Below are 54,625 nucleotides of genomic sequence, written 5' to 3'. Positions count from 1 at the left end.
TGGGGATGCCGCCGCCGGCTGCTGTGGCCAGCTGCATGGACAGGGCCGCGTCGGCAAAGTTCTGCTGGTCAAACTCGTCATACGAGAAATGCAGCAGCTCCGGCTGCCCCGTATCCGGCGGCGTGGACTCGCAGGCAAAACCGGCCATGATGGCGGCCGAAGTTTCGGCATCAATGGCAGCCAGCTTGCGTGCCCTGACGTTTTCAAGGCTGTTGTACTCGGTGGCCGCAGCCGCAGCTTCGGCGGCCAGCCGGTCTTTTTCCGCCTGCCACAGAGCCACATAAGGAGCCACCTGGTCGTCGTAGTCCGCAGCTGTCAAGGGCTGATTGGGGCCGTCCGCCCACTCCGTATGCCCAGACCCGCCATGCCATTGCAGGGCATGCAGGCCGTCCGGTGTGCTGAAGGCAAGGTGCAGCGCCTCGCCATCCACAATGATACTCTGGTCATCAGGAATGACCGTAATATGTTCCTGCATGATTACACCACCTTCATGATAACGTGCATGGCAATATACGGGTCTAGATTCGTGCCTTCGGCCGTACCGGAAAGCGGATGTGTATGCGCCTGACCGCTTCCTGTCGCCGCTGTGTATCCGCCCCAACTCGATACCCTACCGTGCCTGGCTTCAACAGCGTTCAGGTCCGAGGTATCGCCATAATTCTGTCCCGCAAGCTGATGGTTATGACTCGGCATCTGTGCCGTGCTCAGGGTCGTTGCGCCGGTAGTGCCGGACAGTGTGGCGGAGAAGGTTTCCGAACCGCCCTTGGTCCCTTCCGCCTCCGTGTCGCTGGCACCGCGCACATAGCGGCCAGCCAGGTCCGGCACCGTGCCGCCTTTGCCGTCGCTGCCGCCGTCGCATTTGACCCATTCCTCGCGGGCGGCGCTCTCGCCGGGCAGGATGGCGCGCCGGCCGTCGCTGCCGCCAAAGGTCACGCCCCACACCGGAACCGGCACAAAGGGCGGAAAGCTGTCCCAGGCGTCCGGTTTGGGCACCCAGCTTTCATCCAGCGCGCCGTCTGCATCGGCCATGGGCACAGCCCCGGCCTGCGCCGTGGTGCTGGCCAGCACGCTGCCGCGCTGCGTGGCTCCGGCCTGCCGCACCCGCAGGGTGCCGTCTGCGTCCAGCTCCAGGCCGTCGTCATCGCCGGTCTGGGGTTTGACGCTGCCCAGGCTCGTAGGCGTGGCAATGGCTGCGGCCCCGGAATCTCCCTTGGGAAGACCCAGATGCAGGATGCCCGTTGCCGGGTCATAGTCCGCGCTGGCAGGCAGACCGGGAGAAAGCGTGGTCACCTGGACCTTCAATGCCAGGATGGACGCGGCGCTCCCGGCGGCCCTGCCCTCGCTTTCTGCCGCGGCCTCCGCGCTCTGGCCGGCGGCTGTGGCGCTCCGGGCAGCGGCGTCGGCACTGGCGGCGGCGTCTTCCTGACTCCGGGCCGCCGCGTCTGCCGAGGCGGCGGCAGCCTGCTCGCTGCTCTCTGCCCTGGCGGCACTGTCTGCCGCGCTAGTCGCGCTGCCAGCAGCTGAACCGGCATTGCTCACAGCGTCATCCCGTGCCTGCAAAAGCTCCTGCGCCATGTCTGCCGGGCGCTGTTCGCTGGTAGGCGGCAGGATGACCGCCCGGGACAGCTGTTCCAGCAGCTGCTGGCGTTCGGCGGCGGCCTGGTCCAGGCCGTCCTCCATGACGCCGGGATCAAAGCGCGTGGCGCTTACCAGGTCGATATCCTGCGTAAAGGGCATATTGCGCACGATGGCCAGCTGCCAGCCCTCGGGCAGGGGAGCGCCGTTGTGCAGATAGGTGACGGAACCGCCTTCGGCGCTGAGCTGGGCCGTCCAGCCCCGGGCCTGCTGGCTGCTGCCGTCCGGCGCGGTGAGGGTGACCTCCAGCTGCGAGGTTTTCCAGACTTTGAAGGAAAAGGGAAAGACCGTGGCCGTGCCATTGCCGAGATAGCGGGCACGGCTGACGCTGTAGGGCAGGGTCATGGCATCTCCTTGGATGATTAGCGGACAGCCAGCCAGCTGTCGGGCCGCGGGCGTTCCAGCGCTTCGCTGACAGCCGCCTGCCGGGCCTGCGGCAAACTGGCCGCATAGAGCTGTTCCAGCTCGCTGACCTTGGTGTGATTGTTCTTGAGCAGGGGAACGGCAATGAGCGCCGCCAGCTTTCGGGCCAGCATGTGGGCAAAGAGGTCGTCGTACAGGCGGCAGTTGACCACATCCTCGGTATAGAGCAGCAGGGCGCGGGCGGCATCGGTAAGCAGCATCATGTCTTCGCTGTCCGCGTGACGGGCCAGGGCAAAGGGCCGCCGGTGCAGACCCTCGTGGCGGACCTCGTGCGCCTTGAGGCAGTTTTCGGGCAGGGCGTAGGCAAAGCGCCATTCCTGTTCGTAGCCGTCTGGCAGGGCAAGGCGTGCCAGCCAGGCCCGGCGCTGGGCAAAGGGCCAGGGAAAGTCCCGCAGCACCTGTCGCCTGGCGTTGTCCCAGTACAGGGCGCATTGCGCGGCTTCCGGCGTTTTTTCCTGCTCCGAGGCCACGCTGCGGGTTCCCAGAAAGCCCAGGGCGCGGTTCCAGATGCTGATCTGATGTATGGTTTGCACAGGGTCTCCTTGATACGGGCGGGGATGGCCGGGGCCATCCCCGCAGGGCAGGGAATCAGCGTACCTGCAGGGCAGGTTCGTAGGGCAGGTCTTCCTCACGGGTCAGGGCGGCAAAGAGCCGGCCCGTGGTCACACTCTGGGAGGCCTGGGCGGTGGGCACAAGGTGCAGGCGCAGCCAGCATTTGCGCACCCCCTGGGGAACGTGGCGCCAGCCGATGCGCGCCGTGGCGGCCAGGGCCGTGCCGTCAATGTGCAGGGCCGTGTCCGGCACATCGGTCCACGGGCCGTCGGGACTATCGGCTTCCTGAAGGGTAAGGGCCAGGCTGCTCAGCTCGTCAGCCTTGAAGGCTTCGGTGACGCTGATGCGCAGGGGGATGGGTTCCATGCGGCCGGGCAGACGCAGGGCGGTAAGAGGCACGGCGCGGCTGTGGCTTTCGGCCGTGAGCGGCCCCTCGAAAAAGACGGACGTGCTGTCGATGATGGCCATGAATACCTCCTGTGGGGGCTAGACGGGGTTTTCCGTGGAAACAATGGCATCGCACTGGCGCACCGGACGGCCATGCAGCACGGGTACGGCCTGGGCGGCAAAGAATTCGCCGTAGTGCAGCTGCACCTGGCCGGCATCGGAATTCTGGAGTTCCAGGGCCGTGAGCACGTCGGCATTGCCGTACCAGATGGCCTTCTGGCGCAGATGCTGGGGCATGCGGTTCTTGGCTTCGATGGTCAGCTTTTGCAGGTCCACAAAGCCGTCCTCGCCCTTGCGCCTGTCCAGCGCGGCCACGGGCAGATTGGCGATGCGCACCACGGCCCGCCAGTCACGCACGGCCAGGCCGCAGCGCCAGTTGTACTTGTCGCCCGTGACCTGATATTTCCGGCCGTTTTCATCCTGCGCCATATAGGTATGCAGGTCCTCGTGGGAAAGGCCGCCGGTGCTGTCCTTGGGATAGATGCCGTGCACGGACTGCGCCCCCCAGGCCACCAGCCAGAGCGAGGTGCAGCCGTTTTCGTCCGTGCCGCCCGCATCCAGCACGTTTTGGGCATCTTTGGCCGGATAGCGCATGGCCAGGCCGTTGAAGGCATCGGGATTCACATTGCTGTCGCCATAGAAGAGAGTGGAGGCCACCTTCTGACGCATGGCCTCGGCAAAGGCGATGCCCTCGCTCATGCGAAAGGCCCTGTCGCGGCTGCCATAGAGGCGCAGTTCCTCCACATCCAGTTCCATGATGGCTTCCAGGATGCCGCAGCCCTCCTTGACCTGCGACCACTGGGATTTGGCCGGCGGCGTACCCTGATAGAGACGCCGCCAGTAGACGGCGGGCAGGCCGGTGCGGATGCGGGTAAGGTGGCCGTCGGACTGATTGGCCTCCATCCATGGCACGTCGTCCATGATGTCATTGGTGCGGTTCATGAGTTCGATGATCTGTCCGGCCTTGTCTCCGCGATAGAACTGTTCCATTTCGGCCAGAGTGACCACAAAACCGAGCGAAGAGGACATGAAACCTCCGGGGGATGAGGGTGAAGGGGGTAGCGGAAAAAGGGGCAGCAGCGGAAAAACGGCTGTCTGCCGCGCCCGTAAGCGTCAGAAACCGGCCTAGGCGCGCGAACTCCAGCCGGCATACATGCGTTCCTCCAGCGGCGGCAGGGCCGCATCAGGACGCGAGGCAGGCAGGCTGTCTTCTGCCAGGGCATCGGCCACGCGGGTAAAGAAGCGGATGACGGCCGGATGGTTGCCGTAGCCGCTTTCCTCCAGCAGGCGGCCGATGGTCCTGTCCGTATCAAAGCGGTCCAGGGCCAGCTGGGCACGGGCCACCATGCCGGGCAGATGATCGCCGCCCAGTTCGGGGTCATCGGCCACCTCCTGCCGCCAGCGAGCCACCTGCTCCTGCCACTGCTGCCGCAGAAGGTCCTGCCCTGTCTGCGTCTGCTCCGTGCCGGCGGGCGGGGTGCCTTCCGGGCTGCCGGACAGGGGCGGCGTATCAGGATTGCCGGCAGACGGGGGCGTTTCCGTGCCGGGCAGAAAAGGGGGCAGGGGCAGGCTGTCCCCGGCGGGGGAAGCGTGTTCCGGGGTAAGGGAGTCCTGTTCAGACATGGGGCAGTTCCTCCGGGCTGAGAAGTTGCGCCACGCGCCGGGGCCGGGCCGTCTGCACCAGACGCAGCAGGTGCAGGCCGAGCACGCGGCGCCCTTCGCGGGCATGAAGCTGGGCCGTGCAGGTTGCCGGCCCGGGGTCACAGGCATCAAAGCAGTGGCAGGCGCTGAGCAGCCAGCGCAGAAAGGTCCGGCCTGTCGGGCTGTCCATGAGGTCTCCGGCGCAGTGCTTCAGAACGGCCCGCAGTGCCTCTGCCTCTGCCGTCCGGGAGGTCCCGGCGGGCGTCTCGTCCAGCGGCGGACAGGACAGGGGAGTGGTATGGACGTCAGGCATGGGGGGGCTCCTCTCCGGCGGGCACGGCAGCCGCCCCGGTCCGGGGCATGGCCAGGCGCTCCAGGGCCATGCCCAGTCCGTCCAGCAGGGAGCGCTTCTGCCCGTTCAGGGTCACTTCGCTCTGGGAGAGCGTCTTGCCCATGTCCACCACGCGTTCCACCTGTTGCAGCAGGCTGTCCTGCTGCTGCTCCCTGCTTCGGCTCAGGCGCAGGGCCTGCCGCTCCTCCAGGGAGCGGGTAAGGTGAACGGGCAGCCCCAGGTCGCGGGCATACTGGTCCAGCAGGTGGTCCACGTTGACGCTGTCCAGGGCTTCGGGCCAGGCGGAAGCGGCGCGCAGGGTCAGGTCCAGATAGTGCTGGGTGGCGCCGCTGCCCACCAGCTTCTGGGCCTGGGCCAGCAGGGAGACAAATTCCACCTTCAGCCGGCGGCCCCGCAGTTCCGGCGGACAGGGGGGCAGCATGTCCAGCCGCTGCATGAGGGCAAAGGTCCTGTCCATGAGCGGTATGAGCAGCTCGTCATGCAGGCGTTCCAGCACCGGACCGATGAGCACCATCTTTTCCTCCTCCCGGGCCGCGATTTCACTGGCCGTGACCTTGGAGCGGCCTTCCAGAATGAGCCGGAAGAGGTCATTGTACAGGCCGGCCCGGATCTGTTCCTGAACGGCCTGCATGGCCTGACGGGACTGGGCCAGATCGGGTTTGAGCTGGAGCAGCGGCGTAGCAGCCAGCGGACTCTGGCCGGGCAGGCTGTCCACGTAATTGATGCCGCCCGGCGTCAGGTCCAGGCCCACGGCCCGGAGGCCGGCAGAAACGCTCATGGGCGGGTCCACGGCCTTGTGGATGGCCTTGAGCGTGGTAATGCCCATCTGTTGCAGCATGCGGCAGTCCGGCAGGGCATCCATGGCCGGCGAGCGGCCGTAAACGTCATTGCCTGCCACGTCCCAGCGCGGCCCGAAGCCGGGAAAGTCCTGAAAGCCGGAAATGCGCAGGGGCACGGCCTGGCCTTCCTGGCCTTCCAGCCAGTGAACGGAGGCCACGGGCAGACAATGCGGCGCCAGCAGTCCGGGCCTGCCATGACGGCGCGGAAAGACGGCATGCACCACGGTGCGGCGCAGGTCTGGTGTACGGCGGACCGCCCGGCGCAGGTTTTCCGGCAGGGCCGCCAGGCCGAAGACCTCTTCCAGCTGACGCAGGCTCATGGCGCTGCGCCGAAAAACCGTGTCCACGCGGCGGCCGGCATCCGTATCCAGCGCGTATTCCCCTGCGCAGAGCGGCAGAAAGCGGAAGCCGTGCCGGGGATCGGCCAGTTCAAAGAGAAAGGCTGTCCCAAAGGTGCCCAGCTGGGCATAGAGGGTGTGCATGGCGTTATAGAAATTGGACCGCTGAAACAGCACCCGCATGCGGCGTTCCACCTCGTCCAGATACAGCTGTCCGGCACGGCTGTCGGCCAGGTCGGCATCGTCCAGGGACAGGCGGAACCACTGGCGCGCCGGGCTGGTCATGCCGCCCTGCAGGCCGGCAGCCAGCGTGCGCATGGCCAGAATCCCCGTGGCGTCCACCAGACGGTGATTGAGCAGGGGGCGGCTTTCCTCCTGCGGGTTCAGGCGGCAGCGTGTGGGCAGAAAATGCTCTGCCAGACTCTGCCAGGCCGTGTCCCACGGGGCGCGGCGTTCCAGCAGGGCGTGCCAGCGCCGGGCCAGGGCGGCCATATTGGCCTGCGGTGGGGCGTTGTCCTCCGGCCGGCGGGGAAAAGGGGGCGGACCGCCCCGCAGCAGCACGTCCATGCTACTGCCCCAGCAGGGTCTTGCCGTTCGTTTCCGACTGCCGGCGCAGCGGGTCCGTATAGATGGACCCGCGAATGCCCGCAGCCTTGGCGGCCTTGTCCTTCTGGCTTTGGCGGGCGGCAGTGGCCGCTTCGGTAACGGGTTTCTGTACTTCCTGCTTGGGCGCAGGCGTCACGGCCGGTACGCTGGGGGTGGAACTTCCTCCGAATCCCATGATGTCCTCCCGGGGGGTGATGGTTGCAGATGACAGGGGCGTCCGCGTTGCCGGCTGGCCGCCCTTCCGGCCGGCGCTGTGTGCGGCGTTCTTCAGGCTGTCGGGCGTGCAGCAGACCAGCATGCCGTCCACATGGCACTGCCGGCGGGCCAGATGGCAGGCCTGGGGCAGGCGGGCCAGCAGGCGGAAGCCGCAGGCCGTGGCCAGCCGCCAGGCATGGCGGTTGCTTGCCGGGCACAGGCCCATGATGGCCGAGACGCGGGTATGGCTGAACATCCAGTGGAAGGCGCCCAGGGCCATGGGCACGGCTTCGGAAAAATGGGGGCGGAATACCGTGAAATCGAATTCCGCCACCCTGCCGCGCCAGCCGCTGAACAGGCCCATGGCCCGGATGGCGCGGGTATCGGTCAGGGGCGGGGCGGCGCTGTCGCCCAGGGCCGTGCCGCGGGCAGGGGGCGTTGCGGCGGTGCTCGCCTCGCAGACCAGCAGAAGGCCCTGACGCGGCTGGGTCAGCCGGCGCCAGTGGCGCAGGCCGGGACGGGCAAGGGCATACATGGCCCAGGGCAGCAGCCCTTCATCGCGCATGCGGAAGAAGAGGGCATCGCGCTCGCCCGGCAGGGTTACGGGGCGGTAGGCATAGTCGATGGGCATATCAGTCTCCAAAGATGTCGTAGCGGGTACGGGCGCGCCGGGGGGCGGTACGCATGTCCACAGGGGGGCGCCAGCCCGTGGCCGCGTAGCGGAAGGCATCGGCCGCGTGACTGCTGGCATCGTGCAGGGGGCCGCTGCCGAACTGCTCCTGCCGGGGCTGCCAGCGGCGGCGGTAGGTGCGCAGGGCCTGAAGACCGGGGCCGCAGTGGGTGGCATCAAACCAGCAGCGGGGCAGCAGGCGGCGCACGGCGTCGATACCGTCGGCTACGGGCAGGGAGGGCGCCAGATGAAAGCGGATGCCCAGGGCGGCGGCACTTTCCTGACGGCTCTGGCCTGTGCCCAGCTCGCGCACGCGGATGTCGTGCGGAGCCAGATGCTGCCCATAGCGGAAGCCGCGCCCCGGCAGGATGCCGGCACTGCCCGCCGGGCGGGCCTTGGCCTCCAGCACACGGGCATAATGGCCCAGACCCTCGCCATCTGCCGCGTAGTAGTCCAGCACGCGCCAGCCGCCTCCCGGCTCCACCTGAAAGAACCAGATGGCCGTGGCGTCATCCATGCCCAGGTCCCAGGCCGTATGCACGGGCAGGTCCGGCGAAGGGGGCACCGTGCCCACACGCCCTTCCCGCTCGGCCTGCTCCAGCAGGGGGGCATAATAGCTGCCGCGCAGCGCGGCGCTGAAGGAGCATTCGAATTCCTGCCGGTATTCGTCCTCGTCCATGCTGCGGCGGGCAGCTTCCAGCTCGGCGGCGGGCAGATAGCCGGTTTGCGAGGCCGGAAAGCGGAAACGGCTCCAGCCGCCGGCTGCGCCTTCCCTGCCGGCCTGCTGCCAGACATCGAACAGCAGATTGTCCGTACCGTGGGGAGTGCCGCAGAACAGGGCGCGCCCCTGCCGGTCGGCCAGCATGGGCCGGATGACCTGGGACCAGACGCTGCGGGGCATGTCGGCCGGTTCATCCAGAACAATGTCGTCCAGGTAGAGACCGCGCAGGGCGTGGGCATTGTCCATGCCGAGCAGGCGGATACGGGCGCCCGTGGGCAGGTCGCAGCGCAGCTCGCTTTCCAGAAAGCGGGTTCCCGGCACGGCGCCGGCAAAGCGGCGCAGGTAGTCCCAGGCCACGGCCTTGGCCTGCCCCAGATAGGGGGCGGCATAGACGGCGCGCCAGTCATTCCGGCCGGAGCGCAGGGCCTCGCGCAAAAGGTCGTTAATGGCCGCCACGGTCTTGCCGAAGCGCCGGTGGCAGAGCAGGACGCAGAAGCGGCTGCGCTGGGCATGAAACTGCCACTGCAACGGTCGGGGGCTGTAGGGAATGACTGGACACATGGTGACCTCGTGTGACTGTCAGGATGCGGGAGACGGCGGGGGCGGCGGCACTTCCGGGCCGGTGGCGGGGGGCGCGGGATCGCGCCAGCTCACCACCAGCGGCGGGGGCGGTTGCGGCGGAGCGTCTCCGCGCAGGGCACAGAGCAGGGCATGCAGCTCGCGGATTTCCTTGATCATGTCGATGCCCTTGTCGGAAACGTCGGCCGCATCCAGCCTTTGGGTCAGGGCCAGCAGGCGGCGGCGCAGGCTTTGGGCCATGTCGTCGGCTTCCGGCGTGAGCGCAGGGCTGCGGCGGGGAGCGCGGGGCATCAGGCATTCCCCCGCAGCGGGCCTGTTCTGGGCAGGTCCGGGGGCGACAGGCGGTCTTCCTGCCGTTCCAGATGCCGCTCCAGACGTTCCAGCAGCTGTTCCAGCCCGCCCATGCGGGCATGAAGGGTCATGATGTCCCCGCGCAGGGCGGCAATGTCGGCCTGAAGATGGTGGAGCCGTTCCTGGGTGGGCAGATGCCGGACCTCCTGCTCCAGCAGAAGCAGACGCCGTTGCAGCAGCCGCTCACGCCGCTTTTGCTGCTCCTGACAGGTATTCAGGTCTTCCTGGCGCACAAAGGCCCGGCGCAGGCTCCAGAGGCCCCAGAGCGCGGCGGCCTGAACCGCCAGCACCAGCAGCGGCGCCACAAGAACGGGAAAGAGGGGGGAGGGCATGGGCAGTCTCCTGTTTACAGTCCCAGCATGCCCAGCAGCAGGCGCATGATCTGGTCAAGGGTGGACGGCGGCAGGGCGGGCAGCCACTGCGGCGCCAGCAGGGGGATGAGCACCATTCGTCCCAGCACCTCCCAGCCGAAGAGCAGGGTCAGCATCCAGCCCAGAAAGGCGCGCCAGAGGCGCAGCAGGCTTGGGGGAGCGCCCTCGATCTCCTGCTCATTGAGACGGGCCTGAATCTGGGCCTGACGGGCATCATGGCCGAGCAGCCTGCCCAGACCGCGGCCCAGGGTATTCAGCGAACGGGTAAGCAGGGTCCACATGGCTAGTTCTCCCGTTCCAGACGGGCCAGATACTGCCCGAGGGCCGCCACCCGATTGCGCCAGCCGCGCAGAAAGACCTGCATGGACGGTCGGCGTGCCGCCAGTTCCCGGTAAAAGGCATCGCGCTGGCGCAGGACCTGACGGGCGGTATAGTCATGCAGATCGCTTTCCGCCATGGTGCGGGCCATTTCCAGGGTCAGCGGTCCCATGAGGCCGTCCTCCTCCAGGGGGGTGAAGTGGTCCAGGCGGGCCTCGCCCACCAGATTGAGGGCCTGCTGCAACTGACGCACGGCCCTGGCCGGCCCCATGTTCACCGCGCCGTCATACAGCACCACGGCCAGCGGCAGCGGCAGGTCCTGGCAGGACAGGGCGTCCCAGAAATGGGTCTTGAACAGGGCAGCCGCCTGTTCCCGGGTACAGGCGCGGATATCGTCGGCATCGATGTCGCCGTCCATATCCATGTCCAGGGCAAAGGCCTGGCAGCGGGATGTCCCGCGCAGGCTGCACGAGGGGCAGCGCCGGGCCTGCCGCAGACAGCGCTGCCGGGCTTCGTCGGCCAGGTCCTGCACCCAGCGGAAGGAAACGCCGTAGCGGGTGATGCCGCCGGGATCAGCGGGATGATCCACGAGGCCGCCCTCCCAGTGGGCGGTAAAGGCATGGGCAAGAGCAAAGGCGGAAGACATGGGGATTCTCCTTGTGTGGTCTGCGGGCGCGGCCTGCTGCCGTGCGCCGTGACGACACCATGCCCCAACGGGCCTCTGCCGTAAGACTGAAATCTTTCAGACAGGAAAAGACGGCGCCGGCCGGGGGTTTCCGGGAGGGCGGCCGGCGGGAGCGGCGCGGGAAGGAAGCAAGAAGGGCGCGCCACCCTGACGGGCACGACAAAACGCCCGGCCTTTCACGGGAAAGATACCGGGCGTTGTCAGACGGTTTTCAGGAAGGGTGCGGAAGGGATCAGGCGGGAGAAAGGGCCGCATGCCCGCACGCGACAGCGTGTCAGCGCTTCAGCATGTCGGGAAGAAAGCGGGCTTCCGGGGGCAGGCTGTCGCAGGTCTTGAGTATCTGCCAGATGCGCCGCTCGCTGCAGGCGGCTTCCCCGGCCAGACAGCGCACGGCGGCGCCGCTGGAAAGGCCGCTGGCGGTATACCGTTCAAAGCGGGCAATGAGGTTCTGGCGATGCAGGGCCGCCAGCAGATGGCGGCAGCGCGGAACATAGACCGTGGTGCCGCCAAAGACCGTCATGAGGCGTTGCAGGATGTCCGTCCCCAGGGCGCGGCGCAGGGCGTGCTGCTCCGGGGGCAGGCGGCGGGGAATGCGCAGGGCCTGGCCGCCACAGGTGCGCAGCAGGCGGGTAAAGGCCGCCCCATCGTCCTGCAGGACGTGCAGAATGAGCCGGGCATTGGGGCTGAGCCTGCGGCGCAGGGCCTGCCATACCTGCTGCTGGTCAGGGGCCTGCGACGGGGCAAGGGCAGATGACGGCAGGGGCAGCTCCGGCGGCTGCCCGCTGGCCGAGGGGCGGCTGCCGGCTCCGCCCCCGCGTGCCGGACGCGCCGTGCCGGACGCGGCATGCGTCCGGGGACGTGCCGGGCTTTTTCCCGGAAGAAGCAGGCGGTCATTGCAGCACATGGCACCCTCCATCGGCAATGAGGTTGCGGGCAGGCGCTGCGGCCTGCCGCAGAGGGCTGTCCACCCGGCCGGTGGCTGGCGGAAGCGCCGCACCCGGGCTGCCGCCCATGGCGCGGCTACGGCTGAGCAGGGCCAGCAGGCGCAGGTGGCAGGCGGCCAGCGCAATCACCGGTGCACGATGTTCCCCCTGGTGGTCCAGGCCCTCAAGAACCCGGCAGACCACGTCCAGATGATAGGGCAAAGGCAGCATCTTTCCTCCCTTGCAATCGGAAAACCGTTTGCAGCATGAAAGTTTTGTGTCAGGCAAGAACAGCAGCCAGGGCACGAAGCTACGGGGAATCACCTGGTATCGCCTTGTTTTTTCCTTGCGCGTACTGCCGTTCTTGGCTAGGCTTTTCGTAAAACATGTATTTGTTTACATGTTTTCTAGAAAAACTCAAAAGAAAAATGTGCAACTTTTCTTTTATTTTCTGCAAGCGGCGAATTTTATTGGAGGAAAAATGACGGAAGGCAGGATCGGCAGGGGCATGGGGGAGGGCTTTGCGGGACGCCTGCGCATGCGGCGCACGGCGCTGGGGCTGCACAAGCAGGAGCTGGCCAGCCGGGTAGGGGTGAGTCTGACGACCATGCAGCAGTACGAGCGCGGCCAGATGCCCAAGGGCGAGCTGGCTGTGCGTCTGTCCACGGCGTTGCGTTGTTCGCTGGACTGGCTGCTGGCGGGCCGGGGGCAGCCGGAGGGGAGCTTTTGCGCCGAAGAAGCGGAGCTGGTCATGGTGCCGCTGGTGGAGGCCCGTCTTTCCGCCGGAACGGGCAGCCTGGAGACCAGCGGCGAGGTGCTGCGGCACTATGCCTTCCGGTATGATTTTCTGCGGCGCAAGGGCAATCCGTCCCGCATGGCCCTGCTGCGAGTCTCCGGCGACAGCATGCAGCCGCGCATTCTGCACAATGATGTGGTGCTCATCGATCAGAGCCAGTGTGAGCCGGTGCCCGGACGCATCTTTGCCGTCAGCGTGGAGGACATGATCTATCTGAAGATCGTCAATGCCATGCCTGGCCGCCTTATCCTCAGCAGCGTGAATCCGGCCTATCCGCCCATCGAGGCCGATACGCGGGATCAGCTGGGGGACCTGGTACGTCTGGTGGGGCGGGCGGTATGGGTGGGACGGGAACTGGAATAGCCGGCGGACTCTTGCTTGACAGCATACCTACTGGTCCTTATTCTCAATAAGCAGACAGGACGCGAAGTACACTGCTGTACATCCCGTCGGAGAACGATACTGCACCGCCATAGTGGCCGGACGCAGGCTAGCGATGGTGTCCCTCGCTGCCAAGGTTGCGGTTCCACGCCCGGATGGCGGCCCCCCGCGAGACAGACCACTGCTGTGAGGTTTGTCCGCAGGCGCAGACAACGCGCCAGACATCCTCACGCCGGCCCGGTGGGCGCATGGATTCCAGATGGACATCAGTGCCGCCGCAGGCCAGACAGGGACGGATGGTGTGGGGATCGAGTTCCTTCATGCGGGCAGCATAGCAGCAGGCGCTTCCGGGGGCAAGTCTTGCCCTCATCTGTCAGGAATGCTTGCAAATAAAGGAGAATTATCCATGAAAAAGACGCTTCTCGCCTCTCTTCTTGTGCTGACGCTCGCCTCGCCGGTGCTGGCGGCTCCCGCGGTGACCGGCGGTTTCCAGGGACCCACGGCCGGTGCGGGCAGCACCACCGTGGCCGAAGCCCTCAAGGCTGCGGATGATGCGCCTGTGGTGCTTACCGGCAACATCATGGCCCGCATGGTGGGCACGGACGACAAGTACACCTTCCGTGACAAGACGGGCGAGATTCTGGTGGATATTGATGATGAACTGTTCCATGGCCGCGTGGTGACGCCGCAGAATACGGTGCGCCTGTCCGGCAAGGTGGACAAGGAAATGTTCGAGCAGATGAAGATCGACGTCAAGATGATGGAAATCCTCAACTAGGCATCCTGCCTCGGCATGCACAGACAAGGAGCCGCCGTCCCGTCCCGGGGCAGCGGCTCCTTTCATATCATGCAGTCATATGCAGGGGCGCACAGGGCGGCGCGCGAAAAGAGCGGTCCGGCATGCCGCTGCGGGCAGGGCCTGCTGGCGTCCAGGATGGGGGACGGCGCTCCCGCGCTGTCCCCTGCGCGCCTTTTATGCTGCGCTGCCGCATATGATTCCGGGCTGGCCCGCCGGGCGGCACCGTGGCTGTGCCGTTTCCTGAAAAAATGCGCAGGAAAGGAACAGGGGAAGGGCGCGCCCGTCCGCGCTGGCGGCGGGCGTTTTCCCTTCCCCTGAAAGAGGGCTGTGATGCCGGCAGTGCCCTAGGCCTGTGACAGGCCCAGGTCGCGCAGCAGATTGTCCACAGCCATATGTCCCATGGTTTCCGTGGCTCCCCGGGTGGAGGAGGAGCAGTGGGACCCCATGACCAGATTGTCCAGCGTGTACCAGGCATCATCCACAGGCGGTTCCTGTTCGAAAACATCCAGACCGGCACCATAGATGCGCCCTTCACGCAGGGCATCCAGCAGGGCGGCATTGTCCACCAGCTCGCCCCGGGCTGTATTGATGAGGATGGCCGTGGGTTTCATGCTGGCCAGCCGGGCGGCATTGATGCAGTGCCGGGTGCTGTCGTCCAGCAGGGTATGCAGGCTGATGACATCCGCCTCGGCGCAGATGCGGTCCATGTCCGCCCGTTCGATGCCGTTCTGGGCGGCATAGGCATCGTCCCAGTATATGTCATGGGCCAGGATGCGCATGGAAAAGCCCTGCGCCCGCTTGGCCACGGCCTTGCCGATGGCGCCCAGACCGATGATGCCCAGGGTCTTGCCGTACAAGTCCACGCTGGTGATCTTGCTCCAGTCCCGGCTGCGGCAGCGGCGGTCAATGAGCGTGACCTTGCGGGCCACGGCCAGCATGAGGGCCAGGGCATAGTCTGCCACGGCCTGGGTGGGGGCGCCCAGCGTGCGGGACACGGCAATGCCCCGCGCCGCACAGGCTTCCAGATCGATATTGTCCACGCCCACGCCGTATTTGGCCACGGCGCGCAGCCTGGGGGCGGCGTCCAGCACATCGGCGGTCACCGGGTCCACGCCCACAATGAGGCCCTCGCAGTCGGCCAGCAGGCGGCGCATGGTGGCGGCGTCCAGCACGCTGCCGGTGTCATTGCGCGTGACGGTAAGACCCGCCGCGCGCAGGCGCTCGAAAAGGGAAGGATCGGTCTTGCCGAAGGATCGCGGGGTCACGAGTACGTTCATAATGCAGACTCCTTGCAGGAATTGGCAGCAGCCTACTGGACCGGCGGGATTTGTCAATCGGTCCCGCCCGGGGGAAAGTTGCGTGCGGAGATTGCGGGCCGGGCTTCCCGCGTGTACACTGCGCGAAACATTGCAAGGAATGCGCCCATGAATGACAAGCATCTTTCGGCACCCGCGCCGGCAGTACAGCGCATGGACAAGGTGGTGGAGCAGCTCTGCCACAAGGAATCTCTGTCCCGGGTCTGGCATACGCGCCCGGAACAGGGGGCGCCCATGCCGTCGCTGGACGTGCTGCGCGAGGTGATGGAGCGTCTCAGCGCCGCCATTTTTCCGGGGTATTTTGGGGTGGAACCGGTGTGGGAGTCTCTGCACTACCATCTTTCGGCCAATCTTGACAGCCTGTACCGCCTGCTGGCCGGGCAGATACGCTGTGGCATCTGTTTTTCCTGTCAGGGCGAGAAGGGTGCCTGCGAAGACTGCCGCGCCCAGAGCCGGGAACTGGCCCTGGCCTTTCTGGAAAAGCTGCCGCACATCCGCTTTCTGCTGGCCGGTGACGCGCAGGCCGCCTACGAAGGGGACCCCGCAGCCACCAGTCCCGGCGAGACCATCTTCTGCTATCCCTCCATGCTGGCCATGCTGCATCACCGCATCGCCCATGAACTCTACGCGCTCAAGGTGCCGCTGATTCCACGCATCATTTCGGAAATGGCCCACTCCCGCACGGGGATCGATATTCACCCCGGCGCCACCATTGGCGAGGACTTCTTCATTGACCACGGCACCGGCGTGGTCATTGGCGAAACCTGCATCATCGGGCGCAGCTGCCGCATCTATCAGGGGGTGACCCTGGGCGCCCTGTCCTTTCCCAAGAACGAGGACGGCACCCTGACCAAGGGCATTGCCCGTCATCCCATCCTGGAAGACAATGTGACGGTCTATGCAGGGGCCACCATTCTGGGCCGTATCACCGTGGGGCGGGGGGCCGTCATCGGCGGCAATGTCTGGATTACCGAAAATGTGCCCGCCGGGGCCAGAATCACGCAGGAAAGGCCGAGCTAGCCATGCGTATGCTGCTGGCCGTGGTCATGTGCCTGTCGCTTTTGCTGGCTGCCTGCGGAACGCAGGTCACGGCCCGCGGTCAGGTGCAAACGGGCGTGGGCGCGGGGCAGGGCTGGTAGCCTGCCCCCGGTCTGCCCGCGGCAAGGAGGTTGCTGATGCGAACGGTACTTCAGGGGGGCACTGTGGTGCGCCCGGATGGTGTTTTTGCCGCGGACCTGGCCTTTGAAGACGGCCGGATCACGGAAATGGCGGAACATCTGCCCGTGGACAATGCCACGGTGGTGGATGCCGCCGGCTGCTATGTGCTGCCCGGGGCAGTGGATGCCCAGGTATGCTGTGCGCCGGAAGGACTGGAGGAAACGGGCAGGGCTGCCGCCTTTGGCGGAACCACCTGCCTTGGCTGGGTGAGCCGCCAAGAGGCGCAGGCCCCTGCCGGAAGCGCTCCCGCCGTGGACATGGTCCGCCTGCCGGCAGCGTGCGGCACGGAGGACAGGCCCCTGCCTGCCGGTGGCCATGCCGTGATCAGTCTGGACCCCGGCTGCGGCATGTTTCCGGGCAGGGCAGCGGCCCTGCTGCGGGATGCGGCCCGGGAGGAAGCCACGGTGCTGCTGCGTCCGGAAATGCCTTCCGTGACGCAGATGCTGGAATGCGCCCTGCGGGAAAGCGGACAGACCCGCGTTCCGTCCTGGCCGCTGGCCCATCCGGCCTATGCGGAAGAGGAGGCCGTGCGTCTGGGGCTGACCCTGGCCCGCGCCGCCGGCTGCCGCATGGTGGTGGCCCCGCTGGCGTCCCGGGGCGGTCTTGAGGCGCTGGAAGCGGCCCGTGCCCGGGGACAGGACGCGGAGGGAGCCACCTGCCCGCAGTATCTGCTGCTGGACGAATCGGCCTACGAAGAAGGCGCGGCCGAAGGACTCAAATATGTCATGCGTCCGCCGTTGCGGCCGGCCGGCGAGGCGCGTCACCTCTGGGAGGCGCTGGCCCGGGGCAGCCTTGCCTGGGTGGCTTCTGATCATCATGACTGCACGTTTGAACGCAAGTGGGCAGAAGGGAGCACCTGCGCCTTTGACTGTCCTTCCGGAGCGCCCGGCGTGGAAACGCGCCTGCCCCTGCTGTTTTCCGAAGGCGTGCTCAAGGGGCGGCTGCCCCTGCCGCGCTTTGTGGAGTGCCTGAGCACGGCTCCGGCCCGTTTTCTCGGTCTTGACCGGTGTAAGGGCAATGTGGCGCCGGGCTTTGATGCGGATATCTGCCTGCTGGACCCGCGGGAAGAGCGCCTGCTCACGGCGCGGCGTTTGCATCAGGGGGATTATACGCCCTTTGAGGGAACAAGCGTGCGCGGCTGGCCGCGCGCGGTCTGGCTGCGCGGTCGTCCGCTGGTGGAAAACGGCCGCTGGCTGCCCCGGGAAGGTGAGGCCACGGGCCACTGGCTTTCCGGCAGGGAAACGGCATAATTTTGACTTGGCAGACGGGGCAGGGCCGCGTATAACGCGGCCTTGTCATTTTGGGCGCGCCGTTGGGAGCTGCCCGATCCAGCCCGCGGTCATGCCTCCGCTCGTGGGAATCGTCCCCCGGTTCTCGGGGGCGCGCTTTCGCCATTTCCTGCCGGAAGGATAGTTTCATGGACCAGAACATCATCAGCGAAGTCATCAGCACCACAATCAAGATCTATGCCATGATGACCCCTCCCGCCGTGCTCAGCGCCTTCATCAGCGGCACACGGGACTATGACCGGCGGCGCAAGACCGCCACGGCCATCAAGACGTCCGTCGCGGCCTTCATCATCGGCCTGGTGCTCTATCTTTTCGGCTCGCATATCTTTGCCCTGTTCGGCTTTACGCTGGATGCCTTCCGCATCGGCTCCGGGGTGCTGCTCTTCCTGACGGCCGTTTCCCTCATGGGAGAGGAAAAGGACGATGCCCACACCCAGAAGGAGGGCGACATCAGCGTGGTGCCGCTGGCCATTCCCCTGTGCATGGGGCCGGCCTCCATCGGCGCCATCATGGTCATCGGCGCATCGGCCAATACCCTGCGGGAAATGCTGGTGGGCGTTTTTTCCCTGCTGCTTGCGGCCACGGGCATCTTTCTCATGCTGCTCATGTCGCACAGTGTGGAGCGCGTGCTGCACAAGACCGGCATTGCCGTACTGTCCAAGCTCACCGGTCTGCTGCTGGCCGCCATTGCGGCGCAGGTCATCTTCACCGGCATGCAGGCATTCTTCAACTAGCTGCGGAGTTCTTCCGGCGCAAGGAGCGATCAGCCATGCTGGAACGCCTTTTTCACCTCTCGGCCCACGGAACCAGCGTCCGCCAGGAATGTCTGGCCGGCCTGACCAGCTTCATGGCCATGTGCTACCTCATCTTTGTGGTGCCGGGCATGCTGGCCGATGCCGGCATGCCCCATCAGTCGGCGGTGGCCGCCACCATCTGGGTGACCATCATCATCACCCTGATCATGGGCCTGTGGGCGCGCTTTCCCGTGGGGGTGGCCCCCGGGCTGGGCATTACGGCCTTCTTTGCCTATTTTGTCTGCGGACCTGCGGGCTATACCTGGCAGACGGGGCTGGGAGCGGTCTTCATTTCCGGGGTCATCTTTCTGCTGCTCACGGTGACCCGCGTGCGGCAGATGATCATCGACGCCGTGCCCATGGATCTCAAGTATGCCATTGTGGTGGGCATCGGGGCATTCATTGCCTTCATCGGCATGAAGAACTGCGGCCTTGTGGTGGCCGATCCTTCCACCTTCGTGGCTCTGGGCAAGCTGAGCAGCGCTCCCGCGCTGCTGGCCGCAGGCGGCGTCTTTCTCATCGGGGCGCTCATGGCCCGCAATGTGCCCGGGGCCATGGTGCTGGGCATTCTTGTCATCACGGTGCTGGGGCTGGCCCTGGGCGTGAGCGAACTGCCGGAGGGCAGCCTTGTTTCCTCCAGCCTGCCGCTGCCCACGGAGACCTTTCTGCAGATGGATATCCGGGGCGCGCTGGACCACGGGCTGCTGTCCATCATCTTCACCCTGACCATGGTGGACCTGTTTGACAATATGGGCGTGCTCATCGGTCTGGCCCGCAAGGCGGGCTTCATGCACGAGGACGGCCACATCGACAATCTGGACCGCGCCCTGGTGACGGATTCCATCGGCACCATGAGCAGCGCCCTGCTGGGCGCCACCACGGCCACCAGCTATCTGGAATGCGCCGCCGGCGTGGCGCAGGGGGGGCGCACCGGCCTCACGGCCGTGGTCATTGCCGCGCTCTTTGCCCTGTCGCTCATCTTCACCCCGCTGGTGGGCGTGGTGCCGGGCTATGCCACGGCGCCGGTGCTCATTGTGGTGGGTGCGCTCATGATGCAGGATGTGGTGCGCATCCGCTTTCAGGATTTCACGGTGGCCCTGCCGGCCTTTCTCACCATTCTGTCCATGCCGCTGACCTTCAATATTGCCACGGGCTTCGGTTTCGGCTTCATCAGCTTTACGGTGCTGCGCCTGCTGACCGGGCGGGGGCGCGAGGTCAGCCCGGTGATGTACGTGGTGTCGGCCTGCTTTGCCGTGAATTTCGTGCTGCGGAGTCTGTGATGGCTGTGCTGCTGTGCCGGGCGCGGCGGAGGATGGCATGAGTGCGCCGCGCGAAATGCTGGGCAGCCGGCTGGGCTTTCTGCTGCTGTCGGCGGGCTGTGCCATCGGTCTGGGCAATGTCTGGCGTTTTCCCTACATTACCGGCGCCTATGGCGGAGCCGCGCTGGTGGGCATCTATCTGCTCTGCCTGCTGGCGGTAACGCCCATTCTGGTCATGGAACTGGCCGTGGGCCGGGCGGCCCGCTGCAACATGGGCCGCGCCCTGAAGGTGCTGGAGCCGGCGGGCACCTGCTGGCACCGCTGCGGCTGGTTCGCCCTGGTGGGCAGCTATCTGCTCATGATGTTCTACACCACGGTTACCGGCTGGCTGCTGGCATATTGCTGGTACATGGCCACGGGCGCGTTGAACGGCCTTGACCCGGCAGGGGTGGGCCGCTTTTTCCAGGGCATGCTGGCCCGGCCTTCCGTGCAGGTGCTGAGCATGAGCCTGGTGGTGCTGACGGGCTGCGCCGTCTGTGCCCTGGGGGTGCGCCGGGGTGTGGAGCGCGTGGTCAAGTTCATGATGCTGGGGCTGCTGCTCATTCTGCTGGCCCTGGTGCTGCGCGCCGTGACCCTGCCCGGCGCCGGGGCGGGCATAGCCTTTTATCTGGCGCCCGATCCCCAGCGCCTGAGCCAGGCCGGCATCTTCACGGCCATCAATGCGGCCATGAATCAGGCCTTTTTCACCATTTCCGTGGGCATCGGGTCCATGACCATCTTTGGCAGCTATCAGCCGAAGGATCGTTCCCTCACCGGCGAGGCGGCCCTCATTGTGGGACTGGATACCTTTGTGGCCATCATGGCCGGCCTTATCATCTTTCCGGCCTGCTTTGCCTTCGGGGTCAATCCCGGCGCAGGGCCGGGGCTGGTCTTTGTGACGTTGCCCAATATCTTCAACAGTATGGAAGGCGGGCAGATCTGGGGCACGCTCTTCTTCATCTTCATGGGCTTTGCGGCCTTGTCCACGGTCATTGCCGTTTTTGAAAACATCATTTCCTACAGCGTGGATGTCTGGGGCATGCCGCGCCGCCGGGCCACGCTGCTGCATCTTCTGGGTCTCTGGCTCTGTTCGCTGCCCTGCGGGCTGGGCTTCAATGTGCTGTCGGACGTTCATCCCCTGGGGCCGGGCAGCACGGTGCTGGACCTGGAGGACTTCCTCATCAGCAACAACCTGCTGTTTGCCGGCACCCTGCTGTTTCTCTTTTTCTGCACCACGCGGCGCGGCTGGGGCTGGGAAAACTTTCTGGCCGAGGCCAATGCCGGCCGCGGCCTGCGCTTTCCGGCCGGGCTGCGCTTCTATCTGCGCTGGGTGCTGCCCTGTCTCATTGCCGGCATTTTCATCATGGGCTATGTGGAGCGCCTGGGGGGCAGCTAGGCCGGGCTGCCGGCATTGCAGACAGGCCCGCCATGCGCTATAGCTCAAGGCGGTTCTGCCGCAGTGGCGCCGCATGCCGCCCCTGTGGAAATTTTTGCCGTGGAAAGGGTCGATTTTCATGTCAGCAAACGTTCAACGTGAAATGCTGGGCAGTCGCCTGGGCTTTCTCCTGCTGTCGGCGGGCTGTGCCATTGGTCTGGGCAATGTCTGGCGTTTTCCGTACATTACCGGCGCCTATGGCGGTGCCATTTTTGTGGGGATTTACCTGCTCTGTCTCTTTGCCGTGGTCCCCACCATGATCATGGAATTTGCCGTGGGCCGCGCGGCGCGCCGCAATATGGGGCTGGCCTTCCGCGTGCTGGAGCCGGCGGGAACGCACTGGCATCATTTCGGCTGGTTTGCCCTGGTGGGCAGCTATCTGCTCATGATGTTCTATACCACGGTGACGGGCTGGATGCTGGCCTACTGCTGGTATATGGCTTCCGGCGCACTGAGCGGCCTTGACCCGGCCGGCGTGGGGCAGTTTTTCGGGGCGACCCTGAGCCAGCCCGTGGGGCAGGTTGTGGGCATGACGCTGGTGGTGCTCATCGGCTGCGGCGTCTGTGTGCTGGGTGTTCAGAAGGGCGTGGAGCGCGTGGTCAAGGTCATGATGCTGGGCCTGCTGGCCATTTTGCTGGTGCTGGTGGTGCGTTCCGTCACGCTGCCGGGCGCCGGCGAGGGCATTGCCTTCTATCTGGCGCCCGACGCGGGCAAGATTGCCGGCACGGGGCTGTTTCCGGTCATCAATGCGGCCATGAACCAGGCCTTTTTCACTCTGTCTGTGGGTATCGGGGCCATGTGCATTTTCGGCAGCTATCAGTCCCGGGACCGCTCCCTTACCGGCGAGGCCCTGTGGATCATGGGGCTGGATACCTTTGTGGCCATTATGGCCGGTCTCATCATCTTTCCGGCCTGCTTTGCCTTCGGGGTCAAGCCCGATGCCGGCCCGAGCCTCATTTTTGTGACCCTGCCCAATATTTTCAACAGCATGGAGGGCGGGCGCCTGTGGGGGGCGCTGTTCTTTGTGTTCATGAGCTTTGCGGCCCTGTCCACGGTCATTGCGGTATTTGAAAACATCATTTCCTATACGGCCGATGTCTGGGGCGTGCCGCGCCGCCGGGGCACTGTCCTGCACATGATCATCATCTGGCTGCTGTCGCTGCCGTGTGCCCTGGGCTTCAACCTGCTGGCGGACTTTCAGCCGCTGGGGCCGGGCAGCTCGGTGCTGGACCTGGAAGATTTTCTCATCAGCAACAATATTTTGCCCCTGGGCGGGCTGATCTTTCTGCTGTTCTGCACCATGCGCCGCGCCTGGGGCTGGGACAATTTCATTGCCGAAGTGGATCAGGGGCTGGGCATGAAGTTTCCGCGCTGGCTGCGCGGATATCTGACGTATGTGCTGCCCTGCCTCATCCTTTTTGTGCTGGGCATGGGCTACGTGGACAGATTCTGTAAATAACCAACCGGTCAAAGGGAAGGAACACATGAGCGAGATGCTGGGCGCACAGCGCCGCAAGAAATCCCTGTTTCGCGAATATGCCGAAGCGCTGGTCATGGCGCTGCTGCTGGCAATGGTCATCCGCACCTTTGTGGTGCAGTCCTTCAAGATTCCGTCGGAATCCATGATGAATACCCTGCTGGTGGGGGACTATCTGCTGGGCGAGAAGTTTACCTACGGCCTGAAGATTCCCTTCACCGACATTACCGTGTATGAGGGGCGCGATCCCCAGCGCGGCGAGGTGGTCATCTTTGCCTATCCCAAGGACCCCTCCCTGGACTTCATCAAGCGCATTGTGGGCATTCCCGGCGATGTCATCGAGGTGCGCAACAAGCAGCTTTACCGCAACAACGAACCGGTGCAGGAAAGCTATGCCCGCTTTACCGATCCGGACAATATCTTTGGCGTGCGTGACGACTTCGGCCCGGTTACCGTGCCGGAAGGGCATTACTTCATGATGGGTGATAACCGCGACAATTCGCAGGATTCGCGCTTCTGGGGCTTTGTGTCCCGGGATGCCATCCGGGCGCGGGCCTGGCGCATCTACTGGTCCTGGAATGCGGAGGCGGACGGCTTCTTCAATGCCATCCGCTTCGACAGGCTGGGCAAGGCCATCGAATGAGCATGCGGGGGCGCGGCACTGTCGCGCCCCCGTTGCGTTTGCAGGGGGAGGCATGGTCGTACGGCTGTACAGTGCCGGGCTGGAGGGCGTGGACGCCTTTCGCGTGGATGTGGAGGTGGAGTGCATACGCCAGGGCCTGCCCTCCTTTTCGCTGGTGGGGCTGGCCGAGGCTGCCGTGCGCGAGGCCCGGGACAGGGTTTTTGCCGCATTGCGCTCCGGGGGCTTCCGCCTGCCGCCGGCCCGCATCACGGTCAATCTGGCGCCGGCCGGCCGCCGCAAGGGAGGAACGGCCTATGACCTGCCGCTGGCCCTTGGTCTGCTGGCAGCCAGCGCGCAGCTGGACCCCGCCTGTCTGCACGGGCGCTTCTTTGCGGGGGAGCTGTCCCTTTCCGGTCTGCTCCGGCCGGTTCCCGGCATGCTGCCCATGGCCCTGCTGGCCCGCAGCGAGGGCGCGTCAGCCTGCGTGCTGCCGCCGGGCAATGCGGCCGAGGCCGCCGTGGTGCGCGGGGTGGATGTGTATGCCCCCCGCAATCTTGTCCAGTGTGTGGCCTTTCTGCGCGGCGAGCTGCCATTGCCCGCCACGGAGCCGTCCGGGGATAACGCCGCGGTACCACCGCCGCAATGGGACTATGCCGACGTCAAGGGGCAGCAGGCCGCCAGAAGGGCGCTGGAAGTGGCGGCTGCCGGCGGGCACAATGTGCTCATGATCGGCCCGCCCGGCAGCGGCAAGACCATGCTGGCCCAGCGGCTGCCCAGCATTCTGCCGCCCCTTTCCTTTGACGAGGCGCTGGAGGTCACCAAAATCTACAGCGTGGCCGGGCAACTGCCCGACGGGGGCGGCCTCGTGCGCGTGCGGCCCTTCCGCTCGCCGCACCATACGGTTTCCGAGGCGGCCCTGGTGGGCGGGGGCACGCATCCCCGGCCCGGCGAGGTGTCGCTGGCCCACAGGGGCGTACTTTTTCTGGATGAGCTGCCGGAATACCGCAAATCGGCGCTGGAGGTGCTGCGTCAGCCGCTGGAGGACGGGGTGGTGACCATTGCCCGCGCCAGCCAGAGCGTCACCTATCCGGCGGACTGCATGCTGGTGGCGGCCATGAATCCCTGCCCCTGCGGCTATCATGGCGATCCGCAGCATACCTGCACCTGTCGTCCCGATCAGCTGGCCCGGTATCGGAGCCGGCTTTCCGGTCCGCTGCTGGATCGCATTGATGTGCATGTGGAAGTGCCGGCCGTTCCCTACGAGGAGCTGAGCGCCGCCGTGCCCGGCGAGTCGTCGGAGGCCATTCGCGAGCGCGTGCTGGATGCCCGGCAGCGGCAGCAGGAACGCTATGCCGGCACCGCCGTGCACAGCAATGCGGCCCTGTCCGGGGCACTTCTGGAACGCCATTGCGCGCCGGACGCCGAAGGGCAGGCCCTGCTGCGGGCCGCGGTGCAGCGCCTGGGTCTTTCTGCCCGGGCCTATACGCGCATTCTGCGTCTGGCCCGCACCATTGCCGATCTTGACCACAGCCACAGCCTGCGCTCCCGGCATCTTGCCGAGGCCATTTCCCTGCGTGTGCTGGACCGGCCCCTGCTGTAGGGCCTGCCCGTGCCTGATCCCGTATGGCGGCGGCCAGGCCCGCCGCAGAACCTGTTGCAGAAAAACGGCGCCGCCCCCCGCGGGAACGGCGCCGTTATTTTATGAGGGGAGCAGCGGCATCAGGCCTTGTGGAGCATGATGTCCAGAATAACCCTGTCCGTTCCCTGCATGCCGGTGGAGCCGAGACGGCCCAGATTGGCGATGCAGGTTTCGATATCGTCATCCACGATGCCTTCATGGCCGGGCACAACCTGCCCGCCGAGGGCCAGCAGCGCGGCCTGTATGCCGGCGCTCACGGCCGTGGCCACCTTGAGGGCGCAGCTGCTCTTGGCGCCGTCGCAGATCATGCCGGCCACATTGCCCACCATATTGCGTATGGTGCGCTCCATGTCCGGGAGGCCGCCCCCCATGAGCATGGCAATGCCGCAGGCCGCGGCAGTACCGGCCACCATGGCGCCGCAATGGGCGGACAGGCGCCCAAGGTGATGCTTGATGTGAATGGAGGTGAGGTGGCTCATGATGAGGGCGCGGGAGAGGGCCTCGTCATTGCAGCCCTGCCGGATGGCGCAGGCAACCACGGGCATGGTGCAGGTGATGCCCTGATTACCGCTGCCGGAATTGCTCATGACCGGCATCATGACACCGGCCATGCGCGCATCGGCCGCCGCGGCTGTGAGCCGGATGGCGAAGGTGGGCAGGTCATCGGCCAGAACGCGCTGACGCACCTGGGTTTCCACCATCTTGCCCACGCCCAGGCCATAGTGCTCGCGCAGGCCCTCCTCGGCCACCTGGCGGTTCATGCGGGCTGCTTCCATAATGAAGCTGATGTCCTTCAGCGGGGCGTTTTGGGCAAAGGCATGAACCTTTTCTAGGGTAAGGGGCCATGCGGTGTCCGCTTCCTGGACGGCGGCGTCGGGCCTGTCTGCCTGGAAGACCAGCTGCCCGTCCTGCCAGACCCGGGTAATGTTGGTATGGCTGTCCCGCAGCTCGGCAGCGGCGCTGTGGCCGTCGGCACGGGCTGTCACCAGGCAGTAGAGCAGAAGGGTATTGTCCTCCGGCAGGTGCAAGGTCACCTGACCGGCGGCCACCATGTCTCTGGCGGCCTGGGCGGTGCGCTGATCCAGATGACGCAGGCATTCCAGACCAAGGGCGCTCCGGCCGGCCAGGGCGCCGGCTGCCGCCGCCACGCCCAGCCCAGCCTCGCCGGTGCCGGGAACCATGACGCCCATGCCGTTCTTGAGCAGATTGGCGCTGACGGCCACATCCAGGCTGTGCGGCGGGCGGCCCAGGGCCTCGGCGGCACGGGCCGCGCACAGGGCCACGGCAACGGGTTCGGTGCAACCCAGGGCCGGGACCACCTCCGCATGCAGCAGGTTCAGGATGGCGGCGTATTCCTGCTGGGGCATCATGCCTTTTCCGCCGGCTCGCCGTGCTGGAGTTCGCCCAGTTCGCCGTGACGGTTGAACAGCCCTTCCAGCATGAGGGTCAGGGCGCCGTCGCCGGTGACGTTGCAGGCCGTGCCGAAGCTGTCCTGCAGGGCAAAGATGGCAATGAGCAGGGCTACGCCGGTCTGGTCAAAGCCCAGCACCCCGGTGACGATGCCCAGCGAGGCCACCACCGTGCCGCCGGGAACCCCCGGCGCGCCCACGGCGAAAATGCCCAGCAGCACGCAGAAGATGAGCATGGTGCCCACACTGGGCAGGCTGCCGTAGAGCATGAGATGCAGGGTCATGCAGAAGAAGGTTTCCGTCAGCACGGAGCCGCACAGATGCACCGTGGCGCCCAGCGGCACCATGAATTCCACCATGTTGCGGCTGAGCACGCGAGACTTGCGGGCGCATTCCAGCGCCACGGGCAGGGTGGCCGCGCTGGACATGGTGCCCACGGCCGTGAGGTAGGCGGGCACGTAGTGGCGGAAGACCTCAACGGGGTTGCGGCCGGAAAGCAGGCCGCCGATGGCGTAGAGCAGGGCCATCCAGAGGAAATGCCCCACGATGACAATGAGCACCATGGAAATGAAGACCGGCAGGTGCAGGCTCAGCGACCCCTCGTAGGCCAGCCCCAGGAAGGAGAGTCCCACAAAGAAGGGCAGAATGGGAATCATGATGCGCACCACCAGCATGCTGACCATGCGTTCAAGCTCGTTGAAGAGCCTGGTCATGGTCTCGGACTTGGTCCAGGCAATGGCCACGCCGAAGCACAGGGCCAGAACCAGGGCGCTCATGACGCTGAACAGCGGCGGAATGTCCAGGCGGAACACCATGTCGGGCAGCTTGCGCAGGGTTTCCGTTTCCGTGGCAATGGACAGGTTGGGAATGATGAGGTAGCCCGAAACGGTGGAAAACAGGGCCGCCCCCAGGGAGGAGACATAGGCCAGGGCCACGGCCGTAAACAGGATTTTGCTGGCATTCTGCCCCAGGCGCACGATGGCGGGCGTGATGAAGCCCACAATGACCAGAGGCACCAGGAAGAAGATGATCTGCCCGAAGATGTGCCGCAGGGAAACCACCACGTCCAGCACATTTCTGAGCGGCCCGTCGGCATGATCGCCGATGTACAAGCCCAGCAGGGCGCCGATGACGATGCCCGCCAGCAGTTTGAGAATAAGGGAAAAGTCTTTCAACGGTGCAGCCATGACAACCTCCGAACTGCCTGTTTTTGCGACGGAAACGGGCCGGTGGAAAGCCGGAATGGCCTGGCCAGTTTCACTGTGGCCGGTTATAGCGCAGGGCATGTCCGCTGGCAATGTGCCGCCGGCGGCGAGGCTGGTCAGGCGCGGCGCAGCGGGCAGGGGGCAGGGGCGGGCGGTCAGTCCTCCGGCGTGCCGTGGTGCCCGCTGTTTTGTTCCAGCTGCCAGCGGGTCAGCGCATTGTAGATGCAGCGGCGGGAATCCCGGGAGACGGCAAAGAGATGCTCCAGGGTCTGCTGCATGTCGCTGCGGGCCGTGTGCCCGGCCGAGGGGCAGACATTGGCCCAGAGGGGCAGCTCCCACTGTCGGGCGGCCTTGATGATGTACTTTTTCTCCACCAGCAGCAGCGGCCGGATGAGCCGCAGGCGGCCGCCAAAGAAGGGTTCGTTCATGCTCATGCCGTCCACGCGGCCGTTGCGGGCCAGATTGAGGAAGAAGGTCCCCACCAGATCATCGGCATTGTGCCCGAGGGCCAGATGCGTCAGCCGGTACTGGGAGCACAGCTCAAACAGACGCTTGCGCCGCAGCCAGGCACAGCGGAAGCAGGGGGAGCGGCGGCGGTTTTCCTCGGAATGGGCGTGCGGGCCGAAGTCCGTCACTTCCAGATGCGCGGGGATGCCGTGCCGTGTCAGCCACGGCAGCAGCGCGGCATGGCTCTGGACATCAAAACCCGGATTGAGGTGGATGGCCATGAGTTCAAAGCGGAAGGGCACAATGCCCTGGCGGATGTGCAGGGTCTTGAGCAGCACAAAGCTGTCCACGCCGCCGGAAACGGCAACCCCCACCCGGCAGCCGGGCCAGAGCATGCCGGCCTGCTGCATGGCCTTGCCTGCGCTCTTGACGCAGACTTCCTGTGCATAGGATCGTTTTTCACGCATGGCGCGGCATGTCGCATGAAGCGCCGTTGCCGTCAAGGGCTGTGCCGGGGTGGGCGGACGATCCGCGGCTTTCTTCTGTCGGGATATTGACAGTAAAAAGCGCATTGTGTACGCTTGAACGTTACGAAAGAAAGTGTTCACACGCCGCGCCTGCCATGTCGGGCACGGCTCTTTTCGTCCGCATGGCCCGGCGCCGTGCGATGCCGTTTCTGCGGCAGGCCGCAGAAGCGAACTCCAGGAGGATTCATGGCCCGTATTACCGTGGAAGATTGTCAGGAACGCGTGGACAACCGCTTTCTGCTGGTGCAGATGGCCATCAAGCGCGTGCGTCAGTACCGCGAGGGGTACGAACCGCTGGTGGAAAGCCGTAACAAGGAAGTGGTGACCGCCCTGCGCGAAATTGCCGCCGGCAAGGTCATGCCCGATGACATGCGCCTCTACACGCCCCTGCCTGCGGATCAAGAGGCTCCCAGTACCGAAGGCTAGTCATGGCGCAGCGCGACTATTACGAAGTGCTGGGCGTGGCCCGCGACGCCTCCGAAGACGAGATCAAGAAGGCTTATCGCAAGCTGGCCATGAAGTATCACCCGGACCACAACCCCGGGGACAAGGACGCCGAGCAGAAGTTCAAGGAGGCCGCCGAGGCCTACGATGTGCTGCGCGATGCCGACAAGCGCGCCCGCTATGACCGTTTTGGCCATGCCGGCGTGCAGGGCGGGGCAGGCGGTTTTGGCAGCACAGATGACATCTTTGCCCACTTCAGCGACATTTTCGGCGATCTCTTTGGTTTTTCCGGGGCTGCTGCCGGGCATGGCCCGCGGCCCATGGCTGGCGCCGACCTGCGCTACAATCTGGAAATCACCTTTGAGCAGGCTGCCACGGGGACGGAAATTCCGCTCAAGCTGCCGCGTCATGACGAGTGCCCGGACTGCAAGGGCAGCGGAGCGGCTCCCGGAACCCGGCCCGAAACCTGCCCCCACTGCCATGGTACGGGACAGGTGCGCCGCACGCAGGGCTTTTTCCAGATGGCCATGCCCTGTCCTTCCTGTCAGGGAACGGGGCAGTTCATTGCCAAGCCCTGCCCGCGCTGCAAGGGCCATGGCGTTGTGGAAAACATCCGCGAGATCATGGTGCGCATTCCTGCCGGTGTGGATACCGGCACGCGCCTGCGGGTGCGCGGCGAGGGTGAGGCCGGCGTGCACGGCGGCCCTCCCGGCGACCTGTATGTGGTGCTGGAGGTGGCCCCCAGCAAGCGGTATGAGCGGCAGGGCCAGGACCTTATCTATACCTGCGAAATTTCCTTTGTTCAGGCGGCGCTCGGGCACAAGCTGGAAGTGCCGGGCCTCAATGGTCCGCTGCCGCTGGTCATTCCCAAGGGCATCCAGAGCGGCACCCCGCTCTATATCCGGGGCGAGGGCATGCCCTATCCCGGCCGCAAGCAGCGGGGCAACCTGGTGGTGCTGGTCAAGGTGCTGACGCCCACCAAGCTCACGGAGCGGCAGGAAGAGCTGCTGCGCGAATTCGATCATCTGACGGAAGACGGCCCCATGGAAAAGGTAAAAAAGGCTGCCAAGAAGATCGGCAAGGCCATGGGACTGGACTGAGAACGGAAACAAGAGCCGGAAAGCACGGGGCGACCGCAGGGGTCGCCCCTTTTTTTGGGCCTGCGGCCCGCCGGAGCAGGGCAGGAGCCACGGGAAATCCCCGGACATTTTTGGCGGCGACGCTTGCGTCCGAAAGAAAGTGGGAGTACTCTCGGCCCTGGATTCGGGGGGCGGTATGCCCCATCTTTCGGACAATTGCCCCCATGGCGGGAACGCCGGCGTCAATCCCGAAGGGGAAAATGTTTTTTGTCCCTGTAACAGATTGTATTACTACGAATTTTTAGAAAAACATCCTGTCTGTTTCACAAATTCGCAAAAAACAGACTGTTCAATCAAACAGTTTTTTGCTAGGCTCTGTCATCCATGTTCCGCCGGGCGTACGTTTTTTCTGTGTCCTGCCTGCGTCCGGGCTGCGGCCCGGCGACGGAATACGTAGTTCACGATGCCGGTCCCCGGCCGCACGCCACCCCTTCCGCGCGCGCCCTTGCCGGCCATGCTTCAGAAAAACGCGTCCCAACGGACGCAAGGAGGATCCATAAATGGCAAAAATGAAAACCATGGACGGTAACAACGCTACCGCCCACATAGCCTACGCCTTGTCTGACGCGGCGGCCATCTTCCCCATCACCCCTTCGTCCGTCATGGGCGAAGTGGTGGACGAAATGGCTGCCAAGGGTGTGCTCAACCTCATGGGCCAGAAGGTTCTGGTGCGTGAAATGCAGTCCGAAGCCGGTGCTGCCGGCGCCGTGCACGGCATGCTGTCCGGTGGCGCCCTGACCAGCACCTTCACGGCCTCTCAGGGCCTGCTGCTCATGATCCCCAACATGTACAAGATCGCCGGCGAACTGCTGCCCGGCGTCTTCCATGTTTCGGCCCGTGCGCTGGCCTCCCACGCGCTGTCCATCTTCGGCGACCATCAGGACGTCATGAGCGCCCGTCAGACCGGTTTTGCCTTCCTCTGCTCCTCGTCGGTGCAGGAATGCATGGACCTGGCCCTGGTGGCCCATCTGTCCGCCATTGATGCCAGCCTGCCCTTCTGCCACTTCTTCGACGGCTTCCGCACCTCGCACGAAGTGCAGAAGATCGAAGTCATCGACTACGAAGACATCCGTGGCCTGGTGAACTGGGACAAGGTGGAAGAATTCCGCAGCCTGGCCATGAATCCGGAGCATCCCTCCGTGCGCGGCACCGCCCAGAACCCCGACATCTACTTCCAGAACCGCGAAGCCAGCAACCGCTACTACAATGCCGTGCCGGCCATCGTGCTGGAAAACATGGAAAAAGTGGCCTCCATCACCGGCCGCAAGTACAAGCTCTTCGACTATGTGGGCGATCCCGAAGCCGACCGCGTCATCGTGAGCATGGGTTCCTCCTGTGAAGTCATCCAGGAAACCGTGAACTACCTGAACCAGCGCGGCCAGCATGTGGGCCTGGTCAAGGTCCGCCTGTTCCGTCCCTTCTCCGCCGAACATCTCATGCGCGCCATTCCGGCCACGGCCAGCACCATCACCGTGCTTGACCGCACCAAGGAACCCGGCTCCCTGGGCGACCCCCTGTACCAGGACGTGTGCACCGCCTTCATGGAAAAGGGCGAAGCCCCGACCATCATTGCCGGCCGCTACGGTCTCGGTTCCAAGGACTTCACCCCCGGCATGGCCAAGGCCGTGTTCGACAACATGCTGGCCACCGGTCCCAAGAATCACTTCACCGTGGGTATCCGCGACGACGTGACCAACCTGTCCCTCGACGTTGAAGAAGAAATCAACACCGTGCCCGCCGGCACCGTGCAGTGCAAGTTCTTCGGCCTCGGTTCCGACGGTACCGTGGGCGCCAACAAGCAGGCCGTCAAGATCATCGGCGACAATTCCGACATGTACGCCCAGGCCTACTTTGCCTATGACTCCAAGAAGTCCGGCGGCCTCACCGTGTCGCACCTGCGTTTCGGCAAGGAACCCATCCAGTCTTCCTACCTCATCACGCAGGCTGACTACATTGCCTGCCACAAGTCCTCCTACGTCACCATGTATGACGTGCTGGACGGCGCCAAGGACGGCGGCACCTTCGTGCTGAACTCCAACTGGACCCTGGCCGACATGGAAAAGCACCTGCCGGCTGCCATGAAGCGCACCATCGCCCGCAAGCACCTCAAGTTCTACAACGTGGACGCCGTGAAGGTGGCCGCCGAAGTGGGCCTGGGTGGCCGCATCAACATGATCATGCAGACGGCCTTCTTCAAGCTGGCCAACGTGATCCCCTTTGAAGAAGCGGTGAACCTGCTCAAGGAATCCATCAAGAAGACCTACGGCATGAAGGGCGACAAGGTCGTCAACATGAACATTGCCGCCGTGGAAAAGGGCATGGACGCCCTGGAAGAAGTGAAGTACCCCGCCGAGTGGGCCAATGCCACGGAAGGCGCGGTGGTCTGCCATGACGGCGACGACGATTACATCGCCGATTACGTGCGTCCCATTCTGGCCCAGCGCGGCGACAAGCTGCCTGTGTCCGCCATGGACGACGCCGGCTTCGTGCCGCTGGGCACCGCTGCCTGTGAAAAGCGCGGTGCGGCCATCCTGGTGCCCGAATGGCAGGTGAACAACTGCATCCAGTGCTTCCAGTGCTCCTTCGTGTGCCCGCATGCCGCCATCCGTCCCGTCATCGCCACGGAAGACGAACTGAAGGGCGCTCCCGCCACCTTTGAAGTGAAGGATGCCCAGGGCAAGGAACTCAAGGGCCTCAAGATGCGCATGCAGGTCTACGCCGAAGACTGCCTCGGCTGCGGTTCCTGCGCCGACGTCTGCCCGGCCAAGGAAAAGGCCCTGGTCATGAAGCCGCTGGAAACCCAGATCGACGCCCAGAAGGCCAACCTGGCCTTTGCCGAAGAAAATATCGCGCTGAAGGATTCGCTCATGCCGCGTGACACCGTCAAGGGTTCGCAGCTCCAGCAGCCTCTGCACGAATTCTCCGGCGCCTGCGCCGGCTGCGGCGAAACCCCCTATGCCAAGGTGCTCACCCAGCTCTTTGGCGAACGCATGATCATCGCCAATGCCACGGGCTGCTCCTCCATCTGGGGCGCCTCCTCGCCCACCACGCCGTACACCACCAACAAGGACGGCTTCGGTCCGGCCTGGGGCAACAGCCTGTTTGAAGATGCCGCCGAATACGGCTGCGGCATCGGTCTGGCCTATGTGCAGCGCCGCAACCGCCTGGCCATGCTGGTCAAGCAGCTGCTGGAAGAAGACGGCGTGTCCGCCGAACTGAAGGAAGCCCTGCAGGGCTGGCTGGACAACAAGGACGACGCCACCCTGTCCCGCGAATTCGGCGAACGTGTGCTGGCCAACCTGGACGACTGCGGCAGCCCGCTGGCGCACGCCATCTGGCACATGAACGACCTCTTCACCAAGAAGAGCATCTGGATCTTCGGTGGTGACGGCTGGGCCTATGACATCGGTTACGGCGGCCTGGACCATGTGCTGGCCTCCGGCGACGACATCAACGTCCTGGTCTTCGACACCGAAGTGTACTCCAACACCGGTGGTCAGGCCTCCAAGTCCACGCCGCTGGGCGCCATCGCCCAGTTTGCCGCCGCCGGCAAGCGCATGGGCAAGAAGGACCTGGGCCGCATGGTCATGAGCTACGGCTACGTCTATGTGGCTTCCATCGCCATGGGCGCCGACAAGGCCCAGGTGGTCAAGGCCTTCCGCGAAGCCGAAGCCTACAAGGGTCCCTCGCTCATCATCGCCTACGCTCCCTGCATCAACCAGGGCCTGCGCAAGGGTATGGGCAAGAGCATGGCGGAAGCCAAGATGGCCGTGCAGACCGGCTACTGGCCGCTGTATCGCTTCAATCCCGACCTGGTGGCCGAAGGCAAGAATCCCTTCCAGCTCGACTACACCAAGGAACCCAATGGCGAATTCCAGGACTTCCTGGCTGGCGAAACCCGTTTTGCCGCTCTGGACAAGAAGGCTCCCGAAGTGTCCAAGCAGCTCAAGGAACAGCTGGACAAGTCCTATATGGAACGCTTTGCCATGTACAAGCAGCTGGCTGACCTGCCGCTGCCCGGCAGCAGCAAGTAGTCTCTGAATCTGACGGGGGTGCGGCCATGCCGCACCCCCCGTCGCATACCGGCCCTGGAGTCATGGCAGCCTGGCTGTCGATTCTTGGAGGAACCATGAACGCTCTGTATCTTACCGCAACCGGCCCGCTGTCCGGTAAAACCGCTGCCACCCTGGGCATCATGCACATGCTCAGCCTCAGCATGCGCGATGTGGCCATTTTCCGGCCCATTATCAATACGCCCCAGATGACGGATCGTGACCCGGATATCCACCTGATGCTGGAACAGTTCAAGCTGCGCCAGGATTACGTGGATACCTTTGTCTACACCTATGAAGAGGCCCGCAAGGTCATCAACCGCGGCGATCACGACCTGGTCATCGAAACCATCATCAAGCAGTTCAAGAAACTTCAGGCGGAACACGACTTTGTGCTGGTGGAAGGCACCGACTTCCTGGGCAAGGACGCCGTGTACGAATTTGAACTCAATGCCGAGATCGCGTCCAACCTCGGCTGCCCGGTGGTGCTGGTGGTCAATGGCGAACATTCGGCCGACGACCTGCGCCAGAGCCTGCAGGCGGTCATGGCCACCATGCACCAGCAGTCTCTGGAGGTGGTGGCCAGCATCATCAACCGTGCCCATCTCTCCCAGATGGAACTGGACGAAATCCGCGATGCCCTGAGCACCGACGAAAAGCGGGCGCTGGTCTATGCCATCCCCGACGATCCCACCATTGCCAAGGCCAGCATGTATGATGTGAAGAAGGGCCTGGGCGCGGAAGTGCTCTACGGGGAAAACCGCCTGGACACCACGGTGGGTTCCTACCTCATCGCGGCCATGCACATTGACAACTTCATCAAGCATGTGGAAAACGGGCAGCTCATCATTACGCCCGGTGACCGCACGGACATTCTGCTGGCGTCCATCAGCGCCCGCCTGTCCTCCGCCAAGCCGGACGTGGCCGGCGTGCTGCTCACCGGCGGCATCCGTCCCACCAAGGAAGTGCGCGAACTCATCGAGGGCTGGACCAACTCGCCGCTGCCCATTCTCATGACCGACATGCTCACCTACCAGAGCGTCATGGCCCTGAATGAAATTTCCGGCTGCATCGAACCCACGGATACGCGCAAGATCAATACCGTGCTTGGCCTGTTCACCCACCATGTGAACACCAAGGAAATCGGCAGACGTCTCAAGGTCAGCTCCAGCAGTTCGCGCATGACGCCCATGATGTTCGAATTCAACCTCATCGAGCGTGCCAAGACCAAGAAAATGCGCATTGTTCTGGCCGAAGGCGAGGAAGAACGCATCCTTCAGGCCACGGATATCCTGCTGCGCCGCGACGTGGCGGACATCATTCTGCTGGGCAATCCCGATGTCATTCAGCAGAAGGCCCGCGACATGAACCTGGATGTTTCCGGGGCCACCATCATCGAACCGGCCACGTCGCCCAAGTTTGATGAATACGCCAATGCCTACTACGAAATGCGCAAGGCCAAGGGGATTACCCCCGAAACCGCGCGCGACGTCATGAATGACGCCACCTACTTTGCCACCATGATGGTCAAGAAGGACGATGCGGACGGCATGGTTTCCGGCGCGGTAAACACCACCGCCCACACCATTCGCCCGGCCTTTGAGTTCATCAAGACCAAGCCCGGCTTCTCCGTGGTGTCCTCTGTCTTCCTCATGTGCCTCAAGGACCGCGTGCTGGCCTTTGGCGACTGCGCCGTCAATCCCAATCCCACGGCTCAGCAGCTGGCCGAAATCGCCGTGGCCTCTGCCCATACGGCGGAAGTCTTCGGCATCACCCCGCGTGTGGCCATGCTCTCCTACTCCACGGGCACGTCCGGCAAGGGCGTGGATGTGGACAAGGTCAAGGAAGCCACCAAGATTGCCAAGGAACTGGCCCCCGATCTGCTGCTGGAGGGTCCCCTCCAGTACGATGCGGCCATCGACCCCACTGTGGCCAAGACCAAGCTGCCTGACAGCCAGGTGGCCGGCCGCGCCACGGTCTTCATCTTCCCGGACCTCAATACGGGCAACAATACCTACAAGGCCGTGCAGCGCGCTGCCGAAGCCGTGGCCATCGGCCCGGTTCTGCAGGGCCTGAACAAGCCCGTCAACGACCTGTCCCGCGGTTGCACCGTGCCGGATATCGTCAATACCGTGGCCATCACCGCCGTGCAGGCGGCTGCCGAAAAGGCCTAGTTGCACAACCTGCGGACCGGAACGGCCAGGCGCCTTCCGGTCCGCTTCATACCCAGAGGAATATACCGCATGAAAGTTCTGGTCATCAATGCCGGTTCTTCTTCCTGCAAATACCAGCTGCTGGAAATGGAGAACGAAAGCGTCCTGTGCTCCGGTGTGGCCGAGCGCATCGGGCAGAGCATGGGGCGTCTGTCCCACAAGCTGGCCCCTGATACGGACAGGGAAGAAAAGATTGTCAAGGAAGCGCCGTTCCCCACCCACGTGGAAGCCATGGAACTGGTCATTTCCATGCTTACGGACCCCGAAAAGGGCGTGATCAAGGACAAGAGCGAAATCTATGCCATTGGTCACCGCGTGCTGCATGGCGGGGAATCCGTCACCACGCCCGTGCAGGTTGACGAACGCGTCAAGGGCATCATCCGCGACTGCTTCCTGCTTGGCCCCCTGCACAATCCGGCCAACCTCGCCGGTATTGAAGTCTGCGAAAAGCTCTTCCCCGGCGTGCCCAATGTGGCCGTGTTCGATACGGAATTCGGCATGGGCATGGACGAGGAAGCCTATATGTACGGCCTGCCCTACGAGCTGTACGAAGAGCTGCGCATCCGCCGCTACGGCTTCCACGGCACCTCCCACAAGTACATTGCCAAGAAGACGGCCGAATATCTGGGCAAGCCGCTGAAGGACCTGCGCTCCATCACCATGCACCTGGGCAACGGTTCGTCCATGAGCTGCGTGCGTGACGGTCGCTGCCTGGACACCAGCATGGGCCTGACGCCTCTGGAAGGTCTCATCATGGGCACCCGCTGTGGCTCCATCGACCCGGCCATCGTGCCCTTTGTCATGGAAAAGAAGGGCCTGTCCCCTGCTGAAATGGATACGCTCATGAACAAGAAGTCCGGCCTGCTGGGCCTGTGCGGCTTCACGGACATGCGCGACGTGCACAGGGAAGTGGACAACGGCAACAAGCGTGCCGAACTGGCGCTGAAGATGCTGGTTCGCGGCATCAGGAAGATTCTGGGCAGCTACTTCTTCCTGCTGGAAGGCAAGGTGGACTCCATGGTCTTCACGGCCGGTATCGGCGAAAATGACGATATCGTGCGCGAAGCGGTCTGCGAAGGTCTTGAAGCCTTTGGCATCACGCTGGATCGTGAAGAAAACCGGACCCGCAAGCCCGGCGCCCGCACCATTTCCACGGCGGACAGCAAGGTCAAGGTGCTGGTCATTCCCACCAACGAAGAACTGCAAATCGCTCAGGCCACGCTGGAAGTGCTGGCCAAATAGTCAGGCTGTTTTCACGGTTCTGCTGACAACGGTCCTGCCCCTGAGGGGGCGGGACCGTTTTTTTGTTGGCACGGGAAGCGCCTGCGGGCGGGCGACGCAGAAGCAGCCGGGGGCGCGTCGCCGAAGGGAGAGAAAGGCTGTCTGCGCGACCGGCCAGCGCGGCACCGAGGCACACAAGGGCATCCCTGGGCCGTGCCGCCGGCGTTGGGCATGTGCGGAGAAGTCGGGGTGTCAGCCGGACACGGAGGAGCGGGCACGTCGGTAGGGCTGCACTCCGTGGGCCGTGGCACAGCAAGACAGTGCGGAAGGGGAGAGGGCGCCTTCCGGCAGGCGACGTGCCGCGGACGGTTACGCAGACGGGCGGGGTACAGGAAGCCAAAGGGTGTGTACCGCGTACATGCTGGCTGGGCTGATCTGGAAAAACGGCGGGCGGTCGTCCAGGGCCGGGACGCTGCCTTCCCCGGACGAGCAAGCGACAGCCCTGGAAGGGCGCCCCGCCAGACGGTCATGCCGCAGACAAAAAGCCGCCCCGCCCGCCCGTGCCAGGAGGCAGCGGGGGACGGGGCTGGCCATGAGCCATGGGGAGCGTTGTGCGCTACAGGGCAGGGTGTCCCAGAGGGGGCAGCAGCTGCTCCAGAGCAGCGCCCATGCGCAGCAGGCCGGCTTCGTCAAAGGCGCGCCCCAGCAGCTGCATACCTACGGGCATGCCGCTTTCTTCGCCCCTGCCCACGGGCAGGGAGAGACCGGGCAGACCCGCCAGGTTGAGCGACAGGGTGTAGGCATCCATCAGATACATCTGCAAGGGATCGGCAGTGTTCTCGCCCAGCTTCCAGGCCGTCACCGGCGAAACGGGGCAGAGCAGGGCGTCGCATTGCGTCAGGGCAGCGGCGTATTCATCGCGGATAAGGCGGCGAACCTGGGCAGCCTTGCGGTAATAGGCGTCGTAATAGCCGGAGGAGAGCACATAGGTGCCCAGCATGATACGGCGCTTCACTTCCTGGCCGAAGCCTTCGGAGCGGGAACGCACATAGAGGTCCTGGAGATTGGTCAGATCAGCGGCACGACGGCCGTAGCGCACCCCGTCAAAGCGGGCCAGATTGGAAGAGGCCTCGGCCATGGCAATGATGTAGTAGGTGGCAATGGCTGCCCGCGTATGGGGCAGGTCCACGTCCACCACCTCGGCGCCGGCCGCGCGGGCGGCATCAATGGCCCGCTGGCAGGCGGAACGCACTTCGGGCGCCAGCCCGTCACCATAGAACTGGGCGGGCAGGCCCAGACGCATGCCCTGCATGGAGCCGCGGGCGGCGCCTTCGCGGGCAGCGGCCACGTAGTCTTCCACGGGACGGGGATCGCAGGTATCGTCCCGGTCATCATGCCCGGCAATGACAGCCAGGATGCGGGCGCAGTCCTCCACGCTGCGGGCCAGCGGTCCCACCTGATCCAGCGACGAGCCGTAGGCAATGAGACCGTAACGGGAAACGCGGCCGTAGGTGGGCTTCAGGCCAACGCAGCCGCACAGGGCCGCGGGCTGCCGGATGGATCCGCCCGTGTCGGAACCGAGCGAGGCAAAGCACTGCCCCGCGGCCACGGAAGCGGCGGAACCGCCACTGGAGCCGCCCGGTACGCGGCTGGTATCCCACGGGTTGTGGCAGGCGCCATAGGCGGAGTTTTCCGTACCGGACCCCATGGCAAATTCATCCATATTGTTCTTGCCCAGAATGATGGCCCCGGCCTCCTTGAGGCGCTGTACCGCAAAGGCGTCAAAAATGGGCACGAAACCTTCCAGAATGCGCGATCCGGCCGTGGTGGGCATGCCTTCGGTGGACAGGGCGTCCTTGATGGTCACCGGCACGCCCCACAGGGGGCTGCTGGCATCAGGGCCGGCGGCGTCCAGTTCACGGGCGCGGGCAAGGGCGCGCTGCCCGTCCACATGCAGCAGGGCATGCAGGGCGGGTTCCGTGGCGGCAATGCGGTCAAGGCAGGCCTGGGTGGCCTGTTCGGCCGAGATGGTCTTGTGCTGCAGGGCGTCGACGAGCGCGCTCAGACTCAGGGAACAGATGGAATTCATGGCGGACCTCAGGGCTAAACAATGCGCGGAACGACAAAATAGGCGCCATCGCCTTCCGGCGCATTGGCCAGAACGGCTTCGCGGCTGCGCCGGTTTTGGGCAACGTCCTCACGCGGCACACTGATATGCTGAACGGGGCTGTAGAGCGGCTCCACGCCGCTGGTGTCCACCTGGGCCAGAACATCCATATAGGACAGGATGTCACCAAACTGACGCGCAAACAGCGCCTGTTCTTCCGGGCTGACGGAAAGACGCGAGAGCGTGGCCATGTGGGCCACGTCATCCTGCGAAATGGTTTTGTCGGACATGTGTTTTCCTTTATGTAAGCGAAAGAACCCGGCGGCCAGGCCGCCGGGTCCGGGAATGACGGATCAGCGGGCCGATGAGGGCAGCCGCAGCTTGTAGGAAGGACGGGGCGTGGTGCTCAGCGGTCTGGACGGAGCGCTTTGTCCGCCGGCCGGCAGCGTCATGCTGCCGTGCGAAGCGGCCATGCCGGGCTGCGTCGTGGCGCCGGGCAGGCCGGGCACCAGGGGGGTGCCGTTTTCATCCACGGCGGGCAGTCCCTGCATGCGCAGGGCAGCACGCTGGACAATGGCCGTGCGCGCGGCCTTGAATTCCTCCACGTCCAGCGCCTTCATGCCCTGGGCCGCGGGCTGGAACAGATAGAGCTTCTGATGTGCCAGGCCCTTGCTGTCCCAGGAAAGGGGCGCCATGCCCCAGACCATGCGGATGCGCGAGGCTGCGGCGGAAACGGCAGCAGCCGGTACCCGTCCGCTAAGGCCCATGTTCACCGAGAAGCGGGCAAAGTCATAGCCCAGCGCCGTCCAGAAGTCATTGCCGGCGCCCTTGAGGGCGCGCGGCGCCATGAACTGGTTCCAGGCACCGGGGAAGACGGCCAGGGCATAGCGTTCGCTGTCGGCAACGCTCTTGCCCGAAAGGCTCTGTTCCCAGCTCATGGTGCCCAGGAGCACAAGGCGGTCCTCGCCGTTGTAGACCAGGGCCGTGGTCAGCATGCCCATATTGCGCCAGGAATCGGGCAGGAAGAGGGCCTCGAACGGCGTATGCGGAATGGGCGTATTGCCATCCTCGGCCTGGGTGGGATTGACGAGCTGCGCGGCAGAGGCCGTCCACGAGCTGGGATTGCGCGCATCGTAGGTGGCCTTTTGCAGGCCAAGGCCACGTTTTTGCAGGCTGCTCTCCATGAGGCTGGTCATGCGCTGGCTGTAGGCATCGCCCGGCGTGAAGGCGCCGAAGGTGGAAATGCCCAGCGTGCCGTTGGCAAAGTTCACCAGGGCATCGATCTGATCCTGCGGGCTGGGGAAGAAGCGCCAGGCCCGAACGCCTTCGTCCCCGTCATTGAGCGTGGCCATGAAGGTAAAGAAGGCGCGTTTTTCGGTGGCGCCGCTCTGTTTGGCCTTGTTGTAGACCGACGCTTCCAGCGGTCCGCCCACCACGGCGCAGCTTTCCGGCAGGGCATCCAGGCGGGTCAGCCAGTCAGCCGCGCTGGTGTTGATGACTTCCAGACGGGCATTGATGCCGTTGCCCTTCATTTCCTGCACGGCGGTGGTGGCACCCTTGCGGATTTTGGAGGCAATGGGAGCATACGGCCCGCTGCCGGGCAGAGCCAGGACAATGCAGGGACCCTGGGCCACGGCCGGCTTGGCCGGCTGCTTGCCGCCCAGCGAGGGGAACTGACAGCCGCTCAGGGCAAGAGCCGTCAGGAGGAGCAGACCACAGAGAAGACAAGACGGAGTACGCGGTTTCATGCCATACCCTTTCCGTTGATGCAGACAGGCGCGGGACTAGCGGGAATGAGGAGGACGCGGCCCGTCAGGGCGATGATCCGGGGCGCTGGGCCGATGATCACGGGGCGGCATGGGCCGGTGATTGTCGCCACGGGGCGGCGGAGGCCGGTGATAGCCACGGCCATCGTCATAATAGGGGTCATGACAGCCGGTGATGAAGAGCACGGGCACAGCGAGAAGCAGGGCAACGAGAAGCAGACGCATTCTTTGCATGATTTCCTCCTTAGGGGGAGAGGTCAGCGCGGTTGCGCGGGATGCGGACGCGCCGGCCGATGCGGGGGGCGGGCCTGCATCCCCCGCGTGGGCGGGGTTGTTGGGGTGACATAGCTGCCAGGGGGCGGCGGCACGGGCCGTTTCACCCCGCCGGAACGGGGCGGCGTTGTCGTGCGGCGGCCACTGTCAGCAGGGGCGGCCAAGGCGGGGACAGCCACCAGGCAGGTGAGCAGAAGCGCAAGGCAGCAGCAAAGCAGACTGCGCATGGCAAAATCCTCCCGTGAATCAGCCTGCCATGCGGGAAGGGCTGTCCTGCCAGGTCTGGAGCATGCCGGGTGATTCCTTTGGCTCCTCGTGCTGCCAGGCTGCACATCCCGCGGCGGAGAGAAGCAGCAGCATACCGGCCAGCACAAGAAGATGCCGGCAGCGCCGCAGACAGGTCTGTTGCATGGCGGTTTCCTCCGTGGACAGACGGTTATGCACGTCAGCCGGCATTCTAGTACAGGGTGGCAGGGGACGCAAGCCGCCGCCGGGCCTTCCCGTTGCAGGGACGAAAAAAGGGGGACGGACCCCAGTCCATCCCCCTTTCTGTCAGCTGTGCACAGCGTGGCGCTTATTTCTTCACTTCGGTAAAGTCGGCATCCACCACGTCGTCACCGTTGTTGCCGGCTCCGCCGTTGTTGCCGCCGGCCGCACCGGCGCTGGCGCCGCTGGCGCCGGCCTGGGCAGCGCCCTGCTGCTGGTAGAGCTGTTCGGCCAGCTTGTGCGAGGCCTTGGCCAGTTCTTCCGTGGCGGCCTTGATGGCGGCGGCGTCATCGCCTTCCATGAGCTTGCGCAGGCTGGCGATCTTGCCTTCCAGGTCGCTCTTGAGGGCGGCGTCGGCCTTGTCGCCCAGATCGTTGAGGCTCTTTTCCGTGCCGTAGATGAGGCTGTCGGCATGGTTGCGGGCCTCGATGACTTCCTGCTTCTTCTTGTCTTCGCTGGCGTGGGCTTCCGCTTCACGCACCAGGCGCTGGATGTCTTCTTCGGACAGGCCGGACGAGGACTGAATCTTGATGGACTGTTCCTTGCCCGTGCCCATATCCTTGGCCGAAACATTGACGATACCGTTGGCGTCAATGTCAAAGCTCACTTCGATCTGCGGCACGCCACGGGGCGCCGGCGGAATACCGGTGAGGTCGAAACGGGCCAGAGTCATATTGTCGGCCGCCATGGGACGTTCGCCCTGGAGCACGTGGATGGACACGGAGGGCTGGTTGTCCGCCGCCGTGGTGAACACATTGCTCTTGCGGGTGGGGATGGTGGTGTTGCGGTCAATGAGCTTGGTGAACACCCCGCCCATGGTTTCGATGCCCAGCGACAGGGGCGTCACGTCCAGCAGCAGCACGTCCTTCACGTCACCGGTGAGGATGCCGCCCTGAATGGCCGCACCCATGGCCACCACTTCGTCCGGGTTCACGGAACGGTTGGGATCCTTGCCGAAGAATTCGCCCACCTTCTTCTGCACCAGGGGCATACGGGTCATGCCGCCCACGAGGATGACTTCATCAATCTGGCTGGCGGACAGGCCGGCATCGGCCAGCGCCTTCTTGCAGGGATCGATGGTACGTTCCACCAGGTCGGCCACCATGGCTTCCAGCTTGGCGCGGGAGAGCTTGATCAGCAGGTGCTTGGGGCCGTTCTGGTCAGCCGTGATGAAGGGCAGGTTCACTTCCGTTTCCATGGAGGTGGACAGTTCCTTCTTGGCCTTTTCGGCGGCTTCCTTCAGGCGCTGCAGGGCCATGCTGTCCTTGGACAGGTCAATGCCGTTGTCCTTCTTGAATTCTTCCACCAGGAAGTTGATGATGCGCTGGTCGAAGTCTTCGCCGCCGAGGAAGGTATCCCCGTTGGTGGCGCGCACTTCCACCACGTTGTCGCCCACTTCCAGAATGGAAATATCAAAGGTGCCGCCGCCCAGGTCAAAGACGGCAATCTTTTCATTGGCCTTCTTGTCGAAACCGTAGGCCAGCGAGGCTGCCGTGGGTTCGTTGATGATACGCTTCACTTCCAGACCGGCAATGCGGCCGGCGTCCTTGGTGGCCTGACGCTGGGCGTCGTTGAAATAGGCCGGCACGGTGATGACGGCTTCGCTCACCGTTTCACCCAGGTAGGCTTCCGCGTCAGCCTTGAGCTTGGCCAGAATCATGGCCGAAATTTCAGGAGCGGTGTAAACGCGGCCGTCCACTTCCACACCGGCGTCATCATTGGCCGCCTTGGTAATGGTATAGGGCGAATGTTCCTTCCAGCGGTTCACTTCCGCCGAATCGTACTTGCGGCCCATGAGCCGCTTGATGGCAAAGATGGTACGCTTGGGGTTGGTCACGGACTGACGCTTGGCAATATCGCCCACAAGGCGTTCCTTGTCGGTAAAGGCTACCACGGAGGGCGTGGTGCGGCCGCCTTCGGGATTGGTGATGCACTTGGGATCCTTGCCTTCCATGACGTAGACGCAGGAATTGGTGGTCCCAAGGTCGATGCCGATAATCTTGGACATATATGAACCCTCCTCAGGAGAAAACTCATTGTGGTGGAAATGCGGGGCATTTCCGTTCGACTGAAAGGTAAGTCTTTCTGCGCAGCCGTCCAGAGGGAAATGGAAAAATTTTTTTCGGTGTTTGACGACCGTCTGTTGACCTGAAAAAATGAGCGGGATAAGGTCTACAGTAGGCCAAGGAAAAAGGGATATTCCCCCGTGATTCTTTTCCACAATGGGAGGAGCTATGGATATCAACAGGCGTCAACTCATGCTCGGTATCGGTGGACTGGCGGCCGGCAGTGCCCTGGCGGCCATGACGGGCCAGGCCCTGGCGGCCCCTGACGGCAAGATGAAGCGCTTTGAGCAGGTCAACGGCGACTTTGGCTGGAAGCCGCACAAGCTGGACCCTGCGGAATGTGCCCAGGTGGCCTATGAAGGCTACTGGCACAATGACTACGCCTGTGGCTACGGCGCGTTCTACAGCATTATCGGCCTCATGGCCGAAAAGTACGGCGCGCCCTACAATCAGTTCCCCTTCACCATGCTGGAAGCCAACAAGGGCGGCATTTCCGACTGGGGCACCATCTGTGGCGCGCTCTACGGGGCAGCGGCGGCCTATGCCCTGTTCTGGGGGCGCAACGAGCGCACGCCCATGGTCAATGAACTCTACCGCTGGTATGAAACCACCAAGCTGCCCATCTATACGCCCAAGAAGGCGGTGGGCGTGGCCGGCGAAATTCCGTCCAGCGTCTCGCATTCCGTGCTCTGCCACATTTCCGTTTCCCGCTGGGCCTATACCAACAAGATCGAGGCCACCAGCAAGAAGCGCAACGAACGCTGCGGCCGCCTCACGGCCGATGTGGCCTACAAGGCCGTGGAAATCATGAACGCCAAGATTGACCAGGGCAAGAACTTCAAGGGAACCCTTGGCAAGCAGGAAGCGGTGGAAACCTGCGGCGCCTGCCACCAGACCAAGGGCAACGAAGCCAACTGGGCCAAGGGTGTCATGGACTGCACGCCCTGCCATAACGGCAGCGAGGCCCTGGCCAACAAGTTTGTGGACCATCCCTAGTCATCCCATCCGAAACGCTGTCTGACAGCCGGCAGCATGGCGCCGCTACGCCATGCTGCCGTTTTTTTGTGCCTGGCGGCAGATCGAGACAGGAGCACACGGGGGCCTTTCCCGGCTGCGGTCATGGTCATATTGCCCGGACAGGGCCTGCCATCTGCGGGAAATGCCCCGGCCACGGGCGTCAGGCGCGCAGCCACTCCCTGACTTCGGCCGGCGAGGGCACACGGCCCGTGCAGCGTATGGTGCCGTCAATGACCACGGCCGGGGTGGCCAGCACCCCCAGGGCCATCATGGCGCGCAGATCCGTCACCTTTTCCACGACAGCATCCTGACGCATTTCTTCCACCGCTTCCCGCACGATACTTTCTGTTTCCCGGCATTTGGCACAACCGGGTCCTACCACCTTGATATCCATGGTATCCTCCTGAGGCTTACAGTATATGCTGGAGCTGGATGCCGTTGAACAGCCAGCCCACCAGCGTGAACATGAGCAGCAATATGCCCAGAAAACACAGCAGCAGCTGCCAGCGCATGACCTGCTTGAGCATGAGCACTTCCGGCAGGCTGGCGGCCACGGTGCTCATGCAGAAGGCCAGGGTGGTGCCCAGGGGAAGGCCCTTGAGCAGCAGACTTTCCATGACGGGAATGATGCCGGTCACATTGGTGTAGAGCGGAATGCCCACCGCCACGGCCGCCGGCACGGACCACCACTGCCCCGTGCCCAGATGTTCGGTAAACCACTGCTGCGGCACGTAGCCGTGCAGGGCCGCACCCAGTCCCACACCAGCCACCACCCACAGCCAGACCCGGCGGAAGATGCCCGTCATTTCTCCCCAGGCAAAGGCATGGCGCTGGCGCAGGCCCGGAGCGCCCTGGAGGGAAGCGGGCTGTCCGGCCGGCATGGCGTCCTGTTGCAGGGCGTCCCGCAGAAAGGGTTGCAGCCAGCGTTCGGCATGCAGCAGATCCATGACCAGGCCGCCCACCATGCCCGCCAGCATGCCCACCGCCACATAGATGACGGTAAACTTCCAGCCCAGCAGGCCCCAGAGCAGGACCACGGCAATTTCATTGACCAGCGGCGAGGTGATGAGAAAGGCCAGGGTGATGCCCAGGGGAATGCGCGCCATGGTGAAGCCCAGAAAAAGGGGAATGCTGGAGCAGGAACAGAACGGAGTGATGGCGCCAAAGCCGGCGCCGAGCACATAGCCCAGGCCGCGCCCCCGGCCCGCGAGATAGTCACGCACCCGCTCCACATGCAGGCCGGCCCGCAGCCAGCCGATCACATAGACCATGAGCACAAGCAGCAGCAGAATCTTGGGCGTATCATACAGAAAGAACTGGACGGCCGCTCCCTGCGGCGAATCTTCTGCCAGGCCGAGGACATCATGCGCCAGCCAGCGGGAAAGGGGGAGTACGCCCGCATAGGCTGCCAGCCAGAGCGCAAGGGCCACGATTCCCGTGCCCCAGTAGCGCAGCGGATGTATATGCTCGCCGGAGGGCGCGGGGCCTGCCGCAGGGCTGGCCGCACAGCAACAGGCCGTTGCCCGGCGGGGAGAACAGGTTTGCTGCCCGGACGGCAGAGGGGAGGGGGTTGTCATGTGTGCTCCTTTTTTGTTTGTTGGCAAAATTGCCAAATAGAAGTCAAAAAAAAATTTCATGAGGTGTGGCGCAGCAGGGGAAGCTGGGCAGCAATACGCTGTTCAATAAGCTTGCCGGTACAGGTCAGGAAGGTGTCCAGACAACACAGTGCCAGCCGGTAGTAGATATTGGTGCCCCGCCGTTCCGAGGTGACCACTCCGGCTTCGCGCAGCACGGACAGATGCTTGGACACGGTGGACATATCGTCACCCACCAGCGCCTGGAGATCGCAGACGCATTTTTCCCCCTGCCGCAGGGCATCCACCATGAGCAGCCGGCTGGGATGCCCCAGGGCCTTGAAAATCTTGGCCTGCTCGGCCAGGAACTGGCGGTTGGGTAGGGAATGTGTACTCATATTTTGCTGTTTGGCAAAATAGCCCATTGCCCGGAGTGCTGTCAAGCGGGCGGGCAGGGAGCTTTCTGGCAGCGGCAGGACCGGCGCCCGTTGCCAGGCCCTGGTCCTGCCCGCATTCGTCCGGCGGAAAGGGCCGCCCGCTAGGCTTGCAGGCCGGAAACGGCCATGACCAGGCAGAGGCCCCCGATACAGGCAATGGTGGCGGCATTGCCATTGCCGGAGGCATTGGCTTCGGGAATGACCTCTTCCACCACCACGTAGACCATGGCCCCGGCGGCAGCGGCCAGGGCAATGGGCAGCAGCCCCTGGGTCAGCTGTGAGGATGCGGCGCCCAGCACGGCGCCGATGGGCGTGGTACAGCCGGAAAGGGCGCCGAACATCCAGGATTTTTTGGCCGAAAAGCCTTCGGCGCGCAGGGCTGTGGAAACCACCAGCCCTTCGGGCAGGTTCTGGAGCAGAATGGTGCCGGTGACCATGAGGGCCGAGGACATGCTCAAGGCCATTTCTGCGGGCAGAGCGCTGCCGGCCGATACGGCGCCATAGCCCACCCCCATGGTCAGCCCTTCGGGAATGTGGTGCAGGGTCATGGCCGTCACCAGAAGGATGCTGCGCCGCCAGCTGGTGGACAGACCCTCCTGCTGGTTCTGGTGTACATGCAGATGGGGCAGAAGATGGTCAAGACCCATGAGAAAGGCCGAGCCGATCATGAGGCCGCAGATCAGGGGCAGAAAGCTCAGGCGCCCCAGGGGGGCAGCCATGTCGGCCGCAGGCTGGAGCAGGCCCAGAAAGGCCGCACCCAGCATCATGCCGCCTGCGGCGCCCAGCATGCAGTCCATGGCGCGGCGCGAGAATTCGCGGCGCAGAAAAATGGCGCTGGCGCCCAGGCTGATGGATGTCCAGGAAAGCAGACCTGCCAGCAGGGCCTGCAGGGCAGGATGACTGAAAATATCCATGAAAAAAGCTCCTTTGCAGGAAAATGCGCCCTTCCGAAGCGGACACAGAAAAAGGAAAGGGTCCCGTAAAACGGTGCCCTTTCCTGCGGAACGGAATGGCTGCCGGTTTCCGGCAGGTTAGATGTCCTGCCGGTATTGCAGCGACTGGCGCAGGGTTTCCCTGTCCATATACTTGACCTCGGCCCCCAGGGGGATGCCCTGGGCAAGACGGGATATCCTGATATGAGGGAAGCGCTTGCGCACCAGGGTCTTGAGAAAGGAGGCCGTGTTTTCGGCTTCCAGCGTGGCCCCCAGCGCCAGGATAAGCTCCCTCACCTCGCCTTCCTCCAGTCGTCGCACCAGGCGGTCAAGATCAAGACTTTCGGAATCCATGCGTTCCAGGGGGGCCAGCAGGCCGCCAAGAATCAGATACTGTCCGTGATAGAAACCGCCTTCATCCAGGGTAAGCATGCTGTCCCATTCTGTCACCAGGCAGAGGGTATCGCGGCTGCGGGACGGATCGTTGCAGATGGCGCAGGGGTCTGACGACGAAAGGCCGCCGCAGCGCGAACAGAGGTGCAGCTGGTCACGCAGGTCATGAATCCCCTGGCCCAGACGCCGCGTTTCCGCCTCCGGCCATTTGAGCAGGGTCATGGCCACGCGCATGGCCGATTTGGGACCGAGACCCGGCAGGCGGGAGAGCTGCTCCACCAGTGCCCGCAGCGGCTCGGGAATATGGCTGTGCATCAGAAGACGCCGGGCAGACGGATGCCGCCGGAAATGGCGTTCATTTCACGTTCCAGGGTCTCGCGGGCAATGCGGCCGGCTTCATTCACCGCAGCCAGGATGAGGTCCTGGAGCATTTCCACGTCGCCGCCTTCCAGCGCCTTGGGGTCAATGGTGATGCCGCGCAGCTCCTGCCGGCCGCTGACCAGGGCCTTGACCATGCCGCCGCCGCTGCTGGCTTCATAGGTGCGTTCCGCCGCTTCCTGCTGGAGCTTGGCGAGCTTGTTCTGCATGACCTGCGCCTGGCGCAGGATGTCGTTCATATTGCGCATGAAAGTCTCCTTATGCTTCTGTACAATGGGTTATGGTGGCATTGAGCACCGAGAGGCAGGCCTGCATCTCCGGGCGCTTGCGAAATTCCTCGATGAGTTCGGCCCCGTTGCGATGCGGCCGGGGGGCCACAAGTTCCACCTCCGGGCTGCCGGCCCCGTAGGCGGCCAGAGCCTCCATGAGCAGGGGGCGTTCCTTTTCCGCCTGGCGGAGGAAGGCCGCAGCCTGCGGAAAAAGGCGCAGCCTGCCGGGGGTCCATTCGGCGCGCATCTGCCGCAGCACCGGCAGGGAGGGCGCGCTGTGTCCGGCTTCCTGGCGGCTGGCACAGAAGGCGCAGAAGGCCTGCCAGTCCCGGGGGGCGCCTTCCGGATCGGCGCCTGTGGCGGCAGGCGGTACGTCCGCGGCAGCAGGCGGTGCCGCCGCAGGGACAGAGGCGGCCTGCGCATCCGGCTGATGGTCGCGGGGCGCCACGCCCTCCGTCGCCGGAAGCGGACCGTCGGCAGATGCGGCCTGCGCGTTGTTGCGGCGGGCGGGGGGCGCAGGCTCGCTGTCGCCATCGGCCTCGCCGCATGCAGGGGGCGTTGCCCCGGCGGTATGCGACGGGGGGCTGTCCGGCGTTCTGGCAGCTGCGCGCGGCGGCGTGACGGGTCGGCGCACGGGGGCCGGCCGGGTGGCCTGCGTGCTGTCCGCGGCATGACGCGGGGGCACGGGGGCTGCCTCGCGCGGGGGCCGGGGGAGCGATGGCGCCGTCTCGGCTGCGGCAGGCGTGTCGGCCGCCGTGACTGCGGGGCCGGTCATGCCGGTGGGCAGCTGTTCCAGTGGCAGCAGCTGCGGCAGCAGGGCCAGGTTGAGCAGCATGAGTTCCAGGGCGGCGGCCGGTTCGGGATTCTGCACGATTCCCCGCTGGGCGTCCAGGGTCATCTGCCAGGCCGCATGCAGATGGGCAGGCAGAAAGCGGGGCGCCAGGGCCTGCCATGCGGCGGCCTCGTCGTCCGTCAGGTCCAGATGGGGCAGCATGGCCCGGCCGCCCTGACGCAGCAGAAAAAGGTCCCGCAGGTGTCCGGAAAGTTCCCGCACAAAAAAGCCGATGTCCACGCCCTGCCGGGCAATGTGGCGGGCCAGGCCGGCCACGGCGGCGCAGTCTCTGGCCAGCAGGGCCTCGAACAGCTGGACAAAGAGTTCCTGCCCGGCCAGTCCCAGCACGTCGCGCACCACGGGTACCGTCAGTTCCTCGCCGCCCAGGGCCAGGGCCTGATCCAGCAGCGACATGCTGTCGCGCACGCTGCCGGCGGCGCGCCGGGCAATGAGGCGCACGGCGCCCTCTTCAAAGGAGATGCCCTCCTTTTCCAGCACGTGGCGCAGGTGCGCGGCCAGGGCCTCTGCGCTCAGATGACGAAAGACAAAGTGCTGGCAGCGGCTGACAATGGTAATGGGAAACTTGTGGACCTCGGTGGTGGCAAAGATGAAGACCACATGCTCCGGCGGCTCCTCCAGTGTCTTGAGCAGGGCATTGAAGGCATTGCGCGACAGCATGTGCGCTTCGTCGATGATGAAAATCTTGTAGCGGCCCTCCATGGGCGCATAGCCGATGGTTTCGCGCAGGGCACGGGCATCTTCCACACTGTTGTTGGAAGCGCCGTCGATTTCCGTCACGTCCACATGGCTGCCCTGGGTGATGCGCCGGCACTGGGCGCACTGATTGCAGGGTTCGGGACCGGGGGCATGCTCGCAGTTGAGGGCCTTGGCAAAGATGCGGGCAATGGTGGTCTTGCCCACGCCGCGCGTCCCGCTGAGCAGATAGGCGGCAGCCACCTTGTCTTCGGCGGCAGCACGGGACAGGACGGCCTTGACGGTATCCTGTCCGGCCACCTCGGCAAAGGTCTGGGGACGGTAGCGCGCTGCGAGGGAAAGATGCTTCATGGCAGATGGCCGGGGCGCGCCCCTGCGGACGCGCCCCTCTGTATTCTTCGATGGACCGGAAAGCTAGACAGTGTAGCGGGTGCTCCAGGAAGCGTACTTGGGATTTTCGCCCTTGGCCACGGCAAAGAATTCCTTTTGCAGGTGCTTGGTCACCTTGCCGGCCCGGCCCGCGCCGATGATGCGGTGGTCCACTTCGCGGATGGGCGTCATTTCAGCGGCCGTACCGGTGAAGAAGGCTTCGTCGGCGATGTACAGCTCGTCACGGGTGAAGAGCTGTTCTTCCACCGTATAGCCCAGATCGCGGGCCACCTTCATGACGGCATCACGGGTGATGCCGCCGAGGATGGAGGTCCACGGCGTGGTCTTGATGATGCCGTCGCGCACGATGAAGATATTTTCGCCGCTGGCTTCGGACACAAAGCCGTTGGTATCCAGCATGACGGCTTCGTCATAGCCTTCTTCCTTGGCTTCCACCTTGGCCAGGATGGAGTTCACATAGTTGCCGGCAGCCTTGGCCTTGCTCATGAGGGTATTGACGTGCGTGCGGGCAAAGGAGCTGGTCTTGGCGCGGATGCCCATTTCCAGGGCTTCGGGGCCGAGGTAGGCGCCCCAGGGCCAGGCGGCAATGATGGTATGCACCGGGTTGCCGCCGGGATACACGCCCATTTCGCCGGCGCCCACAAAGGCCAGCGGACGGATGTAGCCTTCGCGCAGCTTGTTGGCCGTGAGGGTTTCCACCACCGCATCGGCAATCTGTTCGGCCGTGTAGGGGAGTTCCAGACGAAGGATTTTGGCGGAGTTGACCAGGCGGGTGCTGTGTTCGGGCAGGCGGAATACCGACGAGCTTCCGTCAGCACAGGCATAGGCGCGAATGCCTTCAAAGACGGCGCTGCCGTAATGCAGGGCATGGGTCAGCACATGAACCTGCGCCTGATCCCAGGGAACCAACTTGCCATCAAACCAGATGAATTTTGTCTTCTCCATGATAGTGTCCTTCGAGATGCTGCAATTTGGCGCGACTCTTCTCCGCGCAGCTAAAAACTACTGAAAAGCGCCCCATAAGGCAAGAGGGCGGCCCGGCGAACGCCTTGCCAGTCGTGACGCGGAAGGCTACAAGAGAAGAAGCCGGTCGTGCGCCCTCTTTCACGACCGCGGGAGGAAGGGCATGACCGAATACGTGCTGGGCATAGACGCCGGCGGCACCCATACCGATGCGGTGCTGTGCGGTCCCGAAGGGCTGGTGGCCGCGGCCAAAACCGTGACCTGTCACGACAATCTGCCGTCTTCCGTGGCGGCGGTGCTGGCAGCCCTGCGGGAGGCCCTGGGGCAGCGGGATGTTCTGCTGCAACGGGTGGCCCGTGTGACGCTGGGCGCCACCCTGGCCGTCAATGCGCTGGTGCAGCACAAGGCCGATGCGGTGGGCCTGGCCCTTTCCGCCGGGCCGGGGCTGGCACCGGCCCGTTTTGCCCTGGGCGGGCATGTCTGCGTGGTGCCCGGTGGTCTGGACCATCGCGGCGTCGAGGTCAGTCCCCTGGAACTGGACGGCCTCACGGCGGCGGCATCCCGCTGGCAGGCGGAGGGCGTCAGGGCCATTGCCTGCGTGGGCAAGTTTTCGCCGCGCAATCCTGCCCATGAGGACCGCATGCGCGAGGCGGCGCATGCGGCATCGGGGCTGCCTGTCACCCGGGGGCACGCCCTTTCCGGCCAGCTCAATTTTCCCCGGCGCATTGCCACAGCCTACTACAATGCGGCGGTGGAGCGTCTGCATGCCGCCTTTCTGGACGCTGTGGAAGTCGAATTGCGTCATGCGGGCATAACGGCGCCGGTGCGTCTGCTCAAGGCTGACGGCGGGGCCGTACCGGCGGAACTTTCCCGGCGTGAACCCGTGCAATCCATTCTTTCCGGTCCGGCGGCCAGTGTCATGGGCGTCATGGCCCTTGCGCCGGTGGAGCAGGACGACTGCTCCCTGCTGCTGGACATGGGCGGCACCACCACGGACCTGGCCCTCTTTGTGGACGGCTCCCCGGTGGTGGACCGCGAAGGCATGCTGCTGGACGGACGGCGTACCCTGGTGCGGGCGCTGGCCTCGCTGTCCATCGGCGTGGGCGGGGATTCCCTGCTGACGCCCACCGAGGACGGTGTGCGCGTGGGGCCTCTGCGTCAGGGGCCTGCCGCGGCCTTTGGCGGAACGGACGCCACCTTTCTGGATGCGCTCAACGTGCTTGACGCCCCCGGCGGCATGACCTCCGGGGATGCGGCAGCCTCCTGTGCAGCCATGTCCGCTCTGGCGGCGGCCTGCGGCCGCCAGGCGTCGACCCTGGCCCGGCAGGCGCTGGACGATGCCCTGCGTCACATCGGGCAGGCGGCGGCCGATCTGCTGCGCAGCTGCAACGAGCGCCCGGTCTATACCCTGGCCGCCCTCAAGGGCATGCGCACCCTGCGTCCCCGCCGTGCCTGGCTGGTGGGCGGTCCGGCACAGCGCATGCGCGAGCGGCTTTCCCTGTTCATGGATATGCCTGTGGACTGTCCCGCACACAGCGATGTGGCCAATGCCGTGGGCGCGGCGCTTACCCTGCCCACGGCCACGCTGGATGTCTATGCCGACAGCGGCCGCGGCCGCCTGTATGCGCCGGCGCTGGATCATGAGGAGAGCATGCCCCGTTCCTGGCGTCTGCCGCAGGTGGAGGAACGCGCCCTGGCACTGCTGCGGGAGCGTCTGGCCCCCAGTGTGGGGCAGGGTGAGGCTGTGCGCGTGGAGGTGCTGGAATCCCATGCCTTTGCCACCCTGGATGACGGCGGCTTTGGCTCGCGTGACATGCGCGTGAGCTGCCAGGTGGTGCCGGGCATTGCCGGCCGTCTGGCTTCCGGAGGAGAGGCCGCATGGAGATAGTGCTCTACGAGCCGGAAATTCCGCCCAATACGGGCAATGTGGCACGGCTCTGTGCGGCAACGGGCACGCGCCTGCATCTTGTGGAGCCGCTGGGCTTTCGTCTGGATCACAGCAAGCTCAGGCGGGCCGGGCTGGACTACTGGCCCAATGTGGACCTGGCGGTGTGGCCGGACTGGGAAACCTGGCTGGCCGCTGCCAGCAGGGCACGTGGCGGGCGGGCGCCGCGCTGCATCATGTCGTCAGCCAGGGGCGGCGCGCCCCTGCATCGTTTTTCCTTTCTCCCCGATGACTGCCTTGTGCTGGGGCCGGAAACCCGCGGCCTGCCCCCCGAGCTGCTGCGGCAGGGGGAGCGGGTGCGCATTCCCATGCGTCCCGGCGGCGTCCGCAGCATCAACATGTCCACGGCGGCCGGCATTCTGCTGTATGCCGCCCTGGCGTCCAGCGGTCTGCTGGATGCGGACGGCTGGTGCTGATCCCTGTCACGACAACCTTATCGAGGAAAGCATGTCTCTGGGTGTCTTCATTTTTTGTATCGTGGTAGGTGTGCTCTGCGGCACCACCGGGGTGGGCGGCATCGTTCTGCCGCCGGCCTTCATGTACTGGGAAGGAATGGAAACCCATTCTGCCATGGCCATTACGCTTTCTTCCTTCATGGTGCCCAGTCTCTTTGCCATTGCCACCTTTCGGAAGCGGGGCTGGTTTGACTGGAAGGCCAGCCTGCCCCTGGCCGTGGGCGGTTTTGTGGGGGGCATCCCGGGGGGCAGCCTCAATGC

54 protein-coding genes (2 of these 54 running past the window's edge) are annotated in these 54,625 nt (G+C 64.8%); 19 read left to right on the top strand and 35 right to left on the bottom strand.

From position 1 onward, the window contains the following. From Q0J57_RS02155 to Q0J57_RS02080, 16 genes are all read right to left on the bottom strand, one after another. A protein-coding gene (locus tag Q0J57_RS02155) for a hypothetical protein (protein ID WP_297216529.1) crosses the window boundary here: on the bottom strand, positions 1-475 show its 5' portion. The gene continues 200 nt to the left of window position 1, outside the view; the window shows 475 of its 675 coding nt (coding positions 1-475); the start codon lies at positions 473-475; its stop codon lies beyond the left edge, outside the window. A gap of 2 nt (positions 476-477) precedes the next feature. Further along, on the bottom strand, positions 478-1,980 hold the full coding sequence (locus Q0J57_RS02150) for a hypothetical protein (RefSeq protein ID WP_297216527.1): 1,503 nt from the start codon (positions 1,978-1,980) through the stop codon (positions 478-480). Between the two features lie 17 nt (positions 1,981-1,997). Next, positions 1,998-2,591, bottom strand: coding sequence for a hypothetical protein (locus Q0J57_RS02145; RefSeq protein ID WP_297216524.1), 594 nt, complete (start codon positions 2,589-2,591; stop codon positions 1,998-2,000). 55 nt (positions 2,592-2,646) lie between these two features. Further along, positions 2,647-3,078, bottom strand: a complete 432-nt coding sequence (locus Q0J57_RS02140; protein ID WP_297216521.1) for a hypothetical protein — start codon at positions 3,076-3,078, stop codon at positions 2,647-2,649. An 18-nt stretch (positions 3,079-3,096) separates the two neighbouring features. After that, a complete protein-coding gene (locus Q0J57_RS02135; protein WP_297216518.1) occupies positions 3,097-4,086 on the bottom strand; it encodes a major capsid protein in 990 nt (329 codons plus the stop codon). Between the two features lie 96 nt (positions 4,087-4,182). Beyond that, a complete protein-coding gene (locus tag Q0J57_RS02130; protein ID WP_297216515.1) occupies positions 4,183-4,680 on the bottom strand; it encodes a hypothetical protein in 498 nt (165 codons plus the stop codon). Further along, positions 4,673-5,011, bottom strand: coding sequence for a hypothetical protein (locus Q0J57_RS02125; protein WP_297216512.1), 339 nt, complete (start codon positions 5,009-5,011; stop codon positions 4,673-4,675). Before Q0J57_RS02125 ends, Q0J57_RS02130 begins: the two co-directional genes overlap by 8 nt. Continuing rightward, the gene (locus Q0J57_RS02120; RefSeq protein WP_297216508.1) at positions 5,004-6,794 is read right to left on the bottom strand and encodes a portal protein; all 1,791 of its coding nucleotides are present in this window, start codon (positions 6,792-6,794) and stop codon (positions 5,004-5,006) included. Before Q0J57_RS02120 ends, Q0J57_RS02125 begins: the two co-directional genes overlap by 8 nt. A 1-nt stretch (position 6,795) precedes the next feature. Continuing rightward, positions 6,796-7,659 carry an N-acetyltransferase gene (locus tag Q0J57_RS02115; RefSeq protein WP_297216506.1) on the bottom strand — a complete coding sequence of 288 codons (864 nt, stop codon included), beginning with the start codon at positions 7,657-7,659 and terminating at the stop codon, positions 6,796-6,798. Between the two features lies 1 nt (position 7,660). After that, positions 7,661-8,980, bottom strand: coding sequence for a terminase family protein (locus Q0J57_RS02110; protein WP_297216503.1), 1,320 nt, complete (start codon positions 8,978-8,980; stop codon positions 7,661-7,663). A gap of 18 nt (positions 8,981-8,998) precedes the next feature. Further along, positions 8,999-9,289 carry a hypothetical protein gene (locus tag Q0J57_RS02105; RefSeq protein WP_297216501.1) on the bottom strand — a complete coding sequence of 97 codons (291 nt, stop codon included), beginning with the start codon at positions 9,287-9,289 and terminating at the stop codon, positions 8,999-9,001. Continuing rightward, positions 9,289-9,681, bottom strand: coding sequence for a DUF2730 family protein (locus Q0J57_RS02100; protein WP_297216499.1), 393 nt, complete (start codon positions 9,679-9,681; stop codon positions 9,289-9,291). Before Q0J57_RS02100 ends, Q0J57_RS02105 begins: the two co-directional genes overlap by 1 nt. Before the next feature lie 14 nt (positions 9,682-9,695). Further along, positions 9,696-10,001: a hypothetical protein gene (locus tag Q0J57_RS02095; protein WP_297216496.1), complete on the bottom strand. Its 306-nt coding sequence runs from the start codon at positions 9,999-10,001 to the stop codon at positions 9,696-9,698. Positions 10,002-10,003: 2 nt separating this feature from the next. Further along, positions 10,004-10,684: a glycosyl hydrolase 108 family protein gene (locus Q0J57_RS02090; RefSeq protein ID WP_297216493.1), complete on the bottom strand. Its 681-nt coding sequence runs from the start codon at positions 10,682-10,684 to the stop codon at positions 10,004-10,006. A gap of 313 nt (positions 10,685-10,997) precedes the next feature. Next, complete coding sequence (locus tag Q0J57_RS02085; RefSeq protein ID WP_297216490.1) at positions 10,998-11,627, bottom strand: Mor transcription activator family protein; 630 nt, start codon at positions 11,625-11,627, stop codon at positions 10,998-11,000. Further along, complete coding sequence (locus Q0J57_RS02080; RefSeq protein WP_297216487.1) at positions 11,614-11,877, bottom strand: hypothetical protein; 264 nt, start codon at positions 11,875-11,877, stop codon at positions 11,614-11,616. The genes Q0J57_RS02085 and Q0J57_RS02080 overlap by 14 nt, the downstream gene beginning before the upstream one ends. Before the next feature lie 250 nt (positions 11,878-12,127). Between Q0J57_RS02080 and Q0J57_RS02075 the strand changes: the two genes are divergently transcribed. Beyond that, on the top strand, positions 12,128-12,805 hold the full coding sequence (locus Q0J57_RS02075; protein WP_297216483.1) for a S24 family peptidase: 678 nt from the start codon (positions 12,128-12,130) through the stop codon (positions 12,803-12,805). Positions 12,806-12,932: 127 nt separating this feature from the next. Here Q0J57_RS02075 and Q0J57_RS02070 read toward each other — a convergent pair whose 3' ends face one another. Further along, positions 12,933-13,145 carry a hypothetical protein gene (locus Q0J57_RS02070; RefSeq protein ID WP_297216480.1) on the bottom strand — a complete coding sequence of 71 codons (213 nt, stop codon included), beginning with the start codon at positions 13,143-13,145 and terminating at the stop codon, positions 12,933-12,935. A gap of 84 nt (positions 13,146-13,229) precedes the next feature. Between Q0J57_RS02070 and Q0J57_RS02065 the strand changes: the two genes are divergently transcribed. Then, positions 13,230-13,601, top strand: coding sequence for a NirD/YgiW/YdeI family stress tolerance protein (locus tag Q0J57_RS02065; protein ID WP_297216477.1), 372 nt, complete (start codon positions 13,230-13,232; stop codon positions 13,599-13,601). Positions 13,602-13,966: 365 nt separating this feature from the next. Here the strand turns inward: Q0J57_RS02065 and Q0J57_RS02060 are convergent, their stop codons facing one another. Continuing rightward, positions 13,967-14,899 (bottom strand): phosphoglycerate dehydrogenase, encoded by a 933-nt coding sequence (locus Q0J57_RS02060; RefSeq protein WP_297216475.1) that lies wholly within the window; start codon positions 14,897-14,899, stop codon positions 13,967-13,969. Between the two features lie 147 nt (positions 14,900-15,046). On the opposite strand from Q0J57_RS02060, the gene epsC reads away from it, so the two are divergent. From epsC to Q0J57_RS02020, 8 genes are all read left to right on the top strand, one after another. Next, entirely contained in the window at positions 15,047-15,958 is a 912-nt protein-coding gene (gene epsC / locus Q0J57_RS02055) for a serine O-acetyltransferase EpsC (RefSeq protein ID WP_297216470.1), read from the top strand. Positions 15,959-16,113: 155 nt separating this feature from the next. After that, positions 16,114-17,406, top strand: a complete 1,293-nt coding sequence (locus Q0J57_RS02050; RefSeq protein ID WP_297216467.1) for an amidohydrolase family protein — start codon at positions 16,114-16,116, stop codon at positions 17,404-17,406. A gap of 167 nt (positions 17,407-17,573) precedes the next feature. Then, complete coding sequence (locus Q0J57_RS02045; RefSeq protein ID WP_297216463.1) at positions 17,574-18,179, top strand: MarC family protein; 606 nt, start codon at positions 17,574-17,576, stop codon at positions 18,177-18,179. 35 nt (positions 18,180-18,214) lie between these two features. Beyond that, a complete protein-coding gene (locus tag Q0J57_RS02040; RefSeq protein ID WP_297216460.1) occupies positions 18,215-19,519 on the top strand; it encodes an NCS2 family permease in 1,305 nt (434 codons plus the stop codon). Between the two features lie 37 nt (positions 19,520-19,556). Further along, on the top strand, positions 19,557-20,933 hold the full coding sequence (locus tag Q0J57_RS02035) for a sodium-dependent transporter (RefSeq protein WP_297216457.1): 1,377 nt from the start codon (positions 19,557-19,559) through the stop codon (positions 20,931-20,933). 118 nt (positions 20,934-21,051) lie between these two features. Then, positions 21,052-22,431, top strand: a complete 1,380-nt coding sequence (locus Q0J57_RS02030; protein WP_297216453.1) for a sodium-dependent transporter — start codon at positions 21,052-21,054, stop codon at positions 22,429-22,431. 25 nt (positions 22,432-22,456) lie between these two features. Continuing rightward, entirely contained in the window at positions 22,457-23,092 is a 636-nt protein-coding gene (gene lepB, locus Q0J57_RS02025; protein ID WP_297216451.1) for a signal peptidase I, read from the top strand. 52 nt (positions 23,093-23,144) lie between these two features. Beyond that, positions 23,145-24,671: a YifB family Mg chelatase-like AAA ATPase gene (locus tag Q0J57_RS02020; RefSeq protein WP_297216448.1), complete on the top strand. Its 1,527-nt coding sequence runs from the start codon at positions 23,145-23,147 to the stop codon at positions 24,669-24,671. Positions 24,672-24,790: 119 nt separating this feature from the next. On the opposite strand, the gene Q0J57_RS02015 is transcribed toward Q0J57_RS02020, so the two are convergent. The 3 genes from Q0J57_RS02015 to Q0J57_RS02005 form a co-directional block, all read right to left on the bottom strand. After that, on the bottom strand, positions 24,791-26,080 hold the full coding sequence (locus Q0J57_RS02015; RefSeq protein WP_297216445.1) for an L-serine ammonia-lyase, iron-sulfur-dependent, subunit alpha: 1,290 nt from the start codon (positions 26,078-26,080) through the stop codon (positions 24,791-24,793). After that, complete coding sequence (locus Q0J57_RS02010) at positions 26,077-27,306, bottom strand: dicarboxylate/amino acid:cation symporter (RefSeq protein ID WP_297216442.1); 1,230 nt, start codon at positions 27,304-27,306, stop codon at positions 26,077-26,079. Before Q0J57_RS02010 ends, Q0J57_RS02015 begins: the two co-directional genes overlap by 4 nt. Positions 27,307-27,479: 173 nt before the next feature. Continuing rightward, a complete protein-coding gene (locus Q0J57_RS02005) occupies positions 27,480-28,238 on the bottom strand; it encodes a tRNA 2-thiocytidine biosynthesis TtcA family protein (RefSeq protein ID WP_297216439.1) in 759 nt (252 codons plus the stop codon). Between the two features lie 246 nt (positions 28,239-28,484). Here Q0J57_RS02005 and rpoZ point away from each other — a divergent pair, with 246 nt between their 5' ends. From rpoZ to Q0J57_RS01980, 5 genes are all read left to right on the top strand, one after another. Then, complete coding sequence (gene rpoZ, locus Q0J57_RS02000; RefSeq protein WP_297216436.1) at positions 28,485-28,724, top strand: DNA-directed RNA polymerase subunit omega; 240 nt, start codon at positions 28,485-28,487, stop codon at positions 28,722-28,724. Between the two features lie 2 nt (positions 28,725-28,726). Further along, on the top strand, positions 28,727-29,842 hold the full coding sequence (gene dnaJ, locus Q0J57_RS01995) for a molecular chaperone DnaJ (protein ID WP_297216432.1): 1,116 nt from the start codon (positions 28,727-28,729) through the stop codon (positions 29,840-29,842). Between the two features lie 539 nt (positions 29,843-30,381). Then, positions 30,382-33,915: a pyruvate:ferredoxin (flavodoxin) oxidoreductase gene (gene nifJ / locus Q0J57_RS01990; RefSeq protein ID WP_297216430.1), complete on the top strand. Its 3,534-nt coding sequence runs from the start codon at positions 30,382-30,384 to the stop codon at positions 33,913-33,915. A gap of 95 nt (positions 33,916-34,010) precedes the next feature. Further along, complete coding sequence (pta, locus tag Q0J57_RS01985) at positions 34,011-36,107, top strand: phosphate acetyltransferase (RefSeq protein ID WP_297216427.1); 2,097 nt, start codon at positions 34,011-34,013, stop codon at positions 36,105-36,107. Between the two features lie 69 nt (positions 36,108-36,176). Then, positions 36,177-37,388 (top strand): acetate kinase, encoded by a 1,212-nt coding sequence (locus tag Q0J57_RS01980; protein ID WP_297216424.1) that lies wholly within the window; start codon positions 36,177-36,179, stop codon positions 37,386-37,388. A gap of 595 nt (positions 37,389-37,983) precedes the next feature. Here Q0J57_RS01980 and gatA read toward each other — a convergent pair. From gatA to dnaK, 6 genes are all read right to left on the bottom strand, one after another. Beyond that, positions 37,984-39,456, bottom strand: a complete 1,473-nt coding sequence (gene gatA / locus Q0J57_RS01975) for an Asp-tRNA(Asn)/Glu-tRNA(Gln) amidotransferase subunit GatA (protein ID WP_297216420.1) — start codon at positions 39,454-39,456, stop codon at positions 37,984-37,986. A 14-nt stretch (positions 39,457-39,470) separates the two neighbouring features. Continuing rightward, complete coding sequence (gene gatC / locus Q0J57_RS01970) at positions 39,471-39,764, bottom strand: Asp-tRNA(Asn)/Glu-tRNA(Gln) amidotransferase subunit GatC (RefSeq protein WP_297216419.1); 294 nt, start codon at positions 39,762-39,764, stop codon at positions 39,471-39,473. Between the two features lie 63 nt (positions 39,765-39,827). After that, positions 39,828-41,222: a hypothetical protein gene (locus Q0J57_RS01965; RefSeq protein WP_297216417.1), complete on the bottom strand. Its 1,395-nt coding sequence runs from the start codon at positions 41,220-41,222 to the stop codon at positions 39,828-39,830. A gap of 36 nt (positions 41,223-41,258) precedes the next feature. Next, complete coding sequence (locus tag Q0J57_RS01960; protein ID WP_297216415.1) at positions 41,259-41,474, bottom strand: hypothetical protein; 216 nt, start codon at positions 41,472-41,474, stop codon at positions 41,259-41,261. A 285-nt stretch (positions 41,475-41,759) separates the two neighbouring features. Continuing rightward, positions 41,760-41,924, bottom strand: coding sequence for a hypothetical protein (locus Q0J57_RS01955; protein WP_297216413.1), 165 nt, complete (start codon positions 41,922-41,924; stop codon positions 41,760-41,762). Positions 41,925-42,087: 163 nt separating this feature from the next. Beyond that, complete coding sequence (dnaK, locus tag Q0J57_RS01950; protein WP_297216410.1) at positions 42,088-44,007, bottom strand: molecular chaperone DnaK; 1,920 nt, start codon at positions 44,005-44,007, stop codon at positions 42,088-42,090. Between the two features lie 226 nt (positions 44,008-44,233). Between dnaK and Q0J57_RS01945 the strand changes: the two genes are divergently transcribed. Next, a complete protein-coding gene (locus tag Q0J57_RS01945; protein ID WP_297216407.1) occupies positions 44,234-45,061 on the top strand; it encodes a C-GCAxxG-C-C family (seleno)protein in 828 nt (275 codons plus the stop codon). Positions 45,062-45,242: 181 nt separating this feature from the next. Here Q0J57_RS01945 and Q0J57_RS01940 read toward each other — a convergent pair whose 3' ends face one another. The 8 genes from Q0J57_RS01940 to Q0J57_RS01905 all read right to left on the bottom strand — a co-directional run bounded on the left by Q0J57_RS01940 (position 45,243) and on the right by Q0J57_RS01905 (position 51,949). Then, positions 45,243-45,476, bottom strand: coding sequence for a thioredoxin family protein (locus Q0J57_RS01940; protein WP_297216404.1), 234 nt, complete (start codon positions 45,474-45,476; stop codon positions 45,243-45,245). Between the two features lie 16 nt (positions 45,477-45,492). Further along, positions 45,493-46,659, bottom strand: coding sequence for a permease (locus tag Q0J57_RS01935; RefSeq protein ID WP_297216401.1), 1,167 nt, complete (start codon positions 46,657-46,659; stop codon positions 45,493-45,495). A 56-nt stretch (positions 46,660-46,715) separates the two neighbouring features. Then, positions 46,716-47,054 carry a metalloregulator ArsR/SmtB family transcription factor gene (locus tag Q0J57_RS01930; protein WP_297216398.1) on the bottom strand — a complete coding sequence of 113 codons (339 nt, stop codon included), beginning with the start codon at positions 47,052-47,054 and terminating at the stop codon, positions 46,716-46,718. 140 nt (positions 47,055-47,194) lie between these two features. Further along, positions 47,195-48,007, bottom strand: coding sequence for a ZIP family metal transporter (locus Q0J57_RS01925; protein WP_297216395.1), 813 nt, complete (start codon positions 48,005-48,007; stop codon positions 47,195-47,197). Positions 48,008-48,124: 117 nt separating this feature from the next. Next, positions 48,125-48,733 (bottom strand): recombination mediator RecR, encoded by a 609-nt coding sequence (recR, locus tag Q0J57_RS01920; protein WP_297216392.1) that lies wholly within the window; start codon positions 48,731-48,733, stop codon positions 48,125-48,127. Continuing rightward, positions 48,733-49,044, bottom strand: a complete 312-nt coding sequence (locus Q0J57_RS01915) for a YbaB/EbfC family nucleoid-associated protein (protein WP_297216388.1) — start codon at positions 49,042-49,044, stop codon at positions 48,733-48,735. Before Q0J57_RS01915 ends, recR begins: the two co-directional genes overlap by 1 nt. A 10-nt stretch (positions 49,045-49,054) precedes the next feature. After that, on the bottom strand, positions 49,055-50,962 hold the full coding sequence (gene dnaX / locus Q0J57_RS01910; RefSeq protein ID WP_297216385.1) for a DNA polymerase III subunit gamma/tau: 1,908 nt from the start codon (positions 50,960-50,962) through the stop codon (positions 49,055-49,057). 63 nt (positions 50,963-51,025) lie between these two features. Next, the gene (locus Q0J57_RS01905) at positions 51,026-51,949 is read right to left on the bottom strand and encodes a branched-chain amino acid transaminase (RefSeq protein ID WP_297216792.1); all 924 of its coding nucleotides are present in this window, start codon (positions 51,947-51,949) and stop codon (positions 51,026-51,028) included. A 178-nt stretch (positions 51,950-52,127) separates the two neighbouring features. Between Q0J57_RS01905 and Q0J57_RS01900 the strand changes: the two genes are divergently transcribed. The 3 genes in view from Q0J57_RS01900 to Q0J57_RS01890 are tightly spaced (at most 31 nt apart) and all read left to right on the top strand, a layout consistent with a single transcriptional unit that may run on beyond the window. Further along, positions 52,128-53,852 carry a hydantoinase/oxoprolinase family protein gene (locus tag Q0J57_RS01900; protein ID WP_297216380.1) on the top strand — a complete coding sequence of 575 codons (1,725 nt, stop codon included), beginning with the start codon at positions 52,128-52,130 and terminating at the stop codon, positions 53,850-53,852. Next, on the top strand, positions 53,843-54,325 hold the full coding sequence (locus Q0J57_RS01895; RefSeq protein ID WP_297216377.1) for a tRNA (cytidine(34)-2'-O)-methyltransferase: 483 nt from the start codon (positions 53,843-53,845) through the stop codon (positions 54,323-54,325). The genes Q0J57_RS01900 and Q0J57_RS01895 overlap by 10 nt, the downstream gene beginning before the upstream one ends. A 31-nt stretch (positions 54,326-54,356) precedes the next feature. Continuing rightward, positions 54,357-54,625, top strand: the 5' end (the start) of a protein-coding gene (locus tag Q0J57_RS01890; protein ID WP_297216374.1) for a sulfite exporter TauE/SafE family protein. The gene runs 475 nt beyond the window's last position; 269 of the gene's 744 nt are visible here — the first part of the coding sequence; it begins with the start codon at positions 54,357-54,359; the stop codon falls past the right edge of the window.

Origin of the sequence: uncultured Desulfovibrio sp., assembly GCF_944324505.1 — a bacterium.
GTDB lineage: Bacteria > Desulfobacterota > Desulfovibrionia > Desulfovibrionales > Desulfovibrionaceae > Desulfovibrio.
This window is presented reverse-complemented; position numbering and strand designations above follow the sequence as displayed.

What these genes read in the sequence shown, in the direction of transcription:
- Q0J57_RS02115 (WP_297216506.1), bottom strand. Translation starts at nt 7,659, where the DNA reads ATGCCCATCGACTATGCCTACCGCCCCGTAACCCTGCCGGGCGAGCGC.
- Q0J57_RS01945 (WP_297216407.1), top strand. Translation starts at nt 44,234, where the DNA reads ATGGATATCAACAGGCGTCAACTCATGCTCGGTATCGGTGGACTGGCG.
- Q0J57_RS02045 (WP_297216463.1), top strand. Translation starts at nt 17,574, where the DNA reads ATGGACCAGAACATCATCAGCGAAGTCATCAGCACCACAATCAAGATC.
- Q0J57_RS02020 (WP_297216448.1), top strand. Translation starts at nt 23,145, where the DNA reads ATGGTCGTACGGCTGTACAGTGCCGGGCTGGAGGGCGTGGACGCCTTT.
- Q0J57_RS02085 (WP_297216490.1), bottom strand. Translation starts at nt 11,627, where the DNA reads ATGTGCTGCAATGACCGCCTGCTTCTTCCGGGAAAAAGCCCGGCACGT.
- Q0J57_RS02130 (WP_297216515.1), bottom strand. Translation starts at nt 4,680, where the DNA reads ATGTCTGAACAGGACTCCCTTACCCCGGAACACGCTTCCCCCGCCGGG.
- dnaJ (WP_297216432.1), top strand. Translation starts at nt 28,727, where the DNA reads ATGGCGCAGCGCGACTATTACGAAGTGCTGGGCGTGGCCCGCGACGCC.
- Q0J57_RS01925 (WP_297216395.1), bottom strand. Translation starts at nt 48,007, where the DNA reads ATGGATATTTTCAGTCATCCTGCCCTGCAGGCCCTGCTGGCAGGTCTG.
- Q0J57_RS02080 (WP_297216487.1), bottom strand. Translation starts at nt 11,877, where the DNA reads ATGCTGCCTTTGCCCTATCATCTGGACGTGGTCTGCCGGGTTCTTGAG.
- Q0J57_RS02005 (WP_297216439.1), bottom strand. Translation starts at nt 28,238, where the DNA reads ATGCGTGAAAAACGATCCTATGCACAGGAAGTCTGCGTCAAGAGCGCA.
- Q0J57_RS02105 (WP_297216501.1), bottom strand. Translation starts at nt 9,289, where the DNA reads ATGCCCCGCGCTCCCCGCCGCAGCCCTGCGCTCACGCCGGAAGCCGAC.
- Q0J57_RS01955 (WP_297216413.1), bottom strand. Translation starts at nt 41,924, where the DNA reads ATGCAACAGACCTGTCTGCGGCGCTGCCGGCATCTTCTTGTGCTGGCC.
- dnaX (WP_297216385.1), bottom strand. Translation starts at nt 50,962, where the DNA reads ATGAAGCATCTTTCCCTCGCAGCGCGCTACCGTCCCCAGACCTTTGCC.
- Q0J57_RS01930 (WP_297216398.1), bottom strand. Translation starts at nt 47,054, where the DNA reads ATGAGTACACATTCCCTACCCAACCGCCAGTTCCTGGCCGAGCAGGCC.
- Q0J57_RS02110 (WP_297216503.1), bottom strand. Translation starts at nt 8,980, where the DNA reads ATGTGTCCAGTCATTCCCTACAGCCCCCGACCGTTGCAGTGGCAGTTT.
- Q0J57_RS02140 (WP_297216521.1), bottom strand. Translation starts at nt 3,078, where the DNA reads ATGGCCATCATCGACAGCACGTCCGTCTTTTTCGAGGGGCCGCTCACG.
- nifJ (WP_297216430.1), top strand. Translation starts at nt 30,382, where the DNA reads ATGGCAAAAATGAAAACCATGGACGGTAACAACGCTACCGCCCACATA.
- recR (WP_297216392.1), bottom strand. Translation starts at nt 48,733, where the DNA reads ATGCACAGCCATATTCCCGAGCCGCTGCGGGCACTGGTGGAGCAGCTC.
- Q0J57_RS01960 (WP_297216415.1), bottom strand. Translation starts at nt 41,474, where the DNA reads ATGCAAAGAATGCGTCTGCTTCTCGTTGCCCTGCTTCTCGCTGTGCCC.
- Q0J57_RS02040 (WP_297216460.1), top strand. Translation starts at nt 18,215, where the DNA reads ATGCTGGAACGCCTTTTTCACCTCTCGGCCCACGGAACCAGCGTCCGC.
- Q0J57_RS02125 (WP_297216512.1), bottom strand. Translation starts at nt 5,011, where the DNA reads ATGCCTGACGTCCATACCACTCCCCTGTCCTGTCCGCCGCTGGACGAG.
- Q0J57_RS01935 (WP_297216401.1), bottom strand. Translation starts at nt 46,659, where the DNA reads ATGACAACCCCCTCCCCTCTGCCGTCCGGGCAGCAAACCTGTTCTCCC.
- Q0J57_RS01965 (WP_297216417.1), bottom strand. Translation starts at nt 41,222, where the DNA reads ATGAAACCGCGTACTCCGTCTTGTCTTCTCTGTGGTCTGCTCCTCCTG.
- lepB (WP_297216451.1), top strand. Translation starts at nt 22,457, where the DNA reads ATGAGCGAGATGCTGGGCGCACAGCGCCGCAAGAAATCCCTGTTTCGC.
- Q0J57_RS02070 (WP_297216480.1), bottom strand. Translation starts at nt 13,145, where the DNA reads ATGAAGGAACTCGATCCCCACACCATCCGTCCCTGTCTGGCCTGCGGC.
- Q0J57_RS02120 (WP_297216508.1), bottom strand. Translation starts at nt 6,794, where the DNA reads ATGGACGTGCTGCTGCGGGGCGGTCCGCCCCCTTTTCCCCGCCGGCCG.
- Q0J57_RS02010 (WP_297216442.1), bottom strand. Translation starts at nt 27,306, where the DNA reads ATGGCTGCACCGTTGAAAGACTTTTCCCTTATTCTCAAACTGCTGGCG.
- Q0J57_RS02030 (WP_297216453.1), top strand. Translation starts at nt 21,052, where the DNA reads ATGTCAGCAAACGTTCAACGTGAAATGCTGGGCAGTCGCCTGGGCTTT.
- Q0J57_RS02065 (WP_297216477.1), top strand. Translation starts at nt 13,230, where the DNA reads ATGAAAAAGACGCTTCTCGCCTCTCTTCTTGTGCTGACGCTCGCCTCG.
- Q0J57_RS01915 (WP_297216388.1), bottom strand. Translation starts at nt 49,044, where the DNA reads ATGCGCAATATGAACGACATCCTGCGCCAGGCGCAGGTCATGCAGAAC.
- Q0J57_RS02015 (WP_297216445.1), bottom strand. Translation starts at nt 26,080, where the DNA reads ATGATGCCCCAGCAGGAATACGCCGCCATCCTGAACCTGCTGCATGCG.
- epsC (WP_297216470.1), top strand. Translation starts at nt 15,047, where the DNA reads ATGAATGACAAGCATCTTTCGGCACCCGCGCCGGCAGTACAGCGCATG.
- Q0J57_RS01980 (WP_297216424.1), top strand. Translation starts at nt 36,177, where the DNA reads ATGAAAGTTCTGGTCATCAATGCCGGTTCTTCTTCCTGCAAATACCAG.
- gatC (WP_297216419.1), bottom strand. Translation starts at nt 39,764, where the DNA reads ATGTCCGACAAAACCATTTCGCAGGATGACGTGGCCCACATGGCCACG.
- Q0J57_RS02035 (WP_297216457.1), top strand. Translation starts at nt 19,557, where the DNA reads ATGAGTGCGCCGCGCGAAATGCTGGGCAGCCGGCTGGGCTTTCTGCTG.
- pta (WP_297216427.1), top strand. Translation starts at nt 34,011, where the DNA reads ATGAACGCTCTGTATCTTACCGCAACCGGCCCGCTGTCCGGTAAAACC.
- dnaK (WP_297216410.1), bottom strand. Translation starts at nt 44,007, where the DNA reads ATGTCCAAGATTATCGGCATCGACCTTGGGACCACCAATTCCTGCGTC.
- Q0J57_RS02050 (WP_297216467.1), top strand. Translation starts at nt 16,114, where the DNA reads ATGCGAACGGTACTTCAGGGGGGCACTGTGGTGCGCCCGGATGGTGTT.
- Q0J57_RS01940 (WP_297216404.1), bottom strand. Translation starts at nt 45,476, where the DNA reads ATGGATATCAAGGTGGTAGGACCCGGTTGTGCCAAATGCCGGGAAACA.
- Q0J57_RS01900 (WP_297216380.1), top strand. Translation starts at nt 52,128, where the DNA reads ATGACCGAATACGTGCTGGGCATAGACGCCGGCGGCACCCATACCGAT.
- gatA (WP_297216420.1), bottom strand. Translation starts at nt 39,456, where the DNA reads ATGAATTCCATCTGTTCCCTGAGTCTGAGCGCGCTCGTCGACGCCCTG.
- Q0J57_RS02060 (WP_297216475.1), bottom strand. Translation starts at nt 14,899, where the DNA reads ATGAACGTACTCGTGACCCCGCGATCCTTCGGCAAGACCGATCCTTCC.
- Q0J57_RS02090 (WP_297216493.1), bottom strand. Translation starts at nt 10,684, where the DNA reads ATGTCTTCCGCCTTTGCTCTTGCCCATGCCTTTACCGCCCACTGGGAG.
- Q0J57_RS02135 (WP_297216518.1), bottom strand. Translation starts at nt 4,086, where the DNA reads ATGTCCTCTTCGCTCGGTTTTGTGGTCACTCTGGCCGAAATGGAACAG.
- Q0J57_RS02095 (WP_297216496.1), bottom strand. Translation starts at nt 10,001, where the DNA reads ATGTGGACCCTGCTTACCCGTTCGCTGAATACCCTGGGCCGCGGTCTG.
- Q0J57_RS02075 (WP_297216483.1), top strand. Translation starts at nt 12,128, where the DNA reads ATGACGGAAGGCAGGATCGGCAGGGGCATGGGGGAGGGCTTTGCGGGA.
- Q0J57_RS02150 (WP_297216527.1), bottom strand. Translation starts at nt 1,980, where the DNA reads ATGACCCTGCCCTACAGCGTCAGCCGTGCCCGCTATCTCGGCAATGGC.
- Q0J57_RS02100 (WP_297216499.1), bottom strand. Translation starts at nt 9,681, where the DNA reads ATGCCCTCCCCCCTCTTTCCCGTTCTTGTGGCGCCGCTGCTGGTGCTG.
- Q0J57_RS01895 (WP_297216377.1), top strand. Translation starts at nt 53,843, where the DNA reads ATGGAGATAGTGCTCTACGAGCCGGAAATTCCGCCCAATACGGGCAAT.
- rpoZ (WP_297216436.1), top strand. Translation starts at nt 28,485, where the DNA reads ATGGCCCGTATTACCGTGGAAGATTGTCAGGAACGCGTGGACAACCGC.